This is a genomic window from Arthrobacter sp. 210 2, from assembly GCF_059093025.1.
In genome coordinates this window covers 111,009-165,765 of the sequence record NZ_JBNHIE010000004.1, presented here as the reverse complement: position 1 = coordinate 165,765, position 54,757 = coordinate 111,009, and the positions used below count along the sequence as shown (strand labels likewise).

The following is a 54,757-nucleotide window of genomic DNA, read 5'->3' as shown; positions in this document are numbered from 1 at the left end:
GTCGGCCGTGTTGGTGACAAGACTGCGGACTTCATTCTCGAGTGCACCGGCGGCGCGCGCCAAGGCAAGGCTTTGAAGAACATCGAACTGTGGACCGACAACCATGATGCGGACGCCGTTGAGGCTAGAAGAGAGGGCTTGGGAGAGCTGGCGCCCGGTTTCCGGAGCGAAGTCAGAAAAGGCCAACCACTGAACCGGCCCTAATTCTGCGGCCTCAGCCAGCCAAGCCCTGGCGAGGGCTGCATTTTCGCCGGAACCAAAAGAAATGATGAGAAATAACTTGCCGCTCGGGTCGACAGCTATGCCCGGGCGGTCTGGGCGGGCGTTCAGAACTTTCTCGTCAGCAATTAAAGCTTGCCCGAAGGTCCTGGACGGGCCGCTGGTAAGTCCGGTCCGAACTTCCACCTTCGTGATCGTTTCCATGCTTTTCCTGTTCCAAGTCGTTTCTCGTTAAGAGGCCACCCGCTTGATCCAAAACCGCGGCAGTTCTGTCGGCCAGGAACCAGGCACATCGCGGCCGCAGCGAAGGAAGCTTTTAGTGTGCGGTGGCTTGTAAGAGATGGGGTGTCAGCCGGCAAGCAGCCAGTCAGAGGCGGCCTTGCGGTAGCGGCTGATGCCTTTGTACTCGGCCATGTCCTCGGGGAGTTCAGCCAGGACGCGGCCGAGGCGTTCCCGCCATGCCGGGACTTGGGCAATGTCCGTGAGGGGCAGGAGGTGGGTGCGGACCAGGAACAGCACCGCCCCCGAGTGGGGGAGGCGAATGAGGTGCTGGACTTCCACCCGCAAGTGGAGCCGCTCCGGCAGCGCAGGATCTGCTGACACAGTGCTGCGGTCAATGGCCCACTCCGGGTAGGTTTCGGTGGAAGTGTCCAGTCGCCGGTCAACAGTCATTGTCCAGTTGGTTCTGCGGTAGTTCTCTCCGGGCTGGAGACGCATGAGGAACTGCTGAGCCCGCGCCACGATTTGCTCCTCATGAACGCGCGGGACGGGGCCATGGACTTCCAGGAATTTCATCCCCACGTCAAAACCCAGGGACCAATCTGCAGCGAAGGTGACCACGCCGGCGTCAAGCCAGAGAGCGTCCTCTCGCTGGTCAAGGAGCACGATGTCGTCCTGTATCTGGCTGCCAAGGAACCGAAGAGGGCCTTTGGGCAAGGTTGCGTCGTCTCCATAAGTGAATTCCAGTTCAAGGTCCTGCAGCATGTTCCGCCAAGTACAGGCGTTTCCATGCCTTGTGAAGGAGAAGCTTTCTGGATGTTCCTTAGCCAGGAGCGGGAGCAGGGTGGCAATGGCATCCCAGACGGCGAACCGCATATGGGGCAGGACGTGGGCGCGGGACGGATCCCGGTTCAATACCTCCTCGCGCTCCCTTAGTTCCTCCAGGTAAAGCCCATCGATGTCCAGAATGCCGGCTCCCCACGTACCGGCTTCCGTCTGCACCGGGTTGGCGGCAGGTTCCACGTTGGTGCTGTACCTGTAGCTGTCGGCAGGAAAAGGGAAAGGAAACCGGGCGATTCGCGCCGGAAGGACCGCAGTCCCACGGTCTGCCTCGATGACGTCGGTACTCAAAGGTCCAACTCCAATTCTTGGTCAAAGCTGCGCGAGACACAGCACATGATGGTGGTATTTGCGGCTTTTTCCGCCTCTGTCAGGTAGAGATCCCGATGTTCCGGTGCGCCCCTCAGTACCGAAAGGGAGCACTCGCCACATACACCCTTGCGGCACATGTTGCGCACGCTTTTTCCCGTTTTCTCAAGGGCCTCCAGCAGCGAAACTCCCCCCGGGACCTCCAGGCTGATGCCGCTGCGGGCCAGGCGCACCGTGAAGGGCGTGCCCGGATCCAGTTCTGTGCCTCCGAATGGTTCGGAGTGCAGACGGCTCTTCGGCCAACCTTGCTCCAACGCCGCCTCCAAAACGGTGTCCATGAAGGCCGCCGGGCCGCACACGTAAAGGTGTGTGCCTATCTGCTGGTGACTGAGTTTTTCCCGTAGTTCCTCACGGAAGACATGGCGATCAGTGCATTCCCTCAGCGCAGGCCCAAGCAGCTCCCGGGCATCGGCCACATGTGCCCCCGCCCCCGGGCGGTAGGCGTAGAGCAGTGATGCGGCCACGCTTTTTTCGGCTGCGGCCCGTGCATGCGAAAGCATGGGCGTGATACCGATTCCTGCCGCAATCAGGAGGTGGTGGGTTGCTGTCGCCACCGGCGGAAAGGCGCTGCGCGGCCGGGAAACTCGGACCCGGTCGCCCACCGCAAGGCCGTGCATCGCCAAAGAGCCGCCTGAGCCGCCCTCAACCCTGAGTACAGAGATGGTGTATTCAGAGGGGGTGCTGCCGGAACCGGTCAGTGAGTAGGCGTTCGCGCCGCCCCCATACTGGACCACAAGGTGGCTTCCAGGAATATAACGGGGCAGCGGAGCGCCGGTCGGATCTTTGAAAGTGATGCTAATGATCGAATCTGTTTGAATGCTCACAGCAGCGACTTCCAGGTGAAGGCCCTGCTGCACTGCCGGATGGACACCGGCTTCAAGCGCCGTCGTGGTCATGCTGACTCCTCGGCGTGGGCTGCGAATCCGAGGTAGGCGGCTTTTCGCCGCGAAAAGTGGCCGGAGATCGCCAGGGTGGTGGCGCAGCCCTGGCAATAAACCTCCGACCCCGGCCGCTGAAGGGATGGAGTTTTTGTATGGCAATGTCCGCAAAACACAACCGATAGTCCCGATCCCTGGTCCAGCAGCATCATCTCCTCCTCTACGAGCCCGCACTCTGCCGCCACCGCGGCAGCTGCCTGGATATCGGCTGGGGGCCCGGCGAGCACGAGCCGCATCCCCACATACGTCGATGCAATCACCGACTTCAATTGCCTGAGGCTTTCGTGATCAGCTGACGTGAAGTGAAGATCCTGCTGCGGCAGCCCATCCGTCGTTTCAGGCGCCAGGGACTCCGCCTGTCCAAAGGACACGTAAAGGACGCCGCGGAACCCATGCACCTGGCCAGCCACTGCCGGGGGATGCACGTATGCGGGTTTCATTGGCGTCCTACGGTGCGAAGGAGCGGTGACCGGTGTAGAAGCCCAGAGCGTAATCCGGGGTTTCGAACTTCACCGTGGTGCCCTTGGGAAAGAACAGAACGTCACGTTCCTTCGCCCGCACAACGTCGCCGGTTGCCTGGTCGGTGAGGATGAACTCGCCCTGCACGACGACCTTCATTTCGTCATAGGTGTACTCGTAAACAAGAGGCTCGGAGGCTTTGAGTTCGAAGAAGCCGGCGCTGATGGCGGAGCCGCCGGGGTTGGAGAACGAATCGCCAATCGCGGCGTCGACGCCGGGTTCATTCATCGAGGGAAGGCCAATGAAACCGCCTTCTACCTTCTGGATTGATCCAGCCTTCGTGATGGTACCTGTCAGTGCTTCCACGGTTCCTCCTGTTGATAGTGGGATGAAACGATGATTCACCAGAGTGAACAGGTGTAGGTTTCCGGGGAGTTAAGTTGCTGTTGCCATCGGTCGCTGCAGGCGACATCCAGAGTTAACAATTTGGGCCATCATTGGAAACACGCTTTTGACTACTCTGGTTCAACAAGGTTTCATAAGAAGCAACAGCAAGCGAACAGGACAGTTTCGATGACAAGTCTCGCAACCCCTGAAGTACAGGCGGCCGAGCCGGCGGCAGCGGACGCCGGCCGGATTTCCCTGGCGGATATTGCCAAAGCCCACGGCGTCCGCTTCCTGCTGGCCACCTTCGTGGACATGACGGGAAAGCCCTGCGCCAAGCTGGTGCCGGTGGAAGCCGCCGATGAGCTCGAAAACGGTGCCATGGGCTTTGCCGGCTACGCCGCGGGCCTTATCGGGCAGAAGCCGCAGGACTCTGACCTGATCGCTGTTCCCGATCTGGCGTCCTTCACGCCGGTGCCCTTTATCAAGGAGGGCCTGGCCATCATTCACTGCGACCCATACGTCGATGGCAAGCCCTGGCCCTACGCCCCCCGGGTGATCCTGAAGAACACCCTCGCCCGCCTCGCAAACAAGGGGATGCAGGCCAAGGTGGGGGCGGAGGTTGAATACTTCCTGGTCAAGAAGAACGACGACGGGACGCTGAGTACCGCCGACGCCCGGGACGATTCGCCCCGCCCCTGCTACGACGCGCGCGGCGTCACCCGCATGTATGACCACCTCACCTCCATCTCGGACGCGATCAACGGCCTGGGCTGGGGCAACTACGCCAACGACCACGAAGACGCCGCGGGCCAGTTCGAGCAGAACTTCAACTACGCGGACGCCCTCACCACCGCTGACCGTGTGGTGACCCTGCGCTACATCCTGAACATCCTGGCCGAACAGCGCGGCATGACCGCAACGTTCATGCCCAAGCCCTTCACGGACCGGACCGGCACCGGCCTGCACTTCCACCTGTCCCTCTGGTCCGGAACCGACGCGCTGTTCCCGGCGGGCGGGAGCCCGGACGACGACGGCCGGGGCCTTGGGATCTCCAGCCTCGCCTATTCATTCATCGCCGGAATCCTGGACCATGCCCCCGCGCTTCAGGCGTTCCTCGCACCGACGGTCAACTCCTACAAGCGCACGGGTGCCACCACCAGCTCCTCCGGTGCCACGTGGTCACCGCGCAAGGCGTCCTTCGGCGGCAACGACCGCACGCACATGATCCGCGTGCCGGACAACAAGCGGATTGAGCTGCGCTCCGGGGACGGCTCCGCAAACCCCTACCTGGCCATCGCGACAGCCATCGCGGCAGGCCTGGACGGCGTGGAGAAAGCCGCCGACCCCGGTGCTCCCTCCGGACCCGGCGAGTCCAGGCCCGACGCGCACCTCCTGCCGGCCACCCTGCTCCACGCCGTGGAAGCACTGCGGAAAGACCCTGTGATCCTCTCCAGCCTCAGCGGTGACGCCAGGATCGGCGCCTATTACGCCGACGCCAAGGAAGAGGAATTCCTGAGCTGGCACAACCAGGTCAGCGACTGGGAAATCCGCACGTATTTGACCTCTATCTGATCCCCACCGAGTAAAGGACCCCCACCATGTGCGGAATCGCCGCGCTGCAGCTGCGCAATCCCTCGCTGCATCCCCAGATGGGCAGCCTGCTGTCCTCCATGCTGTGCCAGATCGTGGACCGCGGGCCGGACTCTGCCGGCCTGGCCGTCTACAACACCCCCGGGCTGGTGTCGGACGGCACCTCCACCCTCAGCCTCCTCGGCAAGGACCAGGGCATGACGACGGCGGCCATCACCGCAGGCGTCGCCGCCATGCTCCCGACCGGCGCGGCAGCGGCGACGAAAGTGGTGGGTGACACCACCCTGGTGAGTGCCGCCGTCGGGACGGACCTGCTGGTGAAGGCTGTCAGCGAAACCCTGCCCGGAGCCACCATCATCGGCCGCGGCGAGCACGTTGCAGTGATGAAGAGCGTGGGCCATCCCATGGAAATCGCCGCCGAGCACGGCCTCGAGGCGATGGCCGGAAGCCAGGGCCTGTCCCATACCCGGATGGCCACCGAATCGGCAGTGACCGCAGGCGGCTCCCACCCCTTCTCGGTTGCCGACGATCTGTGCCTGGTCCATAACGGCTCCTTCTCCAACCACGCCACGGTGCGCCGTGACCTCAAGCGTGAAGGTGTGGTGTTCGATTCGGAGAACGACACCGAGGTGGGCGCCCGCTACGTCGCTTCCCGGCTCAAGCAGGGCGACACCCTGGAGGAGGCCCTGGTGAACCTGGGCAAGGTCCTGGACGGTTTCTACACCCTGGTGGTCACCACCGCGGACAGCATGGCCGTGGTCCGGGACCCCATCGCCTGCAAACCGGCCATCATCGCCGAAACGGACGACTACGTGGCCATGGCCTCCGAATACCGCGCCCTGGCCGGCCTGCCCGGCATCGACAACGCCCGCATCTTTGAACCGGAACCCGGAAAGGTCTACACATGGTCACTCTGACAGCCCCCGAAAACATCGCGACGGACGTCCCGGCAGCAGACGGGCCCGCCACCACCACCGTGGACCTCGACGCCAGCACCGTCCGGGAACTCAACCAGGGCATCCACGACGCCGTGGACGGACAGGCCTGGACCGTCACCAACCCCGGCGGCAAGCACAGCCTGGCCGTCGGCATCACCGCGGACATCAAGGTGACCATCGAAGGCCATGCCGGCTACTACGCAGCCGGGATGCACCAAAAAGGCGACGTGACCGTCACCGGCAATGCCGGCGTCGGACTGGCCGAGAACATCATGTCCGGCAGGGTCCACGTGAAAGGCGACGCATCGCAGTCCGCTGCGGCCACCGGCCATGGCGGCCTGGTGGTCATCGACGGGAACGCCGGCGCACGCTGCGGCATCTCCATGAAGGGCGTGGACATCGTGGTGGGCGGCAACATCGGCCACATGTCCGCGTTCATGGCGCAGGCCGGCCGCCTGGTGGTCTGCGGCGATGCCGGGGACGCCCTGGGCGACTCGATCTATGAGGCCCGGATCTACGTCAAGGGCACCGTCGCCTCCCTCGGCGCGGACTGCGTCGAAAAGCCGCTGCAGGCCGAGCACCTCGCCGAGCTCGCGGAGCTGCTCGCCGCCGCCGGCCGCACGGACAACCCCGCCGACTTCAAGCGCTACGGCTCAGCCCGGAACCTTTACCACTTCCACGTCGACAACTCGACGTCGTACTAGGAGCCACCATGACCATCACCTCCGTTCCGCAGCAGGCGCCCACCCAGAACATTGCTGAACTGGGCCTGCGCGAATCCGCCACGTTCGACCGCGCCACCATCGCCGACATCCAGCGCGCCGCCGCCACCGGCGTTTACGACATCCGCGGCTGGGGCGCCAAGCGCAAGGTCCCGCACTTCGACGATCTGCTCTTCCTCGGCGCCTCCATGTCCCGCTACCCGCTGGAGGGCTACCGCGAAAAGTGCGATACCGACGTCGTCCTCGGCGACCGGCACGCCAGCAAGCCGCTGCACCTGCAGACCCCGGTGACCATCGCCGGCATGAGCTTCGGCGCACTGTCCGCCAACGCCAAGGAGGCGCTGGGCCGCGGCGCTTCGGAGGTAGGCACTTCCACCACAACGGGCGACGGCGGCATGACGCCTGAGGAGCGCGGCCAGTCCAAACACCTCGTGTACCAGTACCTGCCGTCGCGTTACGGCATGAACCCGGACGACCTGCGCAAGGCCGACGCCATCGAAATCGTGCTGGGCCAGGGCGCCAAGCCCGGTGGCGGCGGCATGCTCCTGGGCCAAAAGATCACCGAACGCGTGGCCGGAATGCGCACTCTTCCGGTGGGCATCGACCAGCGCTCGGCGAGCCGGCACCCGGACTGGACCGGCCCGGACGACCTCGAAATCAAGATCGGCGAGCTGCGCGAAATCACCGACTGGAAGACCCCCATCTACGTCAAGATCGGCGCCTCCCGGCCGTACTACGACACCGCGCTCGCCGTGAAGTCCGGTGCGGACGTTGTGGTGGTGGACGGCATGCAGGGCGGGACCGCCGCCACGCAGCAGGTGTTCATCGAGAACGTCGGCATCCCCACCCTCGCGGCCATCCCGCAGGCTGTCCAAGCGCTGCAGGAGCTCGGGGTCCACCGCAAGGTCCAGCTCATCGTCTCCGGCGGCATCCGCACCGGCGCGGACGTCGCCAAGGCCATGGCTTTGGGTGCCGACGCCGTCGCCATCGGCACTGCGGCGCTGATCGCCCTGGGTGACAACGATCCCCGCTACGCTGCTGAATACTCTGCCCTCGGTTCCGCCGCCGGGTTCTATGACGACTTCCAGGACGGCCGCGACCCCGCCGGCATCACCACCCAGGACCCGGAGCTCGCCTCCCGGCTGGACCCTGTAGCCGCCGGACGCCGCCTGGCCAACTACCTGCGGGTCCTCACCATGGAAGCCCAGACCATTGCGAGGGCCTGCGGAAAGTCGCACCTGCACAACTTGGAGCCCGAGGACCTGGTGGCGCTGACCATCGAAGCGTCCGCCATGGCCCGCGTGCCGCTGGCCGGCACCTCGTGGATCCCCGGCGCAGGCTAGGAGCACTCCGTGACTGATTCGTCCGATTATGTGGTGGTGGGTGCCGGCCTGGCCGGCGCCGCCACCGCCTGGCAACTTGCGGCCCGCGGCCACCAGGTGACCATCCTGGAACGCAACGTCCCCGCCAGCCACGACGCCAGCTCACACGGCTCCGCGCGGATCTTCCGCTACGCCTACCCGGACCCCTTCTACACGCGGGCGGTACTGGAATCGAAGGCACTGTGGGACGGGCTGGCCGTGGACACCGGCACACAGCTGATCACCCCGTTCGGCGCGGTGGATTACGGCCCCGAACGCAACCCTGCACTCCTCGCCGGGGTGCTGGCCGCCGTCGGCATTGAGCACGAACTGCTCTCCGCTGCCGACGCCAGGACGCGCTGGCCACAGATCGCCTTTGATGCCGAGGTCCTCTGGCATCCAGGCGCCGGCGTCATCGATGCCGAAACCGCCGTCAACGCCATGGTTGCCCTGGCAGTGCGGAACGGCGCCGAGGTGTTGACCGGCTGGAGCCTGCGCAGCATGGAGCGCAACGGCAGCGGCTACCGCCTCATTTCCGCCACGGGGGAAACGGTCGACGCCGGCAACGTCGTCATCAGCGCCGGCGGCTGGCTGCCGGAGCTGCTGGGGCGGCTGCCCCTTCCGGAAGGGTTCCTTGCCGGGCTGCCGGAGATCACCGTCCGGCAGGAACAGGCGTTCCACTTCAAATACCGGGACCCCGAGGGTTCAGGCCAGTGGCCCACCTTCATCCACAAGGCCGCCGACATCCAGACGTACGGCCTTCCCGGCGGGCGCGACGCAGGCTTTGCCGGGCAAAAGGTGGCCGAGTACAACGGCGGCCCGTTCATCCCCTCCGCGGCTCAGCAAACCGGCGTCGTTGATCCGGCCAACCGGGCACGGGTAGTGGACTACGTCCGGCGCTACCTGCCGGGCCTGGACCCCGAGCCGTACGCGGAAACCACCTGTCTCTTCACGAACACGCCCAACGAAGACTTCATCATCGACCGCGCGGACAACCTGACAATCCTGTCGCCCTGTTCCGGGCACGGGGCCAAGTTCGCGCCGCTCATCGGCCAATGGGCTGCAGACCTCGCCACCGGGGCCGGCGGTGTACCGCCGCGGTTCCGGTCCGCGTCGTCCACAGCTGTGACCACATAGAACGGATACCAGTGAGCCTTTCACAGACAGTACCCCCGGCGGACCCCGCGGCGGATGCCCGCCCTGCTGCCGCAACCAGCCCATCCAGTGTGACCAGCCTGCTGCAGGACATCTCCACGGTCGGCAGGGACACGTCACGCGGCGGCTATTCGCGGCCGGTCTTCTCCACCGCCGAAACCGACCTGCGCAACTGGTTTATCGAGCAGGCAGGCCGGCGCGGGCTGGACGTCGCCACGGACCACAACGGGATCATCTGGGCCTGGTGGGACACCTCCGCCGGCACCCGCAGGGACGCCGTTGTTACCGGCAGCCACCTGGACTCCGTTCCCGGCGGCGGCGAGTACGACGGTCCGCTGGGTGTCGCATCGGCCCTGGCCGCCGTCGACATCCTCAAAGCCCGCGGACTCCGCCCCCGGCGGCCGCTGGCCATCGCCGTCTTTCCCGAGGAGGAGGGCTCGCGGTTCGGCGTGGCCTGTCTGGGCTCCCGTCTATTGACCGGCCAGCTTGATCCGGACAAGGCGCGCCGGCTCAAAGACCCGGACGGCAACACGTTCGCCGACGTCGCTGCCGCCAACGGCCAGGACCCCCGGCTGATCGGTGCGGACTACAAGACGCTGCAGCAGCTGGGGGTCTTCGTGGAGCTGCATGTGGAACAGGGCAGGGGACTGGTTGACCTGAACCAGCCCGTGGCCGTTGGCTCCTCAATCCTGGGCCACGGCCGCTGGAAACTCAGCATCAGCGGGCAGGGCAACCACGCCGGCACCACGCTGATGGCGGACCGCAAGGACCCCATGATCGCTGCCGCCAAGATCATGGTGAACATCCGCGATACCGCCAGGAAGTACCGGGACGCACGTGCCACGGTCGGCAGGGTCCAGCCCGTTCCGGGCGGGACCAATGTGATCGCTTCCAGGGTGGACCTGTGGATCGACGTCAGGCACCCGGACGACTCCGTCACCGCGGCCCTGGTGGAAGCCATCGGCCTCAACGCCCAGGTGTTCGCCGCGGAGGAAGGCTGCGGCGCCAGCCTCACCATGGAATCGCTCAGCCCCACAGTGCATTTCGACGGCGGCCTGCGGGACCGGCTGAAGGAACTGCTTCCCGGAGCGCCGGTTTTGGACACCGGCGCCGGGCACGATGCCGGCGTCCTGGCCAGCCACATTCCCACGGCCATGCTGTTCGTCAGGAACCCCACCGGCATCTCGCATTCCCCGGACGAGCTGGTGGAGGACTGGGACGCGGAAGCCGGTGCCGTGGCGCTGGCAGATGCACTCGCCGGGCTGATGGGCGAGGCACGCGCCATCGGATAGCGGCTGTGGCCCGTTGTCTTCAGTGCCGTACGCGGTAATTCATGAGGACACAGCCCCCGTCGAGGACGCGCGACTCCTCGAGTTCGAGGCCGGTGCGCCGGGGCTGCGGCCGGAAGAAGGGGACGCCGGAGCCCAGCAGCACGGGATGCACATTGAGGCTGACCTCGTCGATCAGACCGGCTTCGAAGAGCGATCCGGCGAGTTCACCGCCGCCCATCAGGCAGATCCCCTTGCCCGGCTGTTCCTTGAGTTGTTTGACGAATCCCGCGGCATCGGCGGACACCAGTTCCACTCCGGGCGGGGACTCCTTCAGCGTGCGGGAGAGGATGTAGGTGGCGACCGGCGGAATGCCGGTGGCCTCGTTGCTTGCCGAGCGGCTGCCCGGGTCTGCCTCGCCGCCCACGCCCTGGGCGGCGGCGAACTCCCACGTCTTCCGGCCCATCAGGATGGCATCCACCGTAGTCCAGTACTCGGCCATGATGTCTTCCACGTCCCTGCTGAAATGCAGCCAGTCAATGGCACCGCCGCTGCCGGCGATGTACCCGTCGAGGCTGCACGCCGCGCCATATGTCACGGTCCGCATGATGCGTCCTTTCCTCCTGCCCTACTTGCAGGGTACGCGCGTCCCGCATGTAAGGAAGGGGCTGGTGAAACTCGCGTGCGGACGACTGAAACCATCATTTAACACATCCGAAACCCACCCAAAAAAGCCCGCCATACAGTTGGAACCAGACGGCAATAGCCGCCCTCCGATGAACGTGGTACTGACTCCGCGTCCCTCCTCCGGAGTGGCTTTGACGGGCGATTTCCGTTCTCTCCTCGCATCACGAAAGGGGTTTCCCAATGGATTCGGGAAATGTCGCTTGGATATTGGCCAGCTCGGCGCTGGTCTGCATGATGATCCCCGCCCTGGCCCTGTTCTACGGGGGCATGGTGGGGTCGCGCCGCATTCTCAACATGATGATGATGTGCTTTGGCGGCGCCAGCCTGGTGGCTGTCCTCTGGGCACTGTTCGGGTACTCGATGGCCTTCGGAAATTCCGTGGGCGGACTGGGCCTGATCGGTGACGTCACCGAGTTCCCCGGGATGGGGCAGCTGCTGGCCGCGGATGAAGAGGCCTCCATCCCGGTCATCCTGTTCGCCGCGTTCCAGCTCTTCTTCGCCTGCGTCACCACGGCGCTGGTGGCGGGAGCTGCGGCCGGGCGCATGAAGTTCGGCGCGTGGATGCTGTTCGCCGGCATCTGGGCCACCATCGTCTACTTCCCCATCGCGCACTGGGTGTTCGCCTTCTCGTCGGCGGACGGCAGCGTGACCGGCGGCTGGATCGCCAGCGGCATCAAGGCCATCGACTTCGCCGGCGGCACCGCCGTGCACATGAACGCCGGCGCGGCCGCCCTCGCCCTGGCACTGGTCCTCGGCAAGAGCTCCGGCTGGCCCAAAGTGGAACACGCGAAACCGCACAGCCGGCCGCTGGTGCTCATCGGCGCCGGATTGCTGTGGGTGGGCTGGTTCGGGTTCAACGCAGGCTCGGCACTGTCCGCCGGCCAGTCGGCGTCGGTGGTTTTCCTGAACACCGCCGTGGCTGCTTCGGCGGGCCTCCTCGCCTGGGCACTCGTTGAGCGCCTCCGCCGCGGGGCCGCCACCAGCATGGGCGCAGCGTCCGGCCTGATTTCCGCGCTGGTCGCCATCACCCCGGCCTGTGGTTCCGTCAGCCCGCTGGGTGCCGTGGCAATCGGCCTGATTGCCGGTGCCGTCTGCTCGCTGGCCATCGAACTGAAGTTCCGCCTGGGCTACGACGACTCGCTCGACGTCGTCGGTGTCCACCTGGTGGGCGGCATCCTCGGCACCCTGCTGATCGGCCTCTTCGCCACCGACGCTGCCCCCAACGCCGTGAACGGCCTCTTCTACGGCGGCGGCGTTGAACTGCTGGGCGTCCAAGCGCTGGCAACCGTCACGGTGCTGGTCTACTCCTTCGGCATCACCTGGATCCTCGCGAAGATCCTGGACAAGACGATCGGCCTGCGCATCAAGCCCGAGGACGAGATGCGCGGCATCGACCTCGCGGCCCACTCCGAGCTTGCGTACCTCACGGACGAGGACCCGGTGGAGCTGGGTTCTCCGCAGCGTGCGTAGGGACCTTCCGGAAGTCCGGTAACCAATCCGGCGGACGAGTCAGGCAGAGGGCCAAACCTTGGACCGGTGCCAGCAGCAGCTGGCTTATAGTTCCAAGGTTTGGCCTTTTGTCGTGCCTGTTCTGCTGCCTGCTCTACTAGTGCTCGATGCAGACCAGGTTGCCGTTCCGCACTTCCAGGACGGCCGCCCGGACGTGGCTGAGGCGTGTCCTGGGCTCCGGGTCCATGGTGCCGATGTCTTCGCCGCCCCAATACGGATGGGTGAAATACACCAGCAGGGCGCGTTCCCTGCCGTCCTCCCCGGGTGCCAGGGGAACCACGTCTGCATGGCGTCCGACGACGGGCCTTCCCTCCACGGATTCGGGGGTCGTGAGGATGAGGCCGCCAGGGTGTTCCTGCCGTGTCCAGTTGCCTGTGGCGTCGGCGGAGCGGTAGATCGCCTGGCCACGCCACTCGTCCACGATCATCCAGTAGTGGCCCTCCAGCCGGAACACCTTCGGTCCTTCATGCGGGCGGCCGGGGATCGTGAGGCCTTCCACTACCCATGACGACGGGTCCTGGGGCCTGTCGCTGACCGCGCTGTAGGTGTTGGAGCCGCGGGCTTCGTCCTTGTACCAGAGCCGGTAGCGGCCATCGCCGCAAGGTGCGACGGCGGCATCAATGACCCGGGGTGAGTCCAGGTCTATCTGCCCCAGGTACTCCCACGTCTCGAGGTCCGGGCTGGCGAACTGCACGATGGACGCACTCCCGGTCCAGTCCGTCCGGACGCCGCCCAGGACGGTCAGGTACATGATCCACTGGTCCCCAATGCGTACGACGTCGGGCGCCCAGAGTGTAGCGGGACGTTCAGTTTCCGGCGGCACCAGTCCGTCCGCGGTGCCTTGGTAGTTCCAGGTGGCCCCGCCGTCCGAAGACCGTGCGATGCCGATGGCCGTGCCGTGTACCCATTCCACGCCCGTCAGCCCGGGTTTCGTGGCGCGGCGCTGGGTGTAGAAGAGCACCCACTCGCCCTTCAGGTGGTCGGCCACGAGGACGGGATCGGTGGGTCCGTCCCAGACGGGATCACGGTAGGGGACCGAAAACGCGTCCGCGCGCAGCGGAAGAAGATGCGGCAGGGGAGCCCGCCCGACAGACGGGATGGCCACCGTGGCGGCGGGCTGCTGGTGCACGGCTTCTCCAACGTTGTATTTTCTGGTTGCACCAAGAATAACGTGTCGAGCAGCGGGGCAACCTACTCCTTGAACAGCCCCGCCAGGTCCTCGGCCGTGATGGCGCCGCCGGCCAGGGCGTCGCCCTCCATCACGTCGGCGAACAGCTGCGACTTCCGGGCCTTGAGCGCCATGACCTTTTCCTCGATGGTGTCCTTGGCCACCAGCCGGTACACCATCACGTTCCTGGCCTGGCCGATCCGGTGGGTCCGGTCCACTGCCTGCGCCTCGGACGCCGGGTTCCACCAGGGATCCAGCAGGAAGACGTAGTCGGCCTCGGTGAGGTTCAGGCCGAAGCCGCCGGCCTTCAGCGAGATCAGGAATACCGGGGCACTGCCGTTCTTGAACTCACTCACCACGTCGGCACGGTTGCGGGTGCCGCCGTCGAGGTAGCAGTACTCGATCTTCTCCTCATCAAGCCGCTCCCGGACCTTCCCCAGGAACCCGGTGAACTGGCTGAATATCAGGGCACGGTGGCCCTCGGCAACGAGGTCCTCAAGCTGCTCGAACAGCACGTCCAGCTTGCTTGAACGGACCCCCGAAAGCGACGGGTCAACCAGCGAGGCGTCCAGGCTGAGCTGCCGCAGCAGGGTCAACGACTGGAAGATGGTGAAGCGGTTCTTGTTCACGTCCTCGATCAGCCCCAGGATCTTTTGCCGCTCGCGCTGCAGGTGCGTCTGGTAGACCTTCTGGTGGCGCGGGTTCAGCACCACTTCCAGGATCTGTTCCTGCTTGGGCGGCAGGTCCTTGATCACCTGGTCCTTGGTGCGGCGCATCATCAGCGGACGGACCCGGCGCCGGAGCTTGTCCAGCTGCCCCTTGTCGCCGTTCTTCTCCACGGGCTTCTGGTAGTACTCCGCGAAGCGCTTGGGGCTGGAAAAGAGGCCCGGTGCCACGATGGATGTCAGCGCCCAGAACTCCATGAGGTTGTTCTCCAGCGGCGTGCCGGTAATGGCCAGCTTGAAGGCGGCTGGCAGCTTGCGCGCGCACTGGTACGCCTTGGACTGGTGGTTCTTCACGAACTGCGCCTCGTCCAGCACCAGGCCGGACCACTCACGGGAGGCGTAGGCGTCGTAATCGATGCGGAACAGGGCATACGAGGTGATCACGATGTCCGCCCCGGCCAGCGCGTCAGCCACCTGCTGCCCGCTCTTCGCGAACGTCTCGCCGACAGCCTGCACCTTCAAGCCGGGCGCAAAGCGCGCGGCCTCCGCCGCCCAGTTGCCCACCACGCTGGTGGGCGCAACCACCAAAAAGGGAGCGACGGCGTCGGGGGACTTCTCCCCGGCCTGTTCCTTCGCCGCGCACATCAGCGCCAGGGCTTGCACGGTCTTGCCGAGGCCCATGTCGTCGGCCAGGACACCGCCCAGGCTGTGCCGGTACAGGAAGGTGAGCCAGTTGAAGCCCTCAAGCTGGTAGGGCCGCAGCTCGGCGTTCAGGGTGGCCGGCAGCGGCAGCCCGTCCACGCCGCCTTCCAGGAGGCCGCCCACCGCCGAACGCCAGGCGGCGGCCTGCTCGTCCACGATGCCCAGCTGCGCCAGCTCGTCCCACAGCCCGGCCTGGAAACGGCTGATCTGCAGCGGGGCGTCCTTGTTGTCCTGCAGCGACCGGGCTTCCTCGATCAGCGCCCGCAGCTGATGCAGCTCCGGCAGGTCCAGCGAGAAGTAGGCGCCGCTGGGGAGCAGCATCTTGGTCTGGCCGGCGGCCAGGGCGGAGAACACCGCCGCGAAGGACACCGGCTGGCCCTCGAGGGAAATCTGGATGCCGAGGTCGAACCAGTCGCGCTGCTCGGTGGCCTTGGTGGAGATGGAGACGACCGGGGCTTCCTCGGCCTCGCGGTAATCGGCAATGTCGCCTGCCGTTTCCACGTCCACATCCGGAGCTTCACGCAGCCGCGGCAGCACTTCCTCGGTGAACGCCAGCGTGTCCAGGCCCTTGAGCTCGGCCGACGCCGCCAGGCGGGGCGTGCCCCAGCCGCCGGTTGCCGACTCGCCCAAGGCGGGAACCACCTCCCACGGGTGGCCGATGCCCTCGAGGATGCGGGCTTCTGCGGTGTCGTCGCGGTAGCCGTGGTCGCCGGGGTGGCGCCACAGCGGCTGGGCGGTGACCAGGTTTCCGGTCTTGTAGTGCCACTCCCAATGCAGCCGCACCTTGTGGTCCGCGCCGTAGTTTGCCAGCAGCGAGAGTGTAGGAACGGCAAGCGCGGGAAGTTCGACGGATTCGTCCCGCGCCGTCACCCGGGCCGCCTGCTTGAGCTTGGGATAGAAACCGGTGAGGAAGCGGGACTCATCCTTGGCAGGAATATGCAGCGTGCTGCCGGCCGTGACGAACGCCAGCAGTTCCTCGCTCAAGCCACCCTCCAGCGGCGCCAGGGTGATGGTGCCGTCGGGGTCCGGAACTCCGGGCAAGGCGGCCTCGCCGGAGGTGAAGAACAGGCCGTGCGCAGGGCGGCCGATCGTCCCCACGGCGGCCGGATCGACCTCGACCCCCTCCACGGTGATGGTGGGCGAAAGCTCCAGCCCGCCGTCGTCGGACGCTTGCTGAGGCGCGTCGCCATCCCCTGCGGGGTCAGCGCTGCGGGCCGGGGGCGCGCCATACCGCCCCAGAATAAGCCCGACGGCGGCAGGGGCCTCCGCCAGGCGCACCGGTTCGGTGCCGCGCGAGTGGACCAGGGCGAGCCCGATCTTTTTGGCATCGGACAGCAGGCTCCACAGGTTCTTCCCGGAGTAGGAGTTCAGGCCGAGCCACAGGCCGGACGAATTGTGCATCCGGCTGGCCGACGCGGAATGGGCGGCCAGGAACTCCTGCATCCACTCCACGTGCGCCTCGTTGCACTCGCGGCGGAAGTTCAGGTAGCTCAGCGTGTTCCAGGAGACGTCGCCGCGGATCCACTTGCCCTTGGCACCCATGATGACAGGGCGGGCCTTGAGCTGGCGGACGCTGCGCAGCGGATCCCGGCGGCCTGTGTAGGAGAAGTGCGGGGCCGGTTCCTCTATCTCGAACTGCAGCGCCAGCGGAACTCCGGTGCCCGAAGGCGCACCCCCTGGCTGCGAGATCAGCGGGCTGAGGGCCTGTTCCCAGTCGGACAGGGCGGCGGCCGACGGCTCCCGGGCCACTTGGGTGGCGGTTGTGGGTGACAGCAGCTGGACCCGGATGGCGGGGTTGTCCTCGGCCGCGAAGAGCAGCGCCGCCACGTGCTTGCAGTCCTTGCGGACGGGGCAGCTGCACACTCCAACCGTGCAGCTCCAGCCGCCGGCTTTGCGGACCAGCTTGGCCGTGGTGGAGTACGGAACCTCGGCGCCTCCCCGGACCTTGCCCAGCATCAGTCCCGTGCCGGCATCAAACGAGATCCCGGAGACGCGGCTGCCCATGGCATAGGCCAGTCCCGCCGCGAGGGAGCGGTCGTTGATGGCGGGTGTCTGAATCGCCAGTGCCGCACTCTCGTCCGGTTGGGATGGCATGGTGCGCGCTACTTTCAGCAGGACACGGCGGAACCGCGTCCGGTGGTTGGTTATCTGATCCATCTTAGTTCGCTGCCGGGGCGGGGTGCGCGCCGCCCCTCGACGAGTGAACAACCTGATCAGCAAAACATGCGGCAGAACGAACGAGGCCGTGGCGTGCCGCTGCGGAAACAGCGGCACGCCACGGCCGGTGGGAAGGGCAGCCGGATGCTAGGAGAACCGCTCCGGACGGAACGTCTCGAGCATTGGATGCCGTTCCCCTGTAAGGATTTCTCCCGCCAGGAGCTCGCCCGCGATCAGGCCGAGCGTCGCGCCGGAGTGCGTAAAGGCCACAAAGCATCCAGGAACCTTGCCGAGTTCGCCAAACACCGGTTCCCCGTCACCCGGGATCGGCTTGTATCCGATCTTCCACGACGCAGGCTTGAGCTCGGGGTTGCCTTGAACCAGCTTGGAGGCTTCGTCTGCCAGTTCCTGGACTACCTCATCGGGGATGCTGAAGCTGCCGTCAGCATGCTCAGTGATGTTCTCCTCGTACCAGTCATGGTCCAGGGCGAGGGTGTTTCCGGGGTTGGGCCGCACGGCCGCGCGGGGCGTGTTCAGCACCGGGGCCAGGCCGTGCTCCACCGGCTTGGTGATAACCAGCATGGAGACCGGCGAACCATTGGGGATGTTGACACCCAGCGGCGCCACAACAGCCGGGGTTGCGGCCCCGCAGGCAACCAGGACGGCGTCGGCACCGTGCACGGCACCCGAAGCGGCCTGCACCCCGACAGCCCGCCCGCCTTCAACCACCACGGAAGCTTTTCCTGCATTGAGGACCAGTTCACCCCCGAGTTCGTGGAACTCCGCCATCAGGAACTCCACCAGGTCCGGCAGGCTCACCCAGCCTTCGCCGGGGTTGAAGATAGCGTTCTCGGGCACGGCTGCGGCATCCACGCCCGGGGCCGCCTGGGAGATCTCGGCGGGGGCCAGCAGCTTCGAGTCATAGCCCTTGTTCCGTTCATAGCGGTGGCGGGCAGCCGTGGCATCCGCCTGGCCTTCCGCGTTCCACATCAGTCCGCCGTCAAACTGGAGCCATTCGCGGGAGGGGTCGGCAGCGAACAGCGTCCGGTACCGGTCAACCCCCGCCATGCGGAGCAGGTGGTAGGGCGTGGAGCGTTCCCCCGCGGAATTGAGCCATGAGAGCGACCTGCCTGAGGCCTCGCTGGTCAAACCGCTTTCGGTGAGCAGGACTACCGAGGCACCTTCGCGCAGCAGGTGGACGGCGGTGGAAACACCAAGGATTCCGCCACCGATGACGGCAACTTTCCTGGCGGAGTTGGTGGAAGACATGGGTACTCGCTTTCCTGTGTAAAGGGCTGTGCCGTGACGTGCTGTGTCAGGCAAGGGCATGGACTTCTTCAATGACTTTCAAGACTTCGACGGCGTCTGCCGGGTCAACCGGGAGCGGCGCCCCGCGGAGGAGTGCGTCGGCCAGGAGCCGGTAGAACTCGGGATAGGCCCCCCGCTCGGCGGGAACGGCGCTTGTGGCGCCGTCCACCCCCAGGACCCCCCAAGAGACCTGGGGGTCCACACCATAAGCGGGATCGGTGGGGAGGACCCCGGCATCAAGTGCGGGTTCCTGCCCGTCCAGTCCCCACTTGGTGTACCCGGCGGCCGAGCCGAGCACATGGAACCGGGGGCCAGCCTGCGGGGCGGCGCCGTTCATCCAGAGCCGGGAGCGTACGCCCGAATCGTGCAGCAGGGACACGAAGGCTTCCTGTTCCGGGCCTGACCGGCCCGGGCCCTGCCCTGCTGTTTCGCCGTAGCTGCGCGTCACAGGCCCAAACAGCTGGATGGCCTGGTCGATGAGGTGGGCGCCCAGGTCATGGAGGATGCCGCCGCCCTCCGCGGTGGTGGCGGAGTCGCGCCAGTTCCCGAAACCTTCCGGGCGCCACCACTCGAACCGTGATTCGAAGGTCTGGACCTCGCCCAGCTCACCGGCATCTACGAGCTTTTTGAGGGTCAGGAAATCCGCGTCCCACCGGCGGTTCTGGAAGACCGTCAGCTGAACGCCGGCGTCGGCCGCTCTGGCGGCCAGCTCTTCGCCGTGTGCGGATGTGGTGACGAATGGCTTGTCCACCACAACGTGCAGCTTGTGGGCGATCGCCCTCGAAGCGAAGTCGAAATGGGTGACCGGAGGGGTACCCAGGACCACCAGGTCAAGGTCGGCTGACAGCGCGAACAGGGCCTCCGCCGTCGGGACAATCCGGGCCCGCGGGTAGCGGGCTGCTGCTGCGGCAGCGCGGTCCGGGTCCGCAGTGACAATCACGTCCAGTGAATAGGACGGGTCTGCCTCGATCAGGGGTGCATGGAAGACGCGTCCGGAAATCCCGAAGCCGACGACGGCGGTACGGATGGGTCCTTTGCTGACATTCGCCATCACAGCACCTCGGAGAGGAAACGCTGGAGGCGTTCGCTCTTGGGGTTGTCGAAGATGTCCGCGGGCGTGCCCGCTTCGACTACTTCGCCTTCATCCATAAAGACGACCTGGTCGGCCACTTTCCGGGCAAAGCCCATTTCGTGCGTCACCACCACCATGGTCATGCCCCGCTTTGCAAGCGACGCCATGAGGGTCAGGACGCCCTTGACCAGCTCGGGGTCCAGGGCGCTGGTGGCCTCGTCGAAGAGCATCACTTCGGGTTCCATGGCGAGGGCGCGGGCAATGGCCACGCGCTGCTGCTGTCCGCCGGAAAGGTCCCGTGGACGGTGGTCGGCACGTTCGGCAAGGCCCACCTCGGCCAGGCGGAGGCGTGCCCGCTCCCGTGCCTCTGCCTTGGGCATCTTCTTGACGCTCCAGAGGGCGAGGGCCACATTCTCCAGGGCTGTGTGGTCCGGGAAGAGGTTGAAGTGCTGGAAGACCATCCCGATCCGGCTGCGCAGGATGTCGGGGTTGACCTTCAGTACGCTCTCGCCCGCCAGGAGCACGTCGCCGCTTTTGGGTTCGTGGAGCCTGTTGACCCCGCGGAGCAGGGTGGACTTGCCGGAGCCCGATGGCCCGATGATGCAGGTGGTGGTGCCGGGGGCCACGGTAAGGCTGACGTTGCGGAGCACCTCGATGTCCCCGTACGCCATGGTCAGGTTTTTGAGTTCCAGGCTGGCTCCGTGGAAGGTCTGGATGTCAGCGGTGGGGTTGGCGCTGGTGCTGGTGATCATGTGTTGCTCCCGGTAGTGAGCGGCGAGGCCGCGTCGAGTTCCTTGACTTCCTTGAGGCCGCTGGAGGGGGCCGCGGGACGGCGTTTTCCTGCCCGGAAGCGGCTGTCGAAGTAGTTCACCAGGTGCGTGAGCGGCACGGTGATGATGAGGTAGAAAATGCCGGCCATCACCAGCGGGGAGAGGTTTCCGGAGAGGACTGCGGCGTCCTGGCCCACGCGGAAGAGTTCACGTTCGCTGACCAGCAGGCCGAGGAAGTAGACGAGTGAAGAGTCCTTGACGATGGCGATGAACTGGTTGACCAGTGCCGGCAGTACGCGGCGGATGCCCTGGGGAATGACCACGAGTGCCATTGATTTGCCGTAGCTCATGCCCAGGGCGCGGCAGGCCTCGCCCTGGCCCTTGTCCACGCTTTGGATGCCGGCACGGAAAATCTCACCGATGTAGGCGCTGGCGATCAGGCTTAGGGCGATGATGCCCAAGGGGTACGGCGAAGGGCCGAAGATGGACTGGCTCAGCCGGGCGAACCCCTGGCCGATCAGCAGGATGGTAAGGATGGCCGGCAGGCCACGGAACAGGTCCGTGTAAATGCGGGCCGGGACCCGCAGCCACCGGGACGGTGAAATGCCCATAACGGCGACGATCATGCCGAGCACCAGGCCGATGATCGTGGCCGAGACGGAAATGATGAGGGTGTTCAGGAGGCCCACGCCCAGAAGTTGGGGCAGGACTTCGACCATTGCTTCGAAGTCGAAGAAGGTGCGGATGATGGTGTTGAGCCAGTCCATGGTTGCTCTCAGACGTTGTTAGCTGGTGGAACGGGGGCGGTCATGGCGGGTAATTCCGGTGGACCGCCCCCGCAACCTTGGGAGGGGTTAGTTACTGGGCGCCGGGCTGGACGTCTGCTCGGCCTTGGGAAGGTACTGCTCGGGCATCGGGGAGCCCGGGAACCACTTTTCGTAGAGCTTCTTCCAGGTGCCGTCCTCCATGGCTTCGGCCAGGCCCTTGTTCAGGGCCTCCTTGAATTCGGTCTTGCCCTTGGCGACGGCGAAGCCGGCGGGAGCGTCGAAGGACGGGATATCTGCTGCGCTCACCAGGCCAAACTGTTCCTGGTAGGACTTGGCGGCCTCGTAGTCGAGGAAGTGCGCGTCGACAGCGCCGCTGTTGACGGCCGAGACTGCGGTGTTGTTGTCCGGGAAGCGCACCAGGCTTGCGGAGGTGAAGTTCTTGACGGCGTAGGCCTCCTGCAGCGTTCCCTGGACGACGCCCAGGCGCTTGCCGGAGAGCCCTTCCGGATCGTTGATGCCGGACGTCTTGGTGGTGATGATGGTCAGGTAGCCGGCCAGGTAGCCGTCGGAGAAATCAACGGTTTCCTTGCGCTTGTCCGTGATGCCGATGGCGGCGACCCCGGCGTCGAACTGCCCGTTGGCGACGGCGGCGAGCAGGCCGGAGAAGTCCTGGCCGGTGAAGACCACGTTGTCCACACCGGCCCGGCGGGCCACGTCCGTAAAGAGTTCGACATCGAAGCCCGTGAACTTACCCTGGGCGTCGGTGAAGGTGTACGGCTTCGAGTCACCCAGGCTGGCGACACGGATGGATCCGGGCTCAATCAGGCCGTACGGGTTGTCCGCGGACGAGGATGAAGCAGGAGTGGATGCTCCGCAGCCGGACAGTGCCAGGACCGCGGCGACGGCCGCGGCAACCAGTGTTGCGGGGCGGAAAGTCTTTCGAGTAAACACAGCGAGTTTTCCAATCGAGAGAAGCGGGAGTGGAGGATCGAGATCCGCCGTGGGGTGATGCTTGGCCGGTACCTCTTGCTGAGTCCGGTCTCAGTCTCTACGATTGAGACCGGACTCACACCGATTGATAGAAATGTAACCCAAGCCACAAAAGGGCGTCAAGCGTCCTACGGGAAAGGCCGAAATGAGTACTGACGCTTCACGACGACGCGATGTAACAGTCGCCGACGTCGCCAAGGCCGCGCAGGTATCCAAGGCCCAGGCAGCACGTGCGCTGGGCAACTACGGCGCAGTGAGTGACGATGTGAGGGAGCGCGTACTGGCAGCAGCGGAAGAGCTGAACTACCGCCCAAATGAACTCGCGCGCAGCATGAACACCGGGAAGTCAAACACTATCGGCGTGGTGGTGGGCGACATCGAGAACCCGCACTTTGGCCTCGCGACCAGGGGCATTACTGACACCGCGAAGAAGAGCGGGTTCAACGTCATCCTGGTCAATACCGATGAGGACACAGCGGCCGAAGTCGACGCAGTGAAGGTGCTGCTGGACAAGCGCGTTGACGGCCTGATCATCGCGCCGGCTTCATCGGTTGATACGCAGCACCTGGCAAGCGTTCACACGTCCGGAAGGCCCTTGGTGCTCCTCGACCGTAGGGCCCAGGGGGTGGAGGTGGACACGGTGGCGGTGGAGATGGAGGGGATCTCCTATGAATCCACCAGCTACCTGATCGGGGAAGGGCACCGCCGGATTGCCTTCATTTCCACCATTCGGACGGATGAGCCTTACTTCGCCGGCCTGCCGCTGGACTCCTCGCAGATCTCGGACCGCCGGGACGGTATGAAGCGTGCGTTCGACGAAGCGGGGCTTCCCCAACCCGAGGACCTGGTCCGGCTCAACGCCGGCGGTCCGGAGTCCATCAGGAAAATCACCCGTGAACTGCTGCAGCAGCCTGATCCCGCCACGGCGATCATTGCCTCCGACGGGCTCATCGGCCTCAGCGTCGTCGAGGCGATCCAGGACCTGGGGCTCTCGATCCCCGACGACGTCTCATTCCTGATGTACGACGACTTTGCCTGGACCCGCCTCACCACACCGCCTCTGACCGTGATTGCGCAGCCCGTCTACGAGATGGGCGTCGCCGCCGCTGAGGCCCTCATCCGCCAGATCCAGGGCAGGAAAGCGCCCGCTGCAAAGCCTGAGTTTTCCGCCACCCTCGTGAAGAGGGGGTCTGTGGGAGTTCCCGGCAGCAGGGCGAACGGTTAACCCTTGTGCAGTTGCTGAAAATTTCGCTAGACGTTCACTTCCTCCTCAATGGGCCGGTAATCCCTCAGCCGTAGCGTGAAAAGTGTCCTGAGCACCACCAGCGAACAGCAGTAAGGATTGCCATGATCATCAGCCAGCAGCCCGTCGTCCTGACCAGCAGCAGCATCGAAGCCAGCGATGAGGAGGCAGTTGAGGCCAATGTGAGCGTGGTGGACGCCATGCACACCGCTCTTCTGCACACCGAGGAGATGTCGCCGGTGGCGGTCCGCAGCTACTACGTGGATTTCTACCTCACGCAGTCACTCGAGGGCGGCTTCGCGCAGTACTCCTTCATGGCCGTGGACCGGTCCGAAACGGACACCCTGATCCGCGAGGGTATGGCCGGCATGGGAGCAACCGCCCACCTGGACCTCTTCAACCGCGCTGTTGCGGCCTACGACGCCCTGACCGAGGATGAGGCCGAGCACTACCTCGACGGCGGACTCGACCAGGCTGAAGAGACCCCCGACGCCGTCCTGCGGATGGAAGAGCTCGACGGCGAGTTCGAGGAGCTGCTGGAGCGGGAGAACATCACCGCATTCAATGCCGCCTGGCTGCGCGGACAGGCCGATCTCCTGGTGCTCGACGACGAAGAGGTGGGCGCGTACATCCAGCGGCTGGCTGCCCTGATCCCGGACCTGCCCGAACGCCAGGCCCAGGCAGAGGCCGAAGCGCTGGAGGACGCCCCGGACTTCGAAATCATCATCCGCGAGCTCTGCAGCGTTGCCGGGTACCAACTCCTCAGGATCACCATGGGGGACCCCAACTACCTGCACGACGGCGAGAAGACCCTGGCCTGGCACTTCTCCACGGACCACGGTGACTTCCTGATGGTGGAGGAAGACGACGAAGCCTTCATGATCAACCCCGAAACCCTCGAAATCGTCGCAGCCGTGGAGTTTGAAGAGGCCGACGCCGACCTCGTGCAGGCCTAGAAACAGGTCTCAGGTCCTTCCGGTCCGCGGGACAGGCGCCGTGAATATCAGGCGACCCCGGCGCCTGTCCCGCGAATCCAGTTTTCCTACGTGTTCTGCTCCAGGGCCGCGGTCAGGATTTCCAGCAGCTCGTCGTCCACCTGCTCGGGGGACACCAGCCGCACCCGGAGCGTAAAGGGATCGTCCGCCCGTGTCCTGACCTGTTCCAGCCGGCCCCCGGCGGGAGCATCAAGGCGCAGGGTCACGTCCACCGCCGAGTTGGTGGACCGGGTCACCTGGGCGAACTTCCGGCGCGGGCTGTGCAGGGACACGTAGCCCTTCCGCATCTGGATCTGGACGCCGTCGGCGGCTGACGCCCAGGCAAGGATGGAATCGGCGATCGGCCGCAGCTGCGGGTGGTTGGCGTATTGGCCGTCGATCAGTTCGTCGGCGTCGCGCAGCATGAACTCCGGGTAGCCGAACATCTCCCAGGACACCGCGTACTGGGCATAGCCCGTCACGCCAAAACCGTCCCGCATCCAGTCGCGGAGTTCCCGGTCGCTGCGGATGCCCGCCGCCCGGGCCTGCTCCACCCAATGGGCCGTATCCTGGCCGGTCTTCCGCAGGAGCAACGCCTTGTTGTTGTCCACCATGGATTGCCAGGTGCCGGGCTCTTTCCGGGGCGCACCGGTTTGTGTGTCGGACTGCTGCGGCTGGTTGCTGTTGGACATGCATCGATCGTAAGGGCGACGGTCCCGTGGTCCTGATACGGACGGGCAATAAAAAAGATTTCCAGCGTCCGTAACCTTTCCGCTGCCCCCGGCGATGTAGGAGGTGATGGGTCCGCACGCCGGGCCCTACCCGATATGTTGTCCAGGTTTGGAGTACTTGATGTCTTTGTTCACCGTTCTCGCCACCAGTAAAGTCGCCGCCGGAGTCCTGGCAGCAGGCACCCTGGCCGTCGGCGGAACCGGCGCAGCCGCCGTTACCGGTGTCCTCCCCGCTGACGCGCAGCAGACCGCGCACGAACTGTTCGGTGCTCCCGCCCCGCAGCTGGCAGCCGTGGCAGCCTCTGACGCCCAGGCCGGTGCGGAGTCCACCACGGATGCGGCGGCCGACGCCGATGCAACGGCAACTGCTGATGCGGCTGCCGACGCCACGGTCAGCGATGAGGAAGCAGCCGCCCAGGCTTCGGCTTCCGTTGCCGCCGGTACTGCCGTAGACGCAGCAGGCGCCGCAGCCTTCGGTCTCTGCACTGCTTTCACCAACGGCAGCCTCAACGCGTCTGCCGAGGGCTTCTCCTCGCTGGTTATTGCTGCCGAAGGCGAAGCTAACGTTGGGGACTTCTGCGCCGATGTTGTTGCGGACGCGGATGCCGCCGCCGAAGCCGGAGCGGCTGCCACCGGCTCCGCCGCCGTTGAGGTTGAACGTCCCGAGCTTCCGGCCGTTCCTGCCGTCCCCGCCGTCCCGGGCGTCGACGGCGAGCCCGCCGTTCCTGCCGTGCCTGCTGTTCCGGTTGAGGGCGCCGACGTCGTGGAAGCCCCCGCGGTTTCAGTCCGCTAGGCACCGTTGGCTAGGGTGGACCGCAGCTGTTTTGTGGCTGCGGCCACTCTGGACTGCAGGAACCAGCCCCCCGTTCCTGCAGTCCCGCCTGCCGGCAGCGTGGTGCTGCCGCAGGCGGAAGAAGCAGCGGGGACAGGCAATCCGCACCGCACAACCGGGACAGGCGCACTCCACGTTCCGGGATGGAGGAGCCGCTGGTGCTAGACACTTTGGCCCATGAAGAGATCGACATATTCGACAGCGCAGCCGGAACAGATCCCGCTGTGCTGTTCGGCGCTGCCTATCGGTCCTTCGGCGGCCCCGTCCAGGGCTACCTCAAGGCCCGCGGTGTTGACGACCCGGAAGCGGTAACGCAGGACGTGTTCCTGGCCTTCTATCCGAAGATCCAAGGGCTCACCGGCGGCCTGCAGGGCGCCAAATCCTTGATCTTCTCCATTGCCCATGCCCGCATGGTTGACCACTACCGCCGGCTGGAGCGCACGCCGCAACTGTCGCCCTACGATCCCCAGCATGACGGCCGCACAACGCCGTCGGCGGAGGACCAGGCCGTGGAACTGGACGGCGGGGCCGCCGCGATGCTGGACGGCCTCAGCGGCGAACACCAGGAAGTACTGGCGCTCCGCGTGGTGGCGGACCTGTCCATCGAACAGGTGGCGGGCATCATGGGCAAAAGCACCGGGGCCATCAAACAGCTCCAGCGCAGGGCCCTTCAGAACCTCAAAGCACAGACGCTCTCAAGAAACCAGGCGAATCATGAGTGACACCGCAGGATCCCGCAGCGACGGATTCGTTGACCAGCTGCTGCTGGAGGCAGGGCTGGACGACGACGGACAGCTCCATCCAGCGCTCCTGCAACTCCGCGCCCTGGGTGCTGTGGCGCCGGAACCCTCCGCGGAGGTCGCAGCCCTGATGCAGCGTGCCGAGGAGGTGGCGGCTTCAAACAGCACGGCCGCTACTGCTGCGGCCGCGCCAGTTGAGACCGCAGCAGTATCCGCCGCCGCACCCCCCGATGAGCTGGCCGCGCGGCGCCGCGCCAAACGGCGCGTCACCCTGACAGCACTGTCCGTGGCCGTCTCGCTGTCCGCCGGCGGAGCCGTCGCCGCGGCTTCCGACCAGGGGTTCCGGGACTCCTTCAGCCGGCTCAACCATGCCGTCACGTCGTTTGTGACGGGATCCACCGGGGTTCCGGCGGGGAACCCGGCTGATGAACCCGCAGCCCCGGTTCCTGCCACGCCGGCAACCCAAGCAGCCGAAGAGACTGTCCCGGCCGCACCAGGTCCCGCCGGGCAACCGGCGGAGGTGACGCCGTCGAACGCTCCCGCCCCGCCGGACACGGCAGCCGGGCAGGACGCCGCCCCGGGGAAGCCGGCCGGCCTTCCTGCTGCGGAGGACCTGGCCACCGCCGTTCCGGATGATCTCACCAACGGTGTAGGCCAGCCGCCGCAGGTGCCCGTCCCCGGCGCGTCAGAACTTCCGCTGCCCGGGACTCTCCCCGCAGTTCCGCTGCGCTAGCTGCGGTAGGGCGCCTGCGGCCCGTTTTTTCCGGCCGCAGCCCGCCATTCAAGCCCTGCCGCGAAGAGCGTGGAGGCGGGCCGGCCCGGCCGGCAAATCCAACTCAGTAGGCTGATGCACCGCCCATCTTGATCATGGCGCCGGACGGATCCGCCAGGTACCAGACGTCATTGACGCCCTGGCCCAGGATGTCGCCCGGCTTTGTGTCCTTCGCGAAGTAGTACAGCGGCAGTCCCTCCAGGGTTACCTGCTGTTTTCCATCCGGGGTGGTGATGGTGCCCAAGGCTCCCGTGACGCCCTCGGCGGACGGAGTCTCCGAGGAAGCAAAAACAGGGGGCCACGCAACCAGGCAGGCGTCAGTGCAGGCACTGGTTCCGGAGTCCTTCACATCCTTCGTGAAGAAGTACACGCTCATTCCCTTTCCATCCACCACGATGGTGCCGGCGCTTGTGGAGGCTGTCTTGAGGTCGACGCCCGCGCTGGCCGTGGTGGACGTTGCCGAGGGCGGGGACACCGACGCGGCGGGGGCCGTTGCGGACGTGGCAGGCGCGCCGGTGGTGACAGCGGGGCTGGTGGCCGGCGCGGTTCCGGTGCCGCCGGCGCAGGCCGTCAGTACCGCGGCAAGGGCCAGGATGGCGAGGCCTGCACCCGGGTGGTGTTTCATGGGTTGCTCCTTGGCTGGGCCCGGCGTCTGATACCGGACGCTAACCCCTACGACGCATCCGGGTGAAGAATGGTTCAAGCAGGATGAACTTTTTATCGGCCCGCGGCGTCTTTAGGACATCAGCAGGAATGTGGGACAGAACCACATCAGGAGGGACGGCATGCCGCTGGATGAGGACGTGGTGGCGTCCATCTACCGCGAACACGGCCCCGCCCTGCGCCGGTTCGTCCTCAGTGCCTCCCGGGACCCCCAACTGGCTGAGGACGTGGTGCAGGAGACCGTGCTCCGCGTCTGGCAGCACGCGCCGGAGATCAACGGCAGCCTCCGCAGCTACCTGTACCGGACGGCCAGGAACATCATGATCGACAACTACCGGCGTGCCCAGCGGCGCCCGGAAACACTGGAAAGCGGCCTCACGGATCACGGCGGGGCGATGGAAAAGGTGGATGAGCTGTTGATCCGGGTCTTGATCGAGGAGGCCCTGCTCCGGCTGAGCAAGGAGCACCGCGACGTCCTGGTGGCCCTGCATTACCGCCGTTTTACGGTCAATGAAGCCGCCGTCCAGCTCAACATCCCCAGCGGAACCGTGAAGTCCCGCGCCTATTACGCGGTCCGTGCCCTGCGCACCATCCTGGATGAAATGGGGGTGGAACGGTGAACGGTTTTGATCCCCACCAGTTGCTGGGTGCCTACCTCCTGGGCGGCCTGGACGACGACGACCAGGCGGCTTTTGCGTCCCACCTCAAGGACTGCGCCGCCTGCCGTGAGGAACTGGCCGGGCTTGAGAAGCTTCCCATGCTGCTGGATGCCCTTCCCGTGCCGGATGCCGTGGCGCTGACTGCCGTTGCGGCCGTAGCGGCCGGTCCTGTTGCCCCCGTTCCGGTTCCGCTCCTCAGCAAGCTGGCGCGCCGCCGTCGGACATCACGACGGCGGTGGGCGGCACTCGTGGGCGCCGTGGCCGCCGCCTGCCTCGCCTTGGGGCTCGCTGCCGGACCCTTGCTGGCGCGGCCCGAGCAACCCGACGCCACCTATTCCGTCCAGTCCGGGGGCGGGCTCCAGTTCAGCATCGACCTGGCCCGCAAGACCTGGGGGACCGAGCTGGCCGTGAACGGAAGCAGCCTCCCGCAGGACGGGACGTTGTCCCTGTGGGTCCGTGACCGCTCCGGCGGCGAGGACCGCGCGTGCGCCTGGTCGGCCACCCCCAGCGGCAGGGTCAAGGTCACGGGGGCCACGCCCATCCAGCTGGGGAGCATTTCCAGTGTTGAGCTGCGGGACGGCACGCAGCATGCCGTTGCCGTGATCACGGTGCCCTGAAGCCCAGAAGCACAGACGCCTGGCGCCTCGCGGGCTAGGGGAGCTCCGGCGAAGGCCCGTGGAGGTCACGGAACTCAGCTACCAGCGCCTCATCCTCGCAGGCGCGGGCGAACGCCTCGATCCGCCTCTCGATCTCGTGCCCCAGAAGCCAGGTGCCGATCCTCTCCATCAGCGGCCGCAACAGCGCCGGCCGGCAGGAAAAGGTGTACTTCCAGACCGCCTGCGTGCCGCCGTCGCCGGCCGTGAAGCGCCAGCCGCCGCCGAAGTTCCCGAAGAACCAGGGGCCGGACACCATGGTCATGCCCACGTTCCGCGGCGGGACGTAGGAGACGTACTCGCTGACCATCGTCAGCCCCAGGCGGGAGCGTGTCCTGGTGCGGACGCCCTTGCCGGCCGAGCTGGCTCCGGCCAGGAATGCCTGGGCCGAGATGAACGGGTCCCATTTAAGCCGGAAGGTGCCGGTGGTCTGGGAGAAGGCGAAGACCGTTTCCGGGTCGAGGCGGATGAAGCGTTCGGCGCGTACCTGGGGCATGGTCCCACCCTAGCCACCCCGGCGCTCAACCACTCGACGCGGCCATCGCGACGGCGGTTCCCTGGCCGTTTCCGGGTTACTGGGTCATTTTGGCCAGCCGGGCCCGCACGATCATGAACACCCCGTAGCAGATGAGCCCGGCGCCCACGGCTGCCAGCAGGTAGACGCCAAGGGGCTGGTCGCGCAGTGCACGGAGCCCGCCGTCCAGGCCGGTTGAATCCTCCGGGTGGGCCTGAAGGGTGGCGATAACGATGAGCAGGCCGGTCAGCAGCAGGACCACGCCCTTGGCCACATAGCCTGTCACGCCCAGCACCGTTACTGCAGTCCTTGCCTTTGGGGAGGCGGGCATGACCAGATGCTTCTCGAAGGATTTCCTGAGCCCACGAATGCCGTACACCACCCCGGTCACGGCGATGCCGGCACCCAGCAGGACCAGCAGGGCTACACCGCCGGGGGCTTTGATAAGGGAGACGGTCAGGTCACTGACAGCTCTTTGGTTGTCGCCGCCCGAGCCGGTTCCCCTCGCGAAGGACAACAACGTCAGGGCGAGTCCGGCGAACACCAAAGCCTGGGCCCCGGCCTTGGCCTTTTTTCCGGCTTTTTCCTTGGTGGGCAGCCTGTTGTAGTCGAAGATGGCATCGCTGGCCTGCCACAGCGCAAGGGCAGCGCACGCCGCGAAACTCGCCCACAACAGGAAGGGACCGGCCGGCTGCGTGGCGAGCTCCGCCACGGCGCCGCTGAAGTCCGCGTTGCCGGTGCCGCCCATGGCCAGCCGGATGGCAATTGCACCCACCAGCAGATGCAGTATGCCGCTTGCCGCAAACCCTGCCCTTGCCAGCAGTTCCAGAGTCCGCGAATTGGTGACGTTCTCTGCCGCGTCCACGGCCTGCTTCAGTTCTCTTTTGATGGCTGTTCCTTTGTGCGTGCGCAGTGCGCGGTGGTCCACTGGTGTGCGTGCCCCACACAAAGGCAATCGTGCCACGCGGACACGGTCTGGAACAGTACGCGGCCTGGCGGTGTGGATCCGCGCCTCTCTCCGGACATGCATGGGGAGGGATCCCCATCGCCCGGTCCCGGCGGCTGTGCCACCATAAGCAGCAGCGGATGACACGCACCGAGGACTTTTCCGGGGGAACACCATGACCTTTTACGGCGCTGACGTCAGCCAGCTGCGCGCACTGGCCAGGGCGGCTGACCAGGCCGCGTCGCTGCTGAGCGCACGGGCCGCCTCGCTGCACGGCCAGATCCAGTCCGCACCGTGGAAGGGAACGGACGGCGACCGGTTCCGCCAGGAATGGGCTGGCAGCCACCGCCCCGGACTGGACAAGGTGGTGTCCAGCCTGCGGGAGAACTCGAAACTCCTGCTGAAGCACGCCGATGAGCAGGAGAAGGCGTCGTCATCCCGCGGAACCAGCGGCACCGGCCCGTGGGACCCCCTCCAGTCGCTCGCCGCCCAAGCCCGGGACTGGCTGCAGGAACAGGCTGCAGCGGCGGCTGCGGCCGCGGAACACCGCAGGGAACTGGAGGCCGGCCTGGAGCGCATGCTGGATGCAAGCCCCGCGGAGCAGGCCACGTGGTGGGACAGCCTGTCCGCAGCGGACCGCAAGTACCTGGTCGAGGGCGAGGGGGACGACGGTCCCTTCGCCGAAGACCTCATGCGCATGGACGGCGGCATCCCCGAATCTGCGCAGGAACAAGCCAAGGAACACCTGCAGGAGCTGGCCAAGGCGGATATTCCCGTCTACGCCGAGGCCGGCCGGGCCTCCATCGAGGCGCGGGTGGCGTGGGTCCACGGGGGCGCCGAGGTAGGCACCGAAGTGGTGGAAAACGCGGACGGCTCCGCCACCATGAAGGTGTACGGGAACATGGGGCTGGGGGTGAACGACACCAGTGGCGCCTCCGGCGTCACCCTTAGCGGGGAGGTGTCCCGGGAGTACACCTTTGGCAGCGTGGAGGAAGCCATGGCCGCCCGCGGACAGATGTACCGCGACCTGCCGCCGGACAGCGTGGGCGAGATCAAGGACGTGGCGGGCAACCCGCCGGGCTACATCCTGGAAACCATCGACAATGCGGCCGGTGACAACGGGTCCACCGGGCTGACGGACAAGGCGAAGGGGACCCTGTCGCTGGAGGCAGAAGCGGAAACCGGGGCCGCGGCCGGATCCGCGAAGCTGGACCTGGCCTACGAGCGGAACCTCACGGACGGCACCTCCACCGCCAGCGGAGAAGTTTCAGCGCAGGGAACGCTCAACCTGGACGGGCGGATCTTCGAGGCCTCCGGCAAGGGCGGCCTGCAGGTCACCATGGACAAGGACAACACCATCGGTTCAGTGTCGGTGTCCATGGACGGTACCGTGGCGCATGGGGTCACGGCGGGCACCGATGTTAAAGCTGCCAAGGTGGAGTCCTCGGTGACCGCCGGCACGCAGGGCACGGTCAGGATCGACGTGGAGTACTCGCCGGAGAACCGGCCCGTGATCGACAGCTATCTGCGCAACATAGCACTGGGTGATGAGGCAGGGGCGGCCCGGGATGCCGCCCGGCTCTATGAGGCCGGGTCCGCCACGGTACAGGTCAACAGCGTGGTCAGTGCGTCCACCGAAGCCGGCCTTGACGTGAAGCTGGGCGAGGTGGAGGTCAAGACGGAGAGCCAGGCCACCACCAACGTGTCCACCTACTACAAAGTCCCCAACGACACGAAGCTTGAAAGGCTGTGACCATGTCCGTGCACATCGAATCCCCGCTGGGGTTCACGGCAGACTTTCCCGAGCACACGCAGGTCCTCGGCGACTCCACGGCCGGGCCCAACAGCGGGCAATACGGACTCCCGGGCGATGTCCTGGTCACCGTCATTAAGGACGACACCTCGGTGCAGGACGCACCGCAGGCCAACGGATGGGCGCACCTGATGTCCGGCTTCTACCGTGAGGAGCGGGGTGGAACCCTCCTGGCGGAGGGCGAACTGAACCTCCCCGGCAAAGCCGCGTACGCCGTGGTGGTGGGTTACGACGACACCGGAGGCGCGGGGAAGGTGGCAGCCACCGTGGGTGTGTGGGAGCGCTCGCGTTTTATTGGCGTCGTGGTGATCTGGCCCTACGTGGACCCCGGCGTGGAGCCGCGGCTCGGCATGCTCAGGGAGATTGTGGCCGCCATCAGCGTGGGCTGACCTCCTGCTACCGCCGGCGGTAGCAGAGATCGAAGATCAGGCGCCCGGCCTCGTGGGCTTTCGCCTCGAAGCTGGTGCGGATCCTGCCTTCGAACCGGGGAGCCCAGCCGCCCGTCTCGTCCACGCCCTCGTTGGGCCCGGTGTGTAAGGTGCTGACGGGGGCGCGGCCCTCACGGACCGGAGCGCCGCCCACCACGGACTCGACGCCGGACTGCCACACCTGCGTCAGCGGGCTTTCGGGTCCGCGGCGCTGGCCGTTGTGCAGGTTCTCGAAGTCCTCGGAACCGGCCAGGACATCACGGACGTGGACAGCATAGTTGGACCAGTCGGTGGCGATCCGCCACAGCCCGCCCGGCTTCAGGGCACGGGCAGCCAGTGATGCAAACTCGGGCTGGATGAGGCGCCGCTTGTGGTGCCGTGACTTGTGCCAGGGGTCGGGGAAGAAGACCCACAACTCGTCAACGGACCCTTCGGGCAGCATGGTGGCCAGCACTTCGGGGGCATTGGCCTCAACCACACGGACGTTGCGCAGCCCCCGGCTGTTGATCTTGATGATGGTGTTCGCCAGCCCGGGAGTGTAGACCTCCACGGCCAGGAAATCGGTGTCCGGGTTCTGCTCCGCCGCGTGGCAGATGGCATCGCCCAGGCCCGAGCCGATCTCCACAATCAGGGGAGCCTTCCGGCCAAATTCCGCCTCGGCGTCGAACGTGTAATCCGGGTGGACGGAAGTGTTGGCGACGTGGCGGGGAACATCCACAGCCCACCGCTCTGCATGCTCTTCCCACGCAGCCTGCCGGCGGCCCTGCAGCCGGGTGCCGCGGCGGACAAAGCTGACCGGCCGGCCGCCATAGGTGCCGAAGGATGCCTGCGTGCCGGGGGTTACGGGCCGGGGGACATGCGGCTGCTGGGGGTTTTCGGGGGATTCACTCATCCCTTCAAGGATACCGGGGCGGGACCCGCCGGCGGGTCCGGTTCGTGGCGGGCGGGAATGGCCGCGGCACGGCCGCCTCAGCGCATCATGTAAACGAACCGCAGGGTCATGAGGAGCCCCACAATGAAAATCACGCCGTTGATGCACAACGCTGCCAGCGCCAGACCGGACCCTTGACCGCGGAGTCCGGACTTCCGCAGGGCGGAGACGCCCAGCGATGCAGAGGTGATGCCGAAGATCAGGGGCAGGCTCCAGAACACGAGGGGAGCCAGCAAGGGATTCTTTGACGGGCCGTCGTACGGGAAGGTCAACAGCATGGCAAAACTGGCGAAGGGGGCCGTGAGGAGGAGGCTCGCGGGTGCCACGATCGCAAGGACGAGGCTTGCAACCGCTTTGCCGGTGTGGCCGCCGCCTGGTGGTGCCGGAACCACGGCCTGGGACTGCGGCGCTGTGGCTTCCGTCGCGGAATTGTTGTGCCCAGACTGAGGTGGCATGTCCATGGTTCTCCCTGATTGTGAATGACTGGCCCGGCAGCGTGCCCTTCAAACCTAGGGACGCTGCCCGTCTGCCAAAAGCGCGCGGGCCGCGTATGTGGACAACTCCTGTGGCAGTCGGCTCCTGCAACAATGGGCGGGTGACGGAAGCGACGAACGCCGAGGCAAGGAAGCAACGGCCGGGAAGCCCTGCCGGGGAGGCAGCACCGCAGGCCGGGGTTGATCCCGGCGCCCTGGTTGACGCGGAGATTGATGAAACGCCCGCACCCGGGCCAACCCGGGTGGGAAGCCGGCGGCAGCTCGCCTACCTCGGCCTGTGCCTGGTCCTGGTCGGGCTCAACCTGCGGACCGTGTTCTCCAGCTTCTCCGCCGTGCTGCCGGAGGCCAGCTCGCAGGCGGCGTTGCCCGGATGGGCGGTGGTGGTCCTGACAACTGTTCCCGTCACGCTGCTGGGCGTGTTCGCGCCGCTCGCCCCGGTCCTGGCGCGCCGGTTCGGTGCCGAGCGTGTCCTGCTCGGTGCCATGGCGGTCCTGACGGCGGGGCTGCTGCTGCGCCCGGTGGACACGGGGCTGCCCGCCGCCGGCCACCTGCCCGCGCTCCTTGCCGGGACGGCGGCGTGCGGAGCTGCGATCGCCCTGTGCAATGTCCTGTTGCCGGGGTTGGTGAAGCGGGACTTCCCGCACCGGCTGGGGCTGATGGGCGGGCTGTACACGACGGCGATCTGCGCGTCCGCCGCGCTTGGTGCCGGCTTCACGTACCCGATCTACGTGGCGACGGGGGAGTGGACGCTGGCGCTGTGGTTCTGGGCGGTGCCGGCCGCCGTCGTCCTTCTGCTGTTCCTGCCGGTGGCCGTCCGCCAGCCCCGGATCAGGCACCAGGCTGCCAGGGACGGGGTGAACGTGTGGCGCTCCGCGGTGGCCTGGCAGGTGACCCTCTTTATGGTGCTGCAGGCGATGATGTCCTTCAGTGTTTTCGCGTGGCTGGCGCCGATCCTGCGCGAGCGGGGCGTGGACGGGGCGACGGCGGGCCTGATCGTCTCCGTCAGCATCGTGCTGCAGATGCTCGGTTCACTGTTCGCCCCGGCGCTTGCAGCCAGGCTCCGCGACCAGCGGGCCATCAACACCGTGGTTGCCCTGATGACAGGTGCCGGCTTCGCGCTGAGCATCTTCGGGCCCCTGGAGCTGGTGTGGGTGTGGGCCGGGCTGCTGGGCCTGGGGCAGGGAAGCCTCACGGCCGTTGCCCTGACCATGATCATGCTCCGCACCCGCGACGGCCACACCGCCGCGCACCTGTCCGGGATGATGCAGGGCGTCGGGTACGGGCTCGGTTCAACCGGAACCCTGCTGGTGGGCCAGCTGCACCAGGCCACCGGTTCCTTCACCGCCGCCGGATTCCTGTTCCTGGTGGTCGGCCTGCTCGCGGCCGTCTTCGGCTACCGCGCCGGCCGCGACCGGTACATCGGCTAAGGCCCAAATGCCCGACTCCACGGTTCCAACCACCCATCCCGCCCCGCGCATCCTGCAGCGGCCGTACCTGTGGGTGACCATCGGCACGTGCGCCCTGGTGTTCCTCGCCGCGTTCGAGTCCCTCGCGGTGACCACCATCATGCCCCTCGTCAGCAGGGAGCTGAACGGCGCCGGCCTCTACGCCCTGGCCTTCGCCGGTCCGCTGGCCACCGGCGTGATCGGCATGGTGGCGGCCGGCAACTGGTCCGACCGCCGCGGGCCAACGGCACCCCTGTACGCCTCCGTGGGGCTGTTCGTGGTGGGGCTGCTGATCGCCGGAACCTCCGCGTCCATGCCGATGCTCGTCGCCGGCCGGCTGGTCCAGGGGCTGGGCGGCGGAGCCCTCACCGTGGCGCTGTACGTCCTGGTGGCCCGCATCTACCCCGGCGTGCTGCACCCCAAAATCTTTGCGGCGTTCTCCGCGGCGTGGGTGATCCCGTCGCTGGTGGGTCCCTTCGCGGCCGGGATCGTGGCACAGGTGTTCAGCTGGCACTGGGTGTTCCTGGGCGTGGTGGGGCTGGTCATTCCGGCGCTGCTGATGATCGCGCCGGTGCTGCGCGGGATGGACCAGCGGCCCATGGACGCCGCAGCCGTACCGTGGGCAACCGGCCGGCTCGCGTGGGCCGCCCTCGCCGCAATAGCGGTGCTGGCGCTGAACCTGTCTGCCGGCGTCCGCGTCCCCGGGGTTCCCGCGGCCACCGCTCTCCTGGCCATCGCCGCCGTCGTCCTGGCGCTGCTGGCCGTCCGGCCCCTGGTGCCACGCGGCACCCTGATCGCCCGGCGCGGCCTTCCCAGCGTGATCCTGGCACGCGGACTCGCCTCCGCCGGGTTCTTCGGTGCCGAGGTCTACCTTCCCTACCTGCTGATCGAGCAATACGCCTTTTCCCCCACCTTCGCCGGCCTCACCCTCACGGGCGGAGCGCTGGCGTGGGCGGGCGCGTCGGCAGTCCAGGGCCGCCTCGGGACCCGGCTGTCCCATCGCCGCGCGGTCCTGACCGGGGCGCTGATGGTCCTGGGCGCGGTACTGCTGGCCCTGGCCACCACGTCTCTCCACTGGCCGGCCGCCGTCGCGATTGCCGGCTGGATCTTCGCCGGCGGGGGCATGGGCCTGCTGTATCCGCGGCTCAGCGTGATGACCCTTGCGCTGTCCACCAAGGACAACGAAGGCTTCAACAGCTCCGCGATGTCCATCTCGGACTCGCTGGGCGGTGCGCTGGCGCTCGCCACCACGGGCATCGTGTTCGCGGCATTTACGACGTCGACGGGATCCTTCGCGGGCGTCTTCGCCCTTGCCGCCGTGCTCGCCACAGCCGCGGCCTTCGTGGCGCCGCGCGTCACCGCCAAGGCCTCCTGAAAGGCGTCAGCCCAACCGGGTGGCCCGCAGGACGACGTCGGCGATGGTGGCGTGCTCGCCGTCCGGACCCGTCACCGGGCGCTCGCGGCTGGTGAGGACCTCAACCTGCCATCCGGGGCCGTCCAGCCCCAGTTCCTGGACAACCTCGTCACCGGTATAGAACATGTCCCGGTGGGTGTGCCCGGCTCCGCCTCCCCACGGCGGCAGCCGGTCCGGGTGATGCCCCACCACCAGCAGGGTGCCGCCGGGTTTGACCGCCGCCGCGGCCGTCCTGAGCGGACCCTGCCAGGCGAGCTCCTGGGAGTGCAGGAACTGCGAGGTCACCAGGTCAAAGGGACCCCCTGGCTCCCACTGCTCCAGGTCCGCCTGCTGCCACGTGATGCGGCTGGCAATCGCGCCCTCGCCTGCGTGCACGCTCTCCCTGGCCAGGGCGGCTTTCTCGTGCGACTGGGCCCGCTCCAGCGCCACAGCGGAAACGTCGACGGCGGTCACGGTCCAGCCCTGCTGTGCCAACCATATGGCGTCGGCGCCTTCGCCGCAGCCAAGGTCCAGGGCCTTCCCCGGCCGGAGGCCACCTGCCTCGCGGACCAGCTGCGGGTTGGGCTTTCCGCTCCAGATCTGCGGTTTTGCGCGGTACCGCTCGTTCCAGACGGAGGCGGCGTCATTGCCGCGGATGCCGGTGCCGATGCCGTTATCCGCTGTGGAGGTTCCGTCGTCGTGCATGTCCTGGTGGTGCGCCACGTGTTCGTTCATGCCTCAACACTGCCCTGCACCGACTGCTAAGGCAACGCCCCCAACCAAGTAGCAGCAACTGTCGTTCCGGGGCCTCAATACGACACTTGGTGCTACTCAGTTGGGCAGCGGAAGTGACGCGACAACGGGTCTGCTCCGCCGGGATGCTAGACTGGTGGAACTTGATGTGCAGTGATGCCCATGTACCTCTTCATTTAGGGGACAGGGCTTTTTTCATGTGAGAGGCACATCCTGCGTCGATGAACGCGTTCCATTTGGTCCCGGCCGCCGCTTTGCATAAGCGGCAGCAGGCTGGTTGATCACCTGAATTTTCTTCGGCGAACCCCTGGGCCAACCGGCATCGGGGGCCGATATCCGCACGGATACCGCCTGAAAGACCTTTGACTTTTGACTACTTTCGCTGCCCTTGGCACACCCAAAGCCCTCGCCGACACCCTCGCCGCGCAGGGAATCGAAACCCCGTTCCCCATCCAGGTGAAGACCCTGCCTGACACGCTGTCCGGACGCGACGTCCTGGGCCGCGGCCGCACGGGTTCCGGCAAGACTATCGCCTTCGCCATCCCGCTGGTGGCCCGCCTGGCCGAGCGCGAGGCTCCGTACTTCCGCAAGCCCGGCCGCCCCATGGGCCTGGTGCTGGCACCCACCCGTGAACTGGCCACGCAGATCAACGCCACCATCGAGCCGCTGGCCAAGGCTGCCGGCCTGAATACCACCGTGATCTATGGCGGCATCTCGCAGGCACGCCAGGAAAAGGCACTTCGCGCCGGGGTCGACATTGTCATTGCCTGCCCGGGCCGCCTGGAGGACCTGATCCGCCAGCGCATCCTCACCCTCGAGGCCGTGGAGATCACCGTCCTGGACGAGGCCGACCACATGGCGGACCTCGGCTTCCTGCCCGTGGTGAAGAAGCTTATGGACATGACCCCCAGCCAGGGCCAGCGCCTGCTCTTCTCCGCCACCCTGGACAATGGCGTGGACAAGATCGTCCAGCGCTACCTGTCCAACCCGCTGACCCACTCCGTGGACGATCCGCAGGCCGCGGTGACCACCATGGAGCACCACGTGCTGGTGGTCAACGACCAGACCGTCAAGAAGCAGCTGATTGTTGAGCTCGCTTCAGGAGCCGGCCGCCGCGTCCTCTTCATGCGGACCAAGCACCACGCCCGCAAGCTGGCCAAGACCCTGACCGACGCCGGGATCCCCGCCGTGGACCTGCACGGCAACCTGTCGCAGAACGCCCGTGACCGCAACCTCGCCGAGTTCTCCAACGGCGATGTGCGCGTCCTGGTGGCCACCGACGTTGCAGCCCGCGGCGTCCACGTGGACGACGTCGAACTGGTGATCCACGTGGATCCGCCCACCGAGCACAAGGCATACCTGCACCGCTCCGGCCGTACCGCGCGTGCCGGTTCCGACGGCACCGTGGTCACGCTGACCCTCCCGGAGCAGCAGACCGACGTCAAGAAGCTGATGAAGGCTGCCGGCGTGGAGGTCACCTTCGAACGCGTCACCGCCAACTCGCCCATCGTGGCTGACCTGGTGGGCGAAATGGCGGACAAGGTTGATCCCCGCACCCGCGCCGCACTGCTGGCCGCCAAGGCCCAGAAGCAGGGCGGCGGAACCTCAACGGGCGCCAACGCAGAGCGCAAGCGCGCCCGCCGCCAGGCTGCGCCCACAACCGGTGGACGCGGCGGACGCGGCGGCCGGGGCAAGGTTTCGGCCGAGCCGGTCCGCACCGATGTTCCCCGCGCCGAGCGCCGGGCTGCAGCCTTCGAGGGCCGCACCGAAGCCCGGGCAGCGTTCGACCGCAACGCCGAGCAGAACGAGGACCGCGCGATTGCCGCTGCGGCAGCCCGCCGCAACGCCCGTGGCCGCGGCACCGCTTCCACGCACCGCAACGATGTTCCCGCAGCAGGTGGCCGTGCATCGGCCGGCCGCGGTTCAGACGGCCGTGCGGAATCCCGCGTCACCCGCAGCGACGCCCCCCGCGGCGGAACCGGGCGGCCGGCTTCCACCGGCGGCCAGCGCAGCGGACGTCCGGCCACCGGCCAGCGTGCAGCAGCTGCAGGCACAGGTGCACGCACCGGCGGCCGCTCCGCCGGCGCAGGTGCTGCTGCGGCCAGCGGCGGCAACAAGGCTGTCTGGTCCTCCAACACCGGCGGCACCTCCGGCGGATCCTACGCTGCCGGCAACGGCGGTGGCCGCTCCGGTGGAGGCCGCTCCGGCGGTCCGCGCCGTGCATCGGCTCCGGCGTCCAACGAGCGCCGCGGCCGCTAGAGGTCCGTTTTCGGTGGTTGAGACTGTCGGGTTTCGATAGTCTCAGCCACCGCGTTCCTCACCAGCCCCGGGCGCGCCACTCCTCAAGGTGTGGCCGCTCGGCACCGAGGGTGGTGGGCTTGCCGTGGCCGGGATGCACGACGGCGGTATCAGGATAGGTGCCGAACAGCCGCTCCGTGACGTCGCTGAGCAGCTGGTTGAACCGCTCCGGGTCCTTCTGCGTATTGCCCACGCCGCCCGGGAACAGCGAATCACCGGAGAAGATGTGCGCCGGGCCCTCCGGGTCCTGGTACACATACGCGATCGAGCCCGGCGTGTGCCCCCTCAGGTGGACAGCCGCGAGCTCAAAGCCGTCCACGGCCACCCCGTCCCCGTGCCCAAGCCGCCGATCCACCGGAACAGGCAGCGCGTCGGCGTCGTCCGTCCCTGCGGCGGTGGGCGCACCCGTCGCCGCAGCCAGCTCCTTCAGCGCCCGGACATGGTCCCAGTGCTGGTGGGTGGTGGCGATCAGCGCGAGCCGGGGCGTAGCCGCCGTGTCCGCGGAGGCGTCCGCCAGCAGTTGCTGGATGGCGGAAAGGTCGTCCGCTGCGTCGATGAGCACCTGTTCCCCGCTGGCCTTCGCCGTCAGCAGGTACACGTTGTTGTCCATCTCGCTGACGGAGATCCGGCGGATGGTCAGGGCCGGCAGGTCGTACTGAAGTGAGTCCATGGGACGAGTCTATTCACGGCCCTCCGACACCCACTGCGGATCCGCGGAACGGGAGCCGACGACGGCGTCCGAGGCCGCGTCCAGGGCGTCCAGTTGCGCAGGGGTGAGGTCCAGGGTCAGCGCGCCCAGGTTCTCGTCGATCCGGTGCCGTTTACGCGTCCCGGGGATGGGAACGACCGGCAAACCCAGCCGCTTGCCCTGAGCCAACAGCCAGGCCAGGGCCGTCTGGGCGGGCGTCGCACCAAGGTCGCCGGCCACTGACCGGACGGCCGACACCACTGCCTGGTTGGCGCTGGCGGCGTCCGGGGAAAACCTCGGAATCCGGCGCCGGAAGTCATTGTCTCCAAGGCTGGCGGCGTCAACGGTGCCGGTGAGGAATCCCCGGCCCAGCGGCGAATACGGCACAAACCCCACCCCCAGGGCGGCTGCGGCAGGAACAACGTTGCGTTCCACGTCGCGGCTCCAGATGGACCATTCACTCTGGACCGCTGCAATGGGGTGGACAGCGAAGGCATCCTCCAGCTCCCGGGCGGTTACTTCGGACAGGCCCAGGTGCCGGACCTTGCCCTGCTGCACAAGCTCCGCCATGGCCTCCACGGTTTCCACAATCGGAACGCGGAGGTCACGGCGGTGCATGTAGTAGAGGTCAATGACGTCGGTGCCGAGCCGCTGCAGGCTCCGGTCCACCGCCTGCCGGATATACGCGGCGTCGTTCCGGATGTCGGTGTAGCCGCCGGCCGGGTTCCCGACGAGCGCAAACTTCGTGGCCAGCTGCACCTCGTCCCGGCGCTCCCTGAGCAGCCGGCCGATCAGTTCCTCATTGCTGCCTCCGCCATAGACGTCCGCGGTGTCGATAAAGCTGACACCGGAGTCCACGGCGTGGTGCAGTGTTTTGAGTGCGTCGGCCGGGTCCACCTCGCCGTACACGGGAGTGAGGGCCATGCCGCCGAACCCGAGCGGGCTGACTTCGAGGCCGTTGCCGAGTGCCACCATGAGTTCTCCTCTTCGCTTGTCAGTACCAGGGAATGATGCGGTCCGCGCCGGGCTTCGTGGCCTGGATCAGCCGGGCGTTCGCCTCGTCCGGGCCGTTTGCCCAGGCTTCGGCAGCCGCCCGGTCCATCCCGAACGACACATGCCTGGCGACCAGCCGTTCCAGCCGCAGCTCCCGCGGAGTGTCCACAAACCAGACCTCGTCCAGCTGGGCCCGGACCTCTTTCCAGGGCTCCTGCTCCGCGAGCAGGTAGTTTCCCTCGGTGATGACCAGCGGCACTTCGGCCGGGACGGCGATGGAAGCGGCCACGGGTTCGTCAAGGGTGCGCCGGAATTCCGGGGCGTAGACCACTGCCTCGTCCCGGCGGACGAGGCGGCGAAGCAGCGAAAGGTACCCGCCGGCGTCGAACGTGTCGATGGCGCCCTTGCGCCGGCGAAGGGGCGTGCCCTCGATGATGGCGTTTCCAAGGTGGAAGCCGTCCATCGGAACCACTATGGCCGTGGCGGGGGCGAATTGCTGCTGGATCCACGCCGCGAAGGTGGACTTTCCGGAGCCGGGCGCCCCCGTGATGCCCAGGATGGTCCGCGTACCGGGAACCAGCCGGCGCCGCAGGGCGTCCATGGCCTGGGAGATCTCGGGGGAGTCCATGGCAAAAGCCTAAACGGTGCGCCGAATCTCCCCACCTTTAAATCCGGGAGCGCCAAGGACGACGGCGATTCACCGGGACACGCCGTCGGTGCGCCTCAAAGGTGGGGAGAGTCAGCCCGGGAGGCTCAGCGGTGGGAGGCTGCAGGGGCAGGCTGTTCGGGAGCCGGGTGCCCCTTCTCCCCGGGAAGTGCCTTCAACCCGGCCGCGCAGCCCACGATCCCGGCGATGAACAGCACCTTCAGCACGCTGAACGGCTCCACGCCGGTGGCCATCGCCCAGCCCACCGTCAAGGCAGCACCGACGCCCACCCAAATGGCGTAGGCAGTGCCCAGCGGGATGCGGCGGATGGCCATGCCCAGGCCCAGCATGCTCAGCGCGGCGGTGACGATGAATACCAGGGTGGGCACTGGTTTGCTGAAGCCGTCGGAGAGGCCCAGGGCCGTGGCCCACACCGCTTCGAGGACGGCGGAGGCCAGGAGGACCAGCCAGGGGAAGGAGCGCCGCAACATTACGCCACCACCTTCAGGCCCACCACGCACGCGGCGATGCCGGAGAGCAGGAGCAGGCGCGCCGCCGTCGGACGTTCCACCTTGGTGATGATCGCGTAGGCGGAGGTCAGGACCACGCCGACGCCTACCCAGACGGCGTAGGCGGTGCCGGTGGGAATGGACTGCATGGCGATGGCCAGGCCGGCGGTGCTTGCGGTCACGGACACCAGGAACAGGGCGGCTGCGGCGACGCGGCGGCGGCCGGTGGTTTCGAATGCGCGGTGCAGGGCTGCGGCCCAGACGGCTTCAAGGGCGCCGGAGGCCAGAAGGATTAACCAGGACATTACAGATCCTTTGGCCAGTCTTGTCGCGTTCCGGGTACTGGACCGTCGTCCGGAGGCTCCGGATGGGAGCCTTGGTTTCTAGCGTAGCAACGCCCGACGGCGGGTGGCCACGTTGGTGGCCAACTTCACCGCCGGGGGTGAACCCAAGTAAGTAGCGCTAACTGTCGCTTTGGGCCGTCAAAACGACAGTTAGCGCTACTCAGTTGGGGGAGGGGCTGCGGTTAGAGTGTGCCGCCGGCCGCTACCGGGGCGGCACTGTCGCGGCCGCCGTCGCCAACGGTTTCACGGGCGATGAAGTTTTCGATGTCGAACAGGTTGTCCGCGCGTTCGGCGATGTTCAGCAGCGTGGTCATGGACGCCACCTCCTCCACCTGCTCCTTGAGGAACCAGAGCATGAACTGCTCGCCGAGGGCGTCGTTCTCGCCGCGGGCCGCCCGGAACAGGTCCTCGATGTTCCGGGTGACTTCCTTCTCCTGTTGCAGGGCGAGAGCCAGCGGCTCAGTGACGGAGGCGAAGTCGTTGCGGACGGCCGGGACGCCGGGAATGGTGAAGGGGATGTCCCGGTCCAGCATGTACTGCACCATCATCATCGCGTGGTTCCGTTCCTCCACGGACTGGCGGTAGAAGTAGCGGGCCAGCTGCGGAAGGTCCTGGTTGGCGAACCAGGTGGCTACGGCAATGTACTGCTGCGAGGCCGTGAATTCGTTGCCGATCTGGGTGGACAGGAGCGCGTTGAATGTTGAAGTGGTCATAGCCTGAGTCTAGGGACGGCGGCTACCGGTAACCAGTGTGGAAAGGCTCTGCTTCCGAAGGCGAGGCTGGCCTATCCGGGGTACGGGCTAGTCCTCAACGGGGTCGATGGAGACGACGGCCAGGAAGCCGCGGCCAAGGATGTTTGGAGTGTCGGCATCAGAACCGACGACGGCGTCGTACCGGCCCAGGTCCGTTGGGTCACCGTCGCCGGCGCCCACCGTGGCCTGCCCCTGCAGCAGGACCCCCAGCTGCCCTTCGAACACGGGGTGGGCGCGCTTTTTGGACAACTCGATGATCGACGTGAAGCCCTTGAAGGCCCCCGTCCGCGTGATGACGTTGAGGTTCCGGACATCGCCCATGGGCAGTTTGCTGACGGTGGCTGCTCCACCGGCGAACCGGAACGGGCGGTACTTCTCCATGAGGTGTTCGGCCCCGTCCACGGAAAGCAGCAGGAGTTCGCCCTCGACCACCGTGAGGACGCGCTCCATGCCGGGAAACGGCGAAAAGTCGCCGGCCTTGGTCACATCCGCGATGCTGACCCGCCAGTCCCAGCCACCGTCACCGGCCCCGTCCTGGACGGGGGATGCAGGGGCGGGCCGGCTCGCGATCTGCCGTGTCACCCCGCCGCCGTTGTGCCAGGGTTCGGCCTTGAGGTCAGCGAAGCGGATGATTTCCATCAGCCCAGCCTAGTTCGTCTGCCAAGGAGCATCGCGGGGTGGGGCGTTGCCTGCTACTCTCCTCCGGGGGGTCAACACGAAAACAGCCTGAAGGAGCCGGGAATGTTCGTCAAAGTGTGTGGTCTCAGTACACCCGAATCCATCCGTGAGGCGGTGGACGCCGGCGCTGATGCTGTGGGTTTTGTCCTCACCGCCAGCCCCCGGGTTGTCTCGCCGGGCCAGGTGACCTCGCTGCTGGCGGAGGTCCCCGCAGGGGTGTCCCCGATCGCCGTGTTCCGCCACGAGCCGGTTGCCGACGCCGTCGCCATTGCCCGGGCCGCCGGGCTCGAGTGGATCCAGCTGCATGGCTCCCGTTCCCGCCAGGACGTGGAAACAGTGCACGACGCCGGCATGAAGCTGATCAGGGCCGTCACGATGGGTGCCGCCCGGTCAGAGATTGAAGACTGGGGCGAGGACCTGCTGCTGATCGACTCCGCGGTTCCCGGTTCGGGTGAAGCGTGGGATTACGCCGCCATGGCCGAGGTGCCCGAACTCCAGGGGCGCAGGTGGCTGCTCGCCGGCGGCCTGGACCCGGCCAACGTGGCGCAGGCGTCCGTGGCAGCCAACGCGTGGGGCGTGGACGTGTCCTCCGGCGTGGAGGCATCCCGCGGGGTCAAGGACCTGGCTAAGATCCGCGCCTTCGTGCAGGCCGCGAAGTCGGACGCCAACGTCTGACGGCCCGCGGGGATGCCCTCGCCAGGACTTCCGTTTTCAGGGTCCGGTCAGGGGATCCCCCTACGTCCGGGTGGGACCTGCCGGGGCACAATGGATGGATGAAGACACTGCTCAACATCATCTGGCTGGTTTTCGGCGGGTTCTGGCTGGCGCTCGGCTATTTCGCGGCCGGGGTGATCTGCTGCCTGCTGATCATCACCATCCCGTGGGGCATCGCGTCATTCCGGATCGCCGCCTACACGCTCTGGCCGTTCGGCCGGACCGTGGTGGACAAGCCGGGTGGCTCGGGTGTCTTTTCGCTGCTGGGCAACGTGATCTGGCTGCTGGTGGCGGGCATCTGGATCGCCATCGGGCACGTGGTGACGGCTTTTGCCATGGCCATCACCATCATCGGCATCCCGCTGGCCATCGCCAACCTGAAACTGATTCCGGTGTCATTGATGCCGCTGGGCAAGCAGATCGTGCCCACCAACGCGCCGTTCGTGGCCGCATACCGGTAAACAGCTGCGCGTCAGCCGGCCTGTACGTCCGGAGGGCGTAAAGAGGAACCGCAGGTCAACGGCCTGGCAGGGTGCCGGGGATAGTGCTGAAGGCGCCGTTGACCAGGACAGCCACGGAGTCGCTGTCGTCCAGTTCGGCGGCAATGTCCACGTCGTCCCCGTAGCCCGCGCCCAGCAGCTCCCGCCCGCTGGCGCACCCGTGCAGCATCTCGCGGAGCCGCGGCTCCGCGGCCTCGAACACGGCAGCCGCCGCAACCGCCTCCGGTGAATAGCCGTGCCTGCCGTCCTCGGCCTCGTAACCGCCCTTGCCGGCGGCCACCAGCCCGGCGATGAAAGCGCCCGCCCCGATCTGGTCCTCCACGGCGGGACGGAGGGTGCCGTCCGGCCAGCGTTCACCCGCGGCCACCACGGCGATCACCGCATCCTCCGGAAGGTTGGCCGCCACCCAGTCCGCGGTGGCTGCGGCGTTGCGCAGGCACACTGCCGCTACCAGCGGGACCTCGGCGGCCAGCATGTGGCACAGGGAGGAGCCGTTGGGGGAGGGCAGGACCACCCGCTCCAGCGAACCAGCCGCGCGGAGGCTCGCCGGGGACAGGCTCAGCCCGCCGCCGTCGCGGGGACCTGCCAGCTGGGCGTGATGGTGGGCTGCGAAGTCCTCCGCGGTGGTGTCCTTCCAGGGATAGGGAAACACCGTGGCGCCGCGGTCCAGGGCAACGCTGACGCACGTGCCGAAGGACAGGACGTCCACCACCACCGCAAGGTCCACGCCGGACGTTACGGTCCTGGCGCCGTCGAGCCCCCACTCCAGCCGCACCGTATAGGGGAGCTGCCGGTGTGCCGCACTTGCGGAATATACGTGCAGCGCGTTTGAATGCGGCGCGTTCATGTCAGTTCACCCTTCAGGTTCCGGTGCGCGGCAGCCAGCCACAGTTCCTGCGCCCGCTCGGTGTGGAAGAGCGGGTCGAGTTCCAGCAGATGGCGTACGACGGCGGCGCGTCCCGCCGCGAAGTCGGCGTCGCCGATGTGCGCAAAATCCTTCCGGACGGCCGCGACGTAGCGGGCATAGTCGTCCGGTTCCCCGCCGAGGACAGACAGATCGGCGTCGCACAGGAGGGCGCCGTCGCCGTCCCCTGACCCGGGGCGGTGGTCGCTGGTCAGCCGGACCAGCCTGGCCACCTCAGCCACCTCGGCGTCCGGCAGGCCTGCGGCGCGGAGCCGGTCCTCGGCCAACCGGGCGGACTCCTCCTCATCCTCGCCTGCAATGCCGCGGTAAACGGCGTCGTGGAACCAGGCGGCCAGGAGCACGGTGCGCGGCGGGTCGGCAGGATCGGTCAGCAGGTCCAGGGACTCCAGCACCGAGAGCAGGTGCGTGCAGCCGTGATACCGGCGGTGTGGTTCGCTCCAGCGGTCCAGCAGGTCAAGGAACAGGGCGTCATGCCCGGGCATGATGGCGTCCCAGCGGAGCTGCAGCGGCACCTTGAGTGACTTGTTCCGCTGCCTGGCGGGAATGCGCAGGCCGCTGGCGATCAGCTTGCGGACCAGGATCCGGGCTTCCACCGGAACCGCTCCGGCCGCCACGAGGTCCTCGAAGCGGCGCTCCGGGACGTCGTAGTGGTCTCCATCGAAGGCCCGCTCCGGGATGCCCGCCTCCGCGGCGAAGGCATGGAGCTCCGCCAGCGATGTGTCCGAAACCAGGTGGGAGAAATGCGTTCCGTGCGCAGGCCACAGTGGCGGGTCGATGAAGATGGACATGGAGGAAGTCTAGTGTGCTGCCCCGACGGCGGACCGGGGGCCGGTCATAATCGAAAAAGCGGATCAAAGCAGGAGAAACGTCCGCATCTGCGGCCTATAGTGGGGAAATGACCATCATCCGCGTCGCAGAAGCGGCCCGCCTGCTCGGCGTCAGTGACGATACGGTGCGCCGCTGGACGGACAACGGCTCCCTGGCTCCGCTTCGGGACGATTCCGGCCGGCTCGCCGTCGACGGCCTCGAACTCGCCCGGCATGCTCAAAAGCTGGCGCAGCTCCCGGACGATCCGCACCGGACGGGCAGTTCTGCCCGCAACAGGTTTACCGGGCTGGTCACCGGCATCACTGCGGACACGGTGATGGCGCAGGTGGAGCTGCAGTGCGGACCGTTCCGGGTGGTGTCCCTGATGAGCAGCGAGGCTGTCCGGGACATGGGGCTGGAGCTCGGGTCGGTGGCCACTGCGGTGGTCAAAGCCACCACCGTCATCATCGAAACCCCGCAGGGAAAGGGTGCCCCGTGAGAGGGAGAATTCCCGCAGTGCTGGCAGTGGCGGCCCTCACGCTGGGCCTCGCCGGTTGCGCAGGCAGCGCTTCCCCCGGGGATGACACAGGGGAAGGGACGCTCACGGTCTTCGCGGCGGCCTCCCTCACATCCAGCTTCAGTGAGCTGGCCGAAATGTTCGAGGCGCAGCATCCGGGAACGGACGTCACTGTCAGTTTCGCGGGATCGTCGGACCTGGCAACGCAGATCAGCCAGGGCGCTCCGGCGGATGTCTTCGCCTCGGCCGACACCCGGAACATGGAAAAGCTTGGTGATGCCGGACTGCTGCAGGGGGAACCCCGGACCTTCGCCACCAACACCCTGGCCATCGCAGTCCCGCCGGGCAACCCTGCAGCCATTAACTCCTTTGCCGACCTCGCAAGGGCAGGAACACGGCTGGTGACCTGTGCCCGGCAGGTGCCGTGCGGTGCGGCCGCCGCCGCACTCTCGGAACAGCACGGAACCAGGCTCAGTCCGGTCAGCGAGGAGAACTCGGTCACCGACGTCCTGGGCAAAGTCATCTCCGGAGAAGCCGACGCCGGGCTGGTCTACGTCACGGATGTGCGGTCCGCCGGGGACAGCGTGGAAAGCGTGCCGTTCCCGGAAGCGGCCGGGGCAGTCAACACCTATCCCATCGCAGTGCTGGCCGGGAGCAGGAACACCACCGCCGCCGGCGCGTTCCTGGACCTGGTGGCCGGCCCTGAAGGCCGGCAGGTGCTGGCACAGGCCGGCTTCGGGCCGGCCACGCAATGACAGGCGCAGTAGTGCTCCGCCAGCGACCCCGCAAGCCATGAGGGGGACAAAGGTGCGCGCGGCCTACACCGGGGTCCCGGGCTGGCTCTACGCCCTGGCGGTGGTGGCCGCCCTGGTGGTTGTCCTCCCGCTGCTGGCCATCGTGGCAAGAGTCAACTGGGCCAATTTCCTTCCCCTGGTCACCTCCGAACCCGCGCTCTCCGCCCTCGGCCTGAGCCTGCGCACCTCGGCTGCCAGTACTGCGCTGTGCATCGTGCTGGGTGTGCCGCTGGCCCTGGTCCTGGCGCGGGGAAGGTTCCCGCTGCAGGGGCTGCTGCGCTCGCTGGTGCTGCTTCCGCTGGTGCTGCCGCCCGTGGTGGGCGGCATCGCACTGCTCTACACGTTCGGGCGGCAGGGACTCCTGGGCGGGGCCCTGGAGGTGCTGGGGCTGCAGATCGCCTTCTCCACCACTGCCGTGGTCCTGGCCCAGACTTTCGTGGCGCTGCCGTTCCTCGTCGTCAGCCTGGAAGGCGCGCTGCGGACCGGCGGTTCGCGGTATGAGGCGGTGGCGGCAACCCTTGGTGCGCCGCCGAGGGTCGTTTTCCGGCGCGTGACCCTGCCGCTGATACTGCCCGGCCTGGCATCCGGCGCCGTGCTGGCCTTTGCCCGCAGCCTGGGCGAGTTCGGCGCCACGCTCACCTTCGCCGGCAGCCTGCAGGGGGTGACCCGGACCCTGCCGCTGGAAATCTACCTGCAGCGGGAAACGGACCCGGACGCCGCCGTCGCGCTCTCCCTGGTCCTGGTGGCCGTCGCCGTAGCCGTGGTGGCACTTGCCTACGGGCGCCCTGCCGGCGGCCGCACAGCCGGCCAGGTCTCCGGAAAGCGGACGACGGCGCCTGCTCCGGCGGGAGGGAACGTTCCGTGACGTTCTCCTTCCAGGCAGCCGTGGCAGGGCGCGGCTTCGACGTGGCCCTGACGGTGGGGCGGGAGGAAACCCTCGCCGTGATGGGACCCAACGGGGCGGGCAAATCTACGCTGCTGGCCAGCATCGCCGGGCTGCTGAAACCGGACAGCGGCCGCGCCGAACTCGACGGCCGCACGCTGTTCCACCTGGATCCCGGACACCATGCCTGGGTGCCTCCGCACCACCGGGGCACCGTCCTGCTCGCGCAGGAACCCCTGCTGTTTCCGCACCTCACTGCCTTGGAGAATGTGGCCTTTGGGCCGCGAAGTGCCGGCACCTCCAAGCACCTGGCCAACAGCCGGGCGATGCATTGGCTTGCAGAGGTAGAGGCCGCTGACCTGTCGGACCGTCGTCCTGCGGAGCTTTCCGGCGGGCAGGCGCAGCGGGTTGCGGTGGCCCGCGCGCTCGCCGCCGATCCTGCACTGCTCCTGCTGGATGAGCCCCTGGCCGCGCTGGACATCCACTCGGCGCCGCTGCTGCGCCGCCTGCTCAAGCGCGTCCTCGCCGGGCGGCAGGCCATCATCGTCACCCACGATGTCCTGGATGCCCTGATGCTTGCGGACAGGGTGGCTGTCCTGGAGGGCGGACGGATTGTGGAGGCGGGCCCCACCCGGTCCGTGCTGGAACGGCCCAGGAGTTCCTTTGCTGCCGGACTGGCCGGGCTGAACTTTGTCCCCGGAACCATGACGGGCACCGGGATCCGGGCGGGCGGGGGCCGGGAGATTTCCGGCCACCTCGAGGAACCCGCCGATGCCGGCGGGAACGACCGGCCGGGCGTGGCGGTCTTCCCGCCGTCGGCCGTGTCCGTGTTCCTCACCGACGCACACGGCAGCCCCCGCAACTCCTTCCCGGTGTCCATCACGGATCTCGAGCCCCATGGCGACCTGATCCGGGTGCGCGCGGACGGCCTCGCCGCAGACATCACGCCCGCGGCGTCGGCGGACCTGGGCCTGGTTCCCGGCATGACGGTGCACTTTGTGGTGAAGGCCGCCGCCGTGTCGGTCTACGGGACCTAGCTGTACACCTGGCCCTGGGACCCCGCTTGTGGATTCTTAGAGTGCTGCGCCGGATTTTCCGATGACTGCTGAACTGATGACCCGCTTCATGCCCGGGATGCCGGCAAGCCGGATGGCGGTGCGGCGGGCGAATGCGGCTCGCCTGGTTCCCGGGACAAACCACTGGGCGGCAGCTGCGCCGGCCTTCTGGTGCTCCAGTACCGCGGGGCGCACCCTGGCTTCGAAGGATTCCAGGGCACGGCTGATCGTTGAGTGGCGCCCCAGTTCCTCGGCCAGCACACCGGCAGCAGCCATGCCGAGGGATGCGCCCTGGCCCGCGAGCAGTGAAACGGCTGCAGCGGAGTCACCCACCAGGACAACGCGGCCCGTGTGCCAGCGGGGCATCCTGATCTGGGCTACCTGGTCGTAATAGATGTCCCGCGGGCATTGCTCCAGGGCGGCAGGGCAGATCCACCCCAGGCCGCCGTACCTGGACCGGAGCAGTGCCCGGGGATCCTCCGGAAGCCCGGGACTGTCCGTGCGGTGGACGGCCATGGCGGTGATCCGGCCGTCACGAAGCAGGTAGAAGAACATCGCCTCGTTCCGGGTGTCCGTGATGGCGAACCGGTTCCCGAGGCGGGCGGCGAGTTCCGGGTCGCTGAAGGAGTAGGCGCCCAGCTGGAAGCCGAGATAGCGGAAGAACCCGTCTTCCGGGCCGAAGGCGAGCTCACGGGTCACGGAGTGGATCCCGTCGGCGCCGATGAGCAGGTGGGCCTCCAGCACCTGGCCGTCGTCAAGGGTCACCGCCACGGACTCCCGGCTCTGGCCCACCGACACTACGGTGCGGCCGTACTGAAGCTCCACGCCGGGAGGCACTGCTTCGCGAATGGCACGTTCCAGGTCCGGGCGGAGGATGCTGACCAGCCCGCCACCGGCAACCTGCGCGAATCCGGAGAAGGGAAGGGTGGCCCGTGCCCTGCCTTTCCGGTCAACGTAGTCCACCTGCCGGACCCGGTAGCCCAACTCATGGAGCCGGGGGACGATGCCCAAACTGGCCGCTGCACGCCACCCGGGGCCGAAGAAATCGATCATGTACCCCAGCGGCCGAGGACCCTCGGACTGCTCCACCACCACCACGTCCCAGCCGCCACGGGCCAGGAACGCCGCGCTGGAGAGCCCACTGATTCCGGCCCCGCAGATGACGGCTTTCACCGGGATTCCCGATCGACCGGTTGGGCTCTACATTCCCGGCAGGTCCAGGGATTCGTACACCTGGATGCTGGAACCGGGCATCATCAGGTGTGGGTGGCCGTCGAACAGGGCCTGCGCGGACCCAAGGTCCTGCGCTTGGACAATGGCGTAGCCGGCCACGCCGTTTGTGGTGTCAGACGCGCCGGTGCTGGTAATTTCCTTGCCGGCCCCCAATGGATTGCCCATGTCCAGGATGCCCTCACCGGCGCGGGCTGCCCACTCCATCCAGGCTTTCATGCCCTCCTGGGCCGCTTCCGGCGTGCTTTCCTGCATCTGCTCCTGGGCTGCCTTCGGTCCAAGGTAAAGAACAACGAACTTCTTCATTGACTGTCCCCTCTCAAAATGGGCCGGCGGAACGTCCACCGCGGTCCCACGCCCGATCCTAGAGTGCGCAGCCCGGGAAGGGGAACCACCAATATGTGGGCCCAATAGGGCCGGTAGCCCCTGTCGCCAGCATTATCGAGGTGTTTTGCTGTAGGCAAACATGGTATGGAACCGGCCCAAAACCAGAGTTGAGCGTAGTAGACTCAACTTAGAAAACTTATCCCCGAAAGGAGCCCTCTTTGGACGTCAAATTCACTACCAAGAGCCAGGAGGCTCTCTCGGCTGCGGCCATGAACGCCTCCACGGCAGGCAACCCGCAGGTGGAACCGGCCCACCTGCTCAAGGCGCTGATGGACCAGCGCGAGGGCGTCGCCGTCGCGCTTTTGCGCGCCACCGGCGCCGACCCGGACGCCGTCAGTGTCCAGGCGAGCAGCGCCATCAAGGCGCTGCCGGCCACTTCCGGTGGCTCCAGCCAGCAGGCACAGCTTTCCCGTCCTGCCCTGCAGGCCATCCAGAATGCCAAGGAAGAGGCGGACCGGCTGGGCGACACCTTCGTCTCCACCGAGGTCCTCCTGCTGGGCCTCGCGGGCGGAAACGATGCAGCAGCCCGGGCGTTGCGCGACGCCGGCGCTTCCCGTGAAGCGCTGCTCGCTGCCCTTCCGGGTGTCCGCGGTGACCGCAAGGTGGATAACCCGGACCCGGAGAACACCTTCCAGTCGCTGGAGAAGTTCGGCACGGACCTTACCGCCATGGCGCGGTCCGGAAAGCTTGACCCGGTGATCGGCCGGGACACGGAGATCCGGCGCATCGTGCAGGTCCTGAGCCGCCGCACCAAGAACAACCCCGTGATCATCGGTGAACCCGGCGTGGGCAAGACCGCCGTCGTCGAGGGGCTGGCTCAGCGCATCGTGGCCGGGGACGTGCCGGAAAGCCTGCGCGGCAAGACCCTGATCGCCCTGGACCTGGCGTCCATGGTGGCCGGCGCCAAGTACCGCGGTGAGTTCGAGGAGCGGCTGAAGGCCGTGCTGGAGGAGATCAAGAACTCCGAAGGCCAGATTGTCACCTTCATCGATGAGATCCACACGGTGGTGGGTGCGGGTGCAACCGGCGATTCCTCCATGGACGCGGGCAACATGCTCAAGCCCATGCTGGCCCGCGGCGAGCTGCGGCTGATCGGTGCCACCACGCTTGATGAATACCGCGAGAACATCGAAAAGGATCCCGCCCTGGAACGCCGCTTCCAGCAGGTGTACGTGGGCGAGCCCAGCGTGGAGGACACCATCGGTATCCTCCGCGGCCTCAAGGAGCGCTACGAGGCGCACCACAAGGTCACCATCTCCGATTCCGCCCTGGTGGCGGCCGCTACGCTCTCCAACCGCTACATCTCCGGCCGCCAGCTTCCGGACAAGGCCATCGACCTGGTGGACGAGGCCGCGTCCCGGCTCCGGATGGAGATCGACTCCGCACCGGAGGAAGTGGACCAGCTGCAGCGCGTTGTGGACCGGCTCACCATGGAAGAGCTGGCTCTGCAGGGTGAAAAGGACGAGGCCTCCGTTGAGCGCCTGGCTGCCCTGCGGGCGGACAAAGCGGACAAGGAAGAGGAGCTGAACGCGCTTAAGGCCCGCTGGGAGGCTGAAAAGGCCGGCCTCAACCGGGTCGGCGACCTGAAGGCGAAGCTGGACGAGTTGCGTGGCGCCTACGAAAAAGCGGCGCGTGAAGGCGACCTGGAGACGGCGTCCCGCGTTCTCTACGGCGAAATTCCCGCGCTGGAGCGGGAGCTGAACGCCGCCGCCGAGGCCGAAGCCGCCGTCACGGACAAGTCCTCGCAGATGGTAGCGGAGCAGGTGACCGCGGACGACATTGCCGAGGTCATC

General features: G+C 67.0%; 57 protein-coding genes and 1 riboswitch (2 of these 58 only partly in view). Of the genes, 26 read left to right on the top strand and 31 right to left on the bottom strand.

Translation table 11 applies throughout. The features are described 5' to 3' along the window. From AC5RWA_RS10330 to AC5RWA_RS10310, 5 genes are all read right to left on the bottom strand, one after another. Positions 1-423, bottom strand: partial view of a dimethylamine monooxygenase subunit DmmA family protein gene (locus AC5RWA_RS10330; protein WP_494057532.1) — the 5' portion only. Its footprint begins 168 nt before the window's first position; 423 of the gene's 591 nt are visible here — the first part of the coding sequence; the start codon lies at positions 421-423; its stop codon lies off the left edge, out of view. 144 nt (positions 424-567) lie between these two features. Next, positions 568-1,569 carry a heme-dependent oxidative N-demethylase family protein gene (locus AC5RWA_RS10325; RefSeq protein WP_494057531.1) on the bottom strand — a complete coding sequence of 334 codons (1,002 nt, stop codon included), beginning with the start codon at positions 1,567-1,569 and terminating at the stop codon, positions 568-570. After that, positions 1,566-2,543 (bottom strand): PDR/VanB family oxidoreductase, encoded by a 978-nt coding sequence (locus AC5RWA_RS10320; protein ID WP_494057530.1) that lies wholly within the window; start codon positions 2,541-2,543, stop codon positions 1,566-1,568. The genes AC5RWA_RS10325 and AC5RWA_RS10320 overlap by 4 nt, the downstream gene beginning before the upstream one ends. Then, positions 2,540-3,025, bottom strand: coding sequence for a dimethylamine monooxygenase subunit DmmA family protein (locus AC5RWA_RS10315; RefSeq protein ID WP_494057529.1), 486 nt, complete (start codon positions 3,023-3,025; stop codon positions 2,540-2,542). Before AC5RWA_RS10315 ends, AC5RWA_RS10320 begins: the two co-directional genes overlap by 4 nt. 7 nt (positions 3,026-3,032) lie before the next feature. Continuing rightward, complete coding sequence (locus AC5RWA_RS10310; RefSeq protein ID WP_275725935.1) at positions 3,033-3,410, bottom strand: cupin domain-containing protein; 378 nt, start codon at positions 3,408-3,410, stop codon at positions 3,033-3,035. Between the two features lie 207 nt (positions 3,411-3,617). Here AC5RWA_RS10310 and glnT point away from each other — a divergent pair, with 207 nt between their 5' ends. From glnT to AC5RWA_RS10280, 6 genes are read left to right on the top strand one after another with little or no spacing between them, the layout of a single operon-like run. After that, positions 3,618-5,003, top strand: a complete 1,386-nt coding sequence (gene glnT, locus AC5RWA_RS10305) for a type III glutamate--ammonia ligase (protein WP_494057528.1) — start codon at positions 3,618-3,620, stop codon at positions 5,001-5,003. 26 nt (positions 5,004-5,029) lie between these two features. Further along, the gene (locus tag AC5RWA_RS10300) at positions 5,030-5,938 is read left to right on the top strand and encodes a class II glutamine amidotransferase domain-containing protein (protein ID WP_275725931.1); all 909 of its coding nucleotides are present in this window, start codon (positions 5,030-5,032) and stop codon (positions 5,936-5,938) included. Further along, complete coding sequence (locus tag AC5RWA_RS10295; RefSeq protein WP_275725930.1) at positions 5,926-6,663, top strand: GltB/FmdC/FwdC-like GXGXG domain-containing protein; 738 nt, start codon at positions 5,926-5,928, stop codon at positions 6,661-6,663. Before AC5RWA_RS10300 ends, AC5RWA_RS10295 begins: the two co-directional genes overlap by 13 nt. Positions 6,664-6,671: 8 nt before the next feature. Further along, positions 6,672-8,024 (top strand): FMN-binding glutamate synthase family protein, encoded by a 1,353-nt coding sequence (locus AC5RWA_RS10290; protein WP_115523618.1) that lies wholly within the window; start codon positions 6,672-6,674, stop codon positions 8,022-8,024. 9 nt (positions 8,025-8,033) lie between these two features. After that, positions 8,034-9,179 (top strand): FAD-dependent oxidoreductase, encoded by a 1,146-nt coding sequence (locus AC5RWA_RS10285; protein WP_494057527.1) that lies wholly within the window; start codon positions 8,034-8,036, stop codon positions 9,177-9,179. A gap of 11 nt (positions 9,180-9,190) precedes the next feature. Beyond that, the gene (locus AC5RWA_RS10280) at positions 9,191-10,489 is read left to right on the top strand and encodes an allantoate amidohydrolase (RefSeq protein WP_494057526.1); all 1,299 of its coding nucleotides are present in this window, start codon (positions 9,191-9,193) and stop codon (positions 10,487-10,489) included. Between the two features lie 19 nt (positions 10,490-10,508). Here the strand turns inward: AC5RWA_RS10280 and AC5RWA_RS10275 are convergent, their stop codons facing one another. After that, positions 10,509-11,072, bottom strand: coding sequence for a dihydrofolate reductase family protein (locus AC5RWA_RS10275; protein ID WP_494057525.1), 564 nt, complete (start codon positions 11,070-11,072; stop codon positions 10,509-10,511). A gap of 260 nt (positions 11,073-11,332) precedes the next feature. Here AC5RWA_RS10275 and AC5RWA_RS10270 point away from each other — a divergent pair, with 260 nt between their 5' ends. Further along, a complete protein-coding gene (locus AC5RWA_RS10270) occupies positions 11,333-12,622 on the top strand; it encodes an ammonium transporter (protein ID WP_079595291.1) in 1,290 nt (429 codons plus the stop codon). Positions 12,623-12,758: 136 nt separating this feature from the next. Here AC5RWA_RS10270 and AC5RWA_RS10265 read toward each other — a convergent pair whose 3' ends face one another. The 7 genes from AC5RWA_RS10265 to AC5RWA_RS10235 form a co-directional block, all read right to left on the bottom strand. After that, positions 12,759-13,790, bottom strand: coding sequence for a family 43 glycosylhydrolase (locus AC5RWA_RS10265; protein ID WP_494057524.1), 1,032 nt, complete (start codon positions 13,788-13,790; stop codon positions 12,759-12,761). 62 nt (positions 13,791-13,852) lie between these two features. Beyond that, complete coding sequence (locus tag AC5RWA_RS10260; RefSeq protein WP_494057633.1) at positions 13,853-17,290, bottom strand: DEAD/DEAH box helicase; 3,438 nt, start codon at positions 17,288-17,290, stop codon at positions 13,853-13,855. A gap of 210 nt (positions 17,291-17,500) precedes the next feature. Next, entirely contained in the window at positions 17,501-18,622 is a 1,122-nt protein-coding gene (locus AC5RWA_RS10255; RefSeq protein WP_079595289.1) for an NAD(P)/FAD-dependent oxidoreductase, read from the bottom strand. A gap of 46 nt (positions 18,623-18,668) precedes the next feature. Next, entirely contained in the window at positions 18,669-19,712 is a 1,044-nt protein-coding gene (locus AC5RWA_RS10250) for a Gfo/Idh/MocA family protein (RefSeq protein ID WP_494057523.1), read from the bottom strand. After that, positions 19,712-20,485, bottom strand: a complete 774-nt coding sequence (locus tag AC5RWA_RS10245) for an amino acid ABC transporter ATP-binding protein (RefSeq protein ID WP_494057522.1) — start codon at positions 20,483-20,485, stop codon at positions 19,712-19,714. The genes AC5RWA_RS10250 and AC5RWA_RS10245 overlap by 1 nt, the downstream gene beginning before the upstream one ends. Further along, on the bottom strand, positions 20,482-21,270 hold the full coding sequence (locus tag AC5RWA_RS10240; RefSeq protein ID WP_079595286.1) for an amino acid ABC transporter permease: 789 nt from the start codon (positions 21,268-21,270) through the stop codon (positions 20,482-20,484). Before AC5RWA_RS10240 ends, AC5RWA_RS10245 begins: the two co-directional genes overlap by 4 nt. An 87-nt stretch (positions 21,271-21,357) precedes the next feature. After that, the gene (locus AC5RWA_RS10235) at positions 21,358-22,221 is read right to left on the bottom strand and encodes an ABC transporter substrate-binding protein (RefSeq protein WP_275730457.1); all 864 of its coding nucleotides are present in this window, start codon (positions 22,219-22,221) and stop codon (positions 21,358-21,360) included. Between the two features lie 184 nt (positions 22,222-22,405). Here AC5RWA_RS10235 and AC5RWA_RS10230 point away from each other — a divergent pair, with 184 nt between their 5' ends. Together AC5RWA_RS10230 and AC5RWA_RS10225 are read left to right on the top strand one after the other, a co-directional pair. Further along, on the top strand, positions 22,406-23,485 hold the full coding sequence (locus tag AC5RWA_RS10230; protein WP_494057521.1) for a LacI family DNA-binding transcriptional regulator: 1,080 nt from the start codon (positions 22,406-22,408) through the stop codon (positions 23,483-23,485). 122 nt (positions 23,486-23,607) lie between these two features. Continuing rightward, positions 23,608-24,459 carry a DMP19 family protein gene (locus tag AC5RWA_RS10225; RefSeq protein WP_494057520.1) on the top strand — a complete coding sequence of 284 codons (852 nt, stop codon included), beginning with the start codon at positions 23,608-23,610 and terminating at the stop codon, positions 24,457-24,459. An 86-nt stretch (positions 24,460-24,545) separates the two neighbouring features. On the opposite strand, the gene AC5RWA_RS10220 is transcribed toward AC5RWA_RS10225, so the two are convergent. Continuing rightward, positions 24,546-25,169: a DUF5655 domain-containing protein gene (locus AC5RWA_RS10220; RefSeq protein WP_494057519.1), complete on the bottom strand. Its 624-nt coding sequence runs from the start codon at positions 25,167-25,169 to the stop codon at positions 24,546-24,548. A gap of 160 nt (positions 25,170-25,329) precedes the next feature. On the opposite strand from AC5RWA_RS10220, the gene AC5RWA_RS10215 reads away from it, so the two are divergent. From AC5RWA_RS10215 to AC5RWA_RS10205, 3 genes are all read left to right on the top strand, one after another. Next, on the top strand, positions 25,330-26,001 hold the full coding sequence (locus tag AC5RWA_RS10215) for a protein tyrosine phosphatase (RefSeq protein ID WP_494057518.1): 672 nt from the start codon (positions 25,330-25,332) through the stop codon (positions 25,999-26,001). A gap of 182 nt (positions 26,002-26,183) precedes the next feature. Then, positions 26,184-26,762 carry an RNA polymerase sigma factor gene (locus AC5RWA_RS10210; protein WP_494057517.1) on the top strand — a complete coding sequence of 193 codons (579 nt, stop codon included), beginning with the start codon at positions 26,184-26,186 and terminating at the stop codon, positions 26,760-26,762. Next, a complete protein-coding gene (locus AC5RWA_RS10205; protein ID WP_494057516.1) occupies positions 26,755-27,513 on the top strand; it encodes a hypothetical protein in 759 nt (252 codons plus the stop codon). The genes AC5RWA_RS10210 and AC5RWA_RS10205 overlap by 8 nt, the downstream gene beginning before the upstream one ends. Positions 27,514-27,616: 103 nt before the next feature. Here AC5RWA_RS10205 and AC5RWA_RS10200 read toward each other — a convergent pair whose 3' ends face one another. Then, on the bottom strand, positions 27,617-28,177 hold the full coding sequence (locus AC5RWA_RS10200; RefSeq protein ID WP_494057515.1) for a COG4315 family predicted lipoprotein: 561 nt from the start codon (positions 28,175-28,177) through the stop codon (positions 27,617-27,619). 160 nt (positions 28,178-28,337) lie between these two features. Here AC5RWA_RS10200 and AC5RWA_RS10195 point away from each other — a divergent pair, with 160 nt between their 5' ends. Continuing rightward, positions 28,338-28,835 carry a sigma-70 family RNA polymerase sigma factor gene (locus tag AC5RWA_RS10195; protein WP_079595277.1) on the top strand — a complete coding sequence of 166 codons (498 nt, stop codon included), beginning with the start codon at positions 28,338-28,340 and terminating at the stop codon, positions 28,833-28,835. Beyond that, positions 28,832-29,491, top strand: a complete 660-nt coding sequence (locus AC5RWA_RS10190; protein WP_494057514.1) for an anti-sigma factor family protein — start codon at positions 28,832-28,834, stop codon at positions 29,489-29,491. Before AC5RWA_RS10195 ends, AC5RWA_RS10190 begins: the two co-directional genes overlap by 4 nt. Positions 29,492-29,525: 34 nt before the next feature. On the opposite strand, the gene AC5RWA_RS10185 is transcribed toward AC5RWA_RS10190, so the two are convergent. Together AC5RWA_RS10185 and AC5RWA_RS10180 are read right to left on the bottom strand one after the other, a co-directional pair. After that, entirely contained in the window at positions 29,526-30,023 is a 498-nt protein-coding gene (locus AC5RWA_RS10185; RefSeq protein ID WP_494057513.1) for an SRPBCC family protein, read from the bottom strand. 76 nt (positions 30,024-30,099) lie between these two features. Further along, complete coding sequence (locus AC5RWA_RS10180) at positions 30,100-30,969, bottom strand: DUF1206 domain-containing protein (protein ID WP_254865437.1); 870 nt, start codon at positions 30,967-30,969, stop codon at positions 30,100-30,102. Between the two features lie 193 nt (positions 30,970-31,162). On the opposite strand from AC5RWA_RS10180, the gene AC5RWA_RS10175 reads away from it, so the two are divergent. Both AC5RWA_RS10175 and AC5RWA_RS10170 read left to right on the top strand, forming a co-directional pair. Continuing rightward, a complete protein-coding gene (locus AC5RWA_RS10175) occupies positions 31,163-32,740 on the top strand; it encodes a fimbrial protein (RefSeq protein WP_494057512.1) in 1,578 nt (525 codons plus the stop codon). Between the two features lie 2 nt (positions 32,741-32,742). Then, a complete protein-coding gene (locus AC5RWA_RS10170; RefSeq protein ID WP_275730471.1) occupies positions 32,743-33,189 on the top strand; it encodes a hypothetical protein in 447 nt (148 codons plus the stop codon). 7 nt (positions 33,190-33,196) lie between these two features. Here the strand turns inward: AC5RWA_RS10170 and trmB are convergent, their stop codons facing one another. After that, the gene (gene trmB / locus AC5RWA_RS10165; RefSeq protein WP_275730472.1) at positions 33,197-34,120 is read right to left on the bottom strand and encodes a tRNA (guanosine(46)-N7)-methyltransferase TrmB; all 924 of its coding nucleotides are present in this window, start codon (positions 34,118-34,120) and stop codon (positions 33,197-33,199) included. 77 nt (positions 34,121-34,197) lie between these two features. After that, complete coding sequence (locus tag AC5RWA_RS10160) at positions 34,198-34,614, bottom strand: hypothetical protein (RefSeq protein ID WP_147294350.1); 417 nt, start codon at positions 34,612-34,614, stop codon at positions 34,198-34,200. A gap of 140 nt (positions 34,615-34,754) precedes the next feature. Between AC5RWA_RS10160 and AC5RWA_RS10155 the strand changes: the two genes are divergently transcribed. Further along, positions 34,755-36,080 carry an MFS transporter gene (locus tag AC5RWA_RS10155; RefSeq protein ID WP_494057511.1) on the top strand — a complete coding sequence of 442 codons (1,326 nt, stop codon included), beginning with the start codon at positions 34,755-34,757 and terminating at the stop codon, positions 36,078-36,080. Between the two features lie 7 nt (positions 36,081-36,087). Further along, positions 36,088-37,473: an MFS transporter gene (locus AC5RWA_RS10150; RefSeq protein ID WP_494057510.1), complete on the top strand. Its 1,386-nt coding sequence runs from the start codon at positions 36,088-36,090 to the stop codon at positions 37,471-37,473. A 6-nt stretch (positions 37,474-37,479) separates the two neighbouring features. On the opposite strand, the gene AC5RWA_RS10145 is transcribed toward AC5RWA_RS10150, so the two are convergent. Further along, entirely contained in the window at positions 37,480-38,226 is a 747-nt protein-coding gene (locus tag AC5RWA_RS10145) for a class I SAM-dependent methyltransferase (protein ID WP_494057509.1), read from the bottom strand. A gap of 387 nt (positions 38,227-38,613) precedes the next feature. Between AC5RWA_RS10145 and AC5RWA_RS10140 the strand changes: the two genes are divergently transcribed. Beyond that, the gene (locus AC5RWA_RS10140; protein WP_494057508.1) at positions 38,614-40,503 is read left to right on the top strand and encodes a DEAD/DEAH box helicase; all 1,890 of its coding nucleotides are present in this window, start codon (positions 38,614-38,616) and stop codon (positions 40,501-40,503) included. 58 nt (positions 40,504-40,561) lie between these two features. Here the strand turns inward: AC5RWA_RS10140 and AC5RWA_RS10135 are convergent, their stop codons facing one another. The 7 genes from AC5RWA_RS10135 to AC5RWA_RS10105 form a co-directional block, all read right to left on the bottom strand. Next, positions 40,562-41,212 carry an MBL fold metallo-hydrolase gene (locus AC5RWA_RS10135; protein ID WP_494057507.1) on the bottom strand — a complete coding sequence of 217 codons (651 nt, stop codon included), beginning with the start codon at positions 41,210-41,212 and terminating at the stop codon, positions 40,562-40,564. Positions 41,213-41,221: 9 nt separating this feature from the next. Beyond that, the gene (locus AC5RWA_RS10130) at positions 41,222-42,205 is read right to left on the bottom strand and encodes an aldo/keto reductase (RefSeq protein WP_494057506.1); all 984 of its coding nucleotides are present in this window, start codon (positions 42,203-42,205) and stop codon (positions 41,222-41,224) included. A 19-nt stretch (positions 42,206-42,224) separates the two neighbouring features. Continuing rightward, positions 42,225-42,851 (bottom strand): nucleoside/nucleotide kinase family protein, encoded by a 627-nt coding sequence (locus tag AC5RWA_RS10125; protein ID WP_494057505.1) that lies wholly within the window; start codon positions 42,849-42,851, stop codon positions 42,225-42,227. 125 nt (positions 42,852-42,976) lie between these two features. Next, the gene (locus AC5RWA_RS10120) at positions 42,977-43,360 is read right to left on the bottom strand and encodes a DMT family transporter (protein ID WP_494057504.1); all 384 of its coding nucleotides are present in this window, start codon (positions 43,358-43,360) and stop codon (positions 42,977-42,979) included. Then, positions 43,360-43,683, bottom strand: coding sequence for a DMT family transporter (locus tag AC5RWA_RS10115; protein ID WP_079595262.1), 324 nt, complete (start codon positions 43,681-43,683; stop codon positions 43,360-43,362). The genes AC5RWA_RS10120 and AC5RWA_RS10115 overlap by 1 nt, the downstream gene beginning before the upstream one ends. A gap of 9 nt (positions 43,684-43,692) precedes the next feature. Next, a riboswitch (guanidine-III (ykkC-III) riboswitch) is annotated at positions 43,693-43,758 on the bottom strand. A 146-nt stretch (positions 43,759-43,904) separates the two neighbouring features. Continuing rightward, positions 43,905-44,435, bottom strand: coding sequence for a ferritin (locus AC5RWA_RS10110; protein ID WP_115523647.1), 531 nt, complete (start codon positions 44,433-44,435; stop codon positions 43,905-43,907). Between the two features lie 87 nt (positions 44,436-44,522). Continuing rightward, positions 44,523-45,113 (bottom strand): HutD/Ves family protein, encoded by a 591-nt coding sequence (locus AC5RWA_RS10105; RefSeq protein WP_494057503.1) that lies wholly within the window; start codon positions 45,111-45,113, stop codon positions 44,523-44,525. 102 nt (positions 45,114-45,215) lie between these two features. Here AC5RWA_RS10105 and AC5RWA_RS10100 point away from each other — a divergent pair, with 102 nt between their 5' ends. Both AC5RWA_RS10100 and AC5RWA_RS10095 read left to right on the top strand, forming a co-directional pair. Next, on the top strand, positions 45,216-45,827 hold the full coding sequence (locus AC5RWA_RS10100; RefSeq protein WP_494057502.1) for a phosphoribosylanthranilate isomerase: 612 nt from the start codon (positions 45,216-45,218) through the stop codon (positions 45,825-45,827). A 98-nt stretch (positions 45,828-45,925) separates the two neighbouring features. Further along, positions 45,926-46,327: a YccF domain-containing protein gene (locus AC5RWA_RS10095; RefSeq protein ID WP_476245826.1), complete on the top strand. Its 402-nt coding sequence runs from the start codon at positions 45,926-45,928 to the stop codon at positions 46,325-46,327. A 55-nt stretch (positions 46,328-46,382) separates the two neighbouring features. On the opposite strand, the gene AC5RWA_RS10090 is transcribed toward AC5RWA_RS10095, so the two are convergent. Then, the gene (locus AC5RWA_RS10090) at positions 46,383-47,213 is read right to left on the bottom strand and encodes a 2-phosphosulfolactate phosphatase (RefSeq protein WP_494057501.1); all 831 of its coding nucleotides are present in this window, start codon (positions 47,211-47,213) and stop codon (positions 46,383-46,385) included. Beyond that, the gene (locus AC5RWA_RS10085; RefSeq protein WP_494057500.1) at positions 47,210-48,079 is read right to left on the bottom strand and encodes a DUF4031 domain-containing protein; all 870 of its coding nucleotides are present in this window, start codon (positions 48,077-48,079) and stop codon (positions 47,210-47,212) included. The genes AC5RWA_RS10090 and AC5RWA_RS10085 overlap by 4 nt, the downstream gene beginning before the upstream one ends. Positions 48,080-48,186: 107 nt before the next feature. Between AC5RWA_RS10085 and AC5RWA_RS10080 the strand changes: the two genes are divergently transcribed. The 4 genes from AC5RWA_RS10080 to AC5RWA_RS10065 are packed head-to-tail and all read left to right on the top strand — an operon-like array spanning position 48,187 to position 51,329. Next, positions 48,187-48,597, top strand: a complete 411-nt coding sequence (locus AC5RWA_RS10080) for a TOBE domain-containing protein (protein WP_079595255.1) — start codon at positions 48,187-48,189, stop codon at positions 48,595-48,597. Beyond that, positions 48,594-49,370, top strand: coding sequence for a molybdate ABC transporter substrate-binding protein (gene modA, locus AC5RWA_RS10075; protein ID WP_494057499.1), 777 nt, complete (start codon positions 48,594-48,596; stop codon positions 49,368-49,370). The genes AC5RWA_RS10080 and modA overlap by 4 nt, the downstream gene beginning before the upstream one ends. A gap of 37 nt (positions 49,371-49,407) precedes the next feature. Further along, entirely contained in the window at positions 49,408-50,274 is an 867-nt protein-coding gene (locus AC5RWA_RS10070) for an ABC transporter permease (protein WP_494057498.1), read from the top strand. Continuing rightward, on the top strand, positions 50,271-51,329 hold the full coding sequence (locus AC5RWA_RS10065; RefSeq protein ID WP_494057497.1) for a sulfate/molybdate ABC transporter ATP-binding protein: 1,059 nt from the start codon (positions 50,271-50,273) through the stop codon (positions 51,327-51,329). Before AC5RWA_RS10070 ends, AC5RWA_RS10065 begins: the two co-directional genes overlap by 4 nt. Before the next feature lie 36 nt (positions 51,330-51,365). Here AC5RWA_RS10065 and AC5RWA_RS10060 read toward each other — a convergent pair whose 3' ends face one another. Both AC5RWA_RS10060 and AC5RWA_RS10055 read right to left on the bottom strand, forming a co-directional pair. Beyond that, on the bottom strand, positions 51,366-52,520 hold the full coding sequence (locus AC5RWA_RS10060; protein WP_494057496.1) for an FAD-dependent oxidoreductase: 1,155 nt from the start codon (positions 52,518-52,520) through the stop codon (positions 51,366-51,368). Between the two features lie 27 nt (positions 52,521-52,547). Beyond that, the gene (locus tag AC5RWA_RS10055) at positions 52,548-52,883 is read right to left on the bottom strand and encodes a YciI family protein (RefSeq protein WP_494057495.1); all 336 of its coding nucleotides are present in this window, start codon (positions 52,881-52,883) and stop codon (positions 52,548-52,550) included. A gap of 239 nt (positions 52,884-53,122) precedes the next feature. On the opposite strand from AC5RWA_RS10055, the gene clpB reads away from it, so the two are divergent. Then, positions 53,123-54,757: the 5' portion of an ATP-dependent chaperone ClpB gene (gene clpB / locus AC5RWA_RS10050; protein ID WP_494057494.1), read on the top strand. It continues 1,008 nt past the right edge of the window; the window shows 1,635 of its 2,643 coding nt (coding positions 1-1,635); its start codon is at positions 53,123-53,125; its stop codon lies beyond the right edge, outside the window.

Coding starts and splice junctions, on each gene's coding strand:
- AC5RWA_RS10320 (WP_494057530.1), bottom strand. CDS start 2,543: ATGACCACGACGGCGCTTGAAGCCGGTGTCCATCCGGCAGTGCAGCAG.
- AC5RWA_RS10315 (WP_494057529.1), bottom strand. CDS start 3,025: ATGAAACCCGCATACGTGCATCCCCCGGCAGTGGCTGGCCAGGTGCAT.
- glnT (WP_494057528.1), top strand. CDS start 3,618: ATGACAAGTCTCGCAACCCCTGAAGTACAGGCGGCCGAGCCGGCGGCA.
- AC5RWA_RS10300 (WP_275725931.1), top strand. CDS start 5,030: ATGTGCGGAATCGCCGCGCTGCAGCTGCGCAATCCCTCGCTGCATCCC.
- AC5RWA_RS10295 (WP_275725930.1), top strand. CDS start 5,926: ATGGTCACTCTGACAGCCCCCGAAAACATCGCGACGGACGTCCCGGCA.
- AC5RWA_RS10290 (WP_115523618.1), top strand. CDS start 6,672: ATGACCATCACCTCCGTTCCGCAGCAGGCGCCCACCCAGAACATTGCT.
- AC5RWA_RS10275 (WP_494057525.1), bottom strand. CDS start 11,072: ATGCGGACCGTGACATATGGCGCGGCGTGCAGCCTCGACGGGTACATC.
- AC5RWA_RS10270 (WP_079595291.1), top strand. CDS start 11,333: ATGGATTCGGGAAATGTCGCTTGGATATTGGCCAGCTCGGCGCTGGTC.
- AC5RWA_RS10260 (WP_494057633.1), bottom strand. CDS start 17,290: ATGCCATCCCAACCGGACGAGAGTGCGGCACTGGCGATTCAGACACCC.
- AC5RWA_RS10255 (WP_079595289.1), bottom strand. CDS start 18,622: ATGTCTTCCACCAACTCCGCCAGGAAAGTTGCCGTCATCGGTGGCGGA.
- AC5RWA_RS10250 (WP_494057523.1), bottom strand. CDS start 19,712: ATGGCGAATGTCAGCAAAGGACCCATCCGTACCGCCGTCGTCGGCTTC.
- AC5RWA_RS10245 (WP_494057522.1), bottom strand. CDS start 20,485: ATGATCACCAGCACCAGCGCCAACCCCACCGCTGACATCCAGACCTTC.
- AC5RWA_RS10240 (WP_079595286.1), bottom strand. CDS start 21,270: ATGGACTGGCTCAACACCATCATCCGCACCTTCTTCGACTTCGAAGCA.
- AC5RWA_RS10230 (WP_494057521.1), top strand. CDS start 22,406: ATGAGTACTGACGCTTCACGACGACGCGATGTAACAGTCGCCGACGTC.
- AC5RWA_RS10225 (WP_494057520.1), top strand. CDS start 23,608: ATGATCATCAGCCAGCAGCCCGTCGTCCTGACCAGCAGCAGCATCGAA.
- AC5RWA_RS10220 (WP_494057519.1), bottom strand. CDS start 25,169: ATGTCCAACAGCAACCAGCCGCAGCAGTCCGACACACAAACCGGTGCG.
- AC5RWA_RS10215 (WP_494057518.1), top strand. CDS start 25,330: ATGTCTTTGTTCACCGTTCTCGCCACCAGTAAAGTCGCCGCCGGAGTC.
- AC5RWA_RS10210 (WP_494057517.1), top strand. CDS start 26,184: ATGGAGGAGCCGCTGGTGCTAGACACTTTGGCCCATGAAGAGATCGAC.
- AC5RWA_RS10205 (WP_494057516.1), top strand. CDS start 26,755: ATGAGTGACACCGCAGGATCCCGCAGCGACGGATTCGTTGACCAGCTG.
- AC5RWA_RS10200 (WP_494057515.1), bottom strand. CDS start 28,177: ATGAAACACCACCCGGGTGCAGGCCTCGCCATCCTGGCCCTTGCCGCG.
- AC5RWA_RS10195 (WP_079595277.1), top strand. CDS start 28,338: ATGCCGCTGGATGAGGACGTGGTGGCGTCCATCTACCGCGAACACGGC.
- AC5RWA_RS10185 (WP_494057513.1), bottom strand. CDS start 30,023: ATGCCCCAGGTACGCGCCGAACGCTTCATCCGCCTCGACCCGGAAACG.
- AC5RWA_RS10175 (WP_494057512.1), top strand. CDS start 31,163: ATGACCTTTTACGGCGCTGACGTCAGCCAGCTGCGCGCACTGGCCAGG.
- AC5RWA_RS10170 (WP_275730471.1), top strand. CDS start 32,743: ATGTCCGTGCACATCGAATCCCCGCTGGGGTTCACGGCAGACTTTCCC.
- trmB (WP_275730472.1), bottom strand. CDS start 34,120: ATGAGTGAATCCCCCGAAAACCCCCAGCAGCCGCATGTCCCCCGGCCC.
- AC5RWA_RS10160 (WP_147294350.1), bottom strand. CDS start 34,614: ATGCCACCTCAGTCTGGGCACAACAATTCCGCGACGGAAGCCACAGCG.
- AC5RWA_RS10150 (WP_494057510.1), top strand. CDS start 36,088: ATGCCCGACTCCACGGTTCCAACCACCCATCCCGCCCCGCGCATCCTG.
- AC5RWA_RS10145 (WP_494057509.1), bottom strand. CDS start 38,226: ATGAACGAACACGTGGCGCACCACCAGGACATGCACGACGACGGAACC.
- AC5RWA_RS10135 (WP_494057507.1), bottom strand. CDS start 41,212: ATGGACTCACTTCAGTACGACCTGCCGGCCCTGACCATCCGCCGGATC.
- AC5RWA_RS10130 (WP_494057506.1), bottom strand. CDS start 42,205: ATGGTGGCACTCGGCAACGGCCTCGAAGTCAGCCCGCTCGGGTTCGGC.
- AC5RWA_RS10125 (WP_494057505.1), bottom strand. CDS start 42,851: ATGGACTCCCCCGAGATCTCCCAGGCCATGGACGCCCTGCGGCGCCGG.
- AC5RWA_RS10120 (WP_494057504.1), bottom strand. CDS start 43,360: ATGTTGCGGCGCTCCTTCCCCTGGCTGGTCCTCCTGGCCTCCGCCGTC.
- AC5RWA_RS10115 (WP_079595262.1), bottom strand. CDS start 43,683: ATGTCCTGGTTAATCCTTCTGGCCTCCGGCGCCCTTGAAGCCGTCTGG.
- AC5RWA_RS10110 (WP_115523647.1), bottom strand. CDS start 44,435: ATGACCACTTCAACATTCAACGCGCTCCTGTCCACCCAGATCGGCAAC.
- AC5RWA_RS10105 (WP_494057503.1), bottom strand. CDS start 45,113: ATGGAAATCATCCGCTTCGCTGACCTCAAGGCCGAACCCTGGCACAAC.
- AC5RWA_RS10100 (WP_494057502.1), top strand. CDS start 45,216: ATGTTCGTCAAAGTGTGTGGTCTCAGTACACCCGAATCCATCCGTGAG.
- AC5RWA_RS10095 (WP_476245826.1), top strand. CDS start 45,926: ATGAAGACACTGCTCAACATCATCTGGCTGGTTTTCGGCGGGTTCTGG.
- AC5RWA_RS10090 (WP_494057501.1), bottom strand. CDS start 47,213: ATGAACGCGCCGCATTCAAACGCGCTGCACGTATATTCCGCAAGTGCG.
- AC5RWA_RS10085 (WP_494057500.1), bottom strand. CDS start 48,079: ATGTCCATCTTCATCGACCCGCCACTGTGGCCTGCGCACGGAACGCAT.
- AC5RWA_RS10080 (WP_079595255.1), top strand. CDS start 48,187: ATGACCATCATCCGCGTCGCAGAAGCGGCCCGCCTGCTCGGCGTCAGT.
- AC5RWA_RS10070 (WP_494057498.1), top strand. CDS start 49,408: ATGAGGGGGACAAAGGTGCGCGCGGCCTACACCGGGGTCCCGGGCTGG.
- AC5RWA_RS10055 (WP_494057495.1), bottom strand. CDS start 52,883: ATGAAGAAGTTCGTTGTTCTTTACCTTGGACCGAAGGCAGCCCAGGAG.